The 57,671-nt window shown below is 27.9% G+C and carries 49 protein-coding genes and 1 pseudogene (1 of these 50 running past the window's edge); 39 read left to right on the plus strand and 11 right to left on the minus strand.

Features of this window, described 5'->3' with window-relative positions:
- Positions 1–246: 246 nt before the first annotated feature.
- The gene (locus tag ARA56_RS10185) at positions 247–825 is read left to right on the plus strand and encodes a 50S ribosomal protein L25 (RefSeq protein ID WP_055266354.1); all 579 of its coding nucleotides are present in this window, start codon (positions 247–249) and stop codon (positions 823–825) included.
- A gap of 54 nt (positions 826–879) precedes the next feature.
- Here the strand turns inward: ARA56_RS10185 and ARA56_RS10190 are convergent, their stop codons facing one another.
- Positions 880–1,545, minus strand: coding sequence for a hypothetical protein (locus tag ARA56_RS10190; RefSeq protein ID WP_055266356.1), 666 nt, complete (start codon positions 1,543–1,545; stop codon positions 880–882).
- Between the two features lie 186 nt (positions 1,546–1,731).
- Between ARA56_RS10190 and ARA56_RS10195 the strand changes: the two genes are divergently transcribed.
- The 6 genes from ARA56_RS10195 to ARA56_RS10220 all read left to right on the plus strand — a co-directional run bounded on the left by ARA56_RS10195 (position 1,732) and on the right by ARA56_RS10220 (position 10,225).
- Complete coding sequence (locus tag ARA56_RS10195) at positions 1,732–2,454, plus strand: response regulator transcription factor (protein WP_055266358.1); 723 nt, start codon at positions 1,732–1,734, stop codon at positions 2,452–2,454.
- A 3-nt stretch (positions 2,455–2,457) separates the two neighbouring features.
- Complete coding sequence (locus tag ARA56_RS10200) at positions 2,458–3,837, plus strand: sensor histidine kinase (protein WP_055266360.1); 1,380 nt, start codon at positions 2,458–2,460, stop codon at positions 3,835–3,837.
- Positions 3,838–4,170: 333 nt separating this feature from the next.
- The gene (hisS, locus tag ARA56_RS10205) at positions 4,171–5,475 is read left to right on the plus strand and encodes a histidine--tRNA ligase (RefSeq protein ID WP_055266363.1); all 1,305 of its coding nucleotides are present in this window, start codon (positions 4,171–4,173) and stop codon (positions 5,473–5,475) included.
- 64 nt (positions 5,476–5,539) lie between these two features.
- Positions 5,540–6,442 carry a GNAT family N-acetyltransferase gene (locus ARA56_RS10210; RefSeq protein ID WP_055266365.1) on the plus strand — a complete coding sequence of 301 codons (903 nt, stop codon included), beginning with the start codon at positions 5,540–5,542 and terminating at the stop codon, positions 6,440–6,442.
- 220 nt (positions 6,443–6,662) lie between these two features.
- Positions 6,663–8,453 carry a glycerophosphodiester phosphodiesterase gene (locus ARA56_RS10215; protein ID WP_055266367.1) on the plus strand — a complete coding sequence of 597 codons (1,791 nt, stop codon included), beginning with the start codon at positions 6,663–6,665 and terminating at the stop codon, positions 8,451–8,453.
- Between the two features lie 581 nt (positions 8,454–9,034).
- Complete coding sequence (locus ARA56_RS10220; protein ID WP_055266369.1) at positions 9,035–10,225, plus strand: cytochrome c biogenesis protein/redoxin; 1,191 nt, start codon at positions 9,035–9,037, stop codon at positions 10,223–10,225.
- 138 nt (positions 10,226–10,363) lie between these two features.
- On the opposite strand, the gene ARA56_RS10225 is transcribed toward ARA56_RS10220, so the two are convergent.
- Together ARA56_RS10225 and ARA56_RS10230 are read right to left on the minus strand one after the other, a co-directional pair.
- Positions 10,364–11,206: a metallophosphoesterase family protein gene (locus ARA56_RS10225; RefSeq protein ID WP_055266371.1), complete on the minus strand. Its 843-nt coding sequence runs from the start codon at positions 11,204–11,206 to the stop codon at positions 10,364–10,366.
- A gap of 10 nt (positions 11,207–11,216) precedes the next feature.
- Positions 11,217–11,756, minus strand: a complete 540-nt coding sequence (locus ARA56_RS10230) for a hypothetical protein (protein WP_172675762.1) — start codon at positions 11,754–11,756, stop codon at positions 11,217–11,219.
- A 145-nt stretch (positions 11,757–11,901) separates the two neighbouring features.
- On the opposite strand from ARA56_RS10230, the gene ARA56_RS10235 reads away from it, so the two are divergent.
- Together ARA56_RS10235 and ARA56_RS10240 are read left to right on the plus strand one after the other, a co-directional pair.
- Positions 11,902–13,239, plus strand: coding sequence for a TldD/PmbA family protein (locus ARA56_RS10235; RefSeq protein ID WP_055266373.1), 1,338 nt, complete (start codon positions 11,902–11,904; stop codon positions 13,237–13,239).
- 15 nt (positions 13,240–13,254) lie between these two features.
- Positions 13,255–14,481: a metallopeptidase TldD-related protein gene (locus ARA56_RS10240; RefSeq protein WP_055266375.1), complete on the plus strand. Its 1,227-nt coding sequence runs from the start codon at positions 13,255–13,257 to the stop codon at positions 14,479–14,481.
- A 48-nt stretch (positions 14,482–14,529) separates the two neighbouring features.
- Here the strand turns inward: ARA56_RS10240 and ARA56_RS10245 are convergent, their stop codons facing one another.
- The 3 genes and pseudogenes from ARA56_RS10245 to ARA56_RS10255 form a co-directional block, all read right to left on the minus strand.
- Entirely contained in the window at positions 14,530–14,874 is a 345-nt protein-coding gene (locus ARA56_RS10245) for a cupin domain-containing protein (protein WP_055266377.1), read from the minus strand.
- Between the two features lie 64 nt (positions 14,875–14,938).
- The gene (locus tag ARA56_RS10250; RefSeq protein ID WP_055266379.1) at positions 14,939–15,775 is read right to left on the minus strand and encodes a YjjW family glycine radical enzyme activase; all 837 of its coding nucleotides are present in this window, start codon (positions 15,773–15,775) and stop codon (positions 14,939–14,941) included.
- Positions 15,772–16,896: pseudogene (locus ARA56_RS10255) on the minus strand (YjjI family glycine radical enzyme); the annotation flags it as partial. The gene ARA56_RS10250 and the pseudogene ARA56_RS10255, both read right to left, overlap by 4 nt.
- A gap of 293 nt (positions 16,897–17,189) precedes the next feature.
- Here ARA56_RS10255 and ARA56_RS10260 point away from each other — a divergent pair.
- Complete coding sequence (locus tag ARA56_RS10260; protein ID WP_055266381.1) at positions 17,190–18,497, plus strand: DEAD/DEAH box helicase; 1,308 nt, start codon at positions 17,190–17,192, stop codon at positions 18,495–18,497.
- A gap of 329 nt (positions 18,498–18,826) precedes the next feature.
- Here the strand turns inward: ARA56_RS10260 and ARA56_RS10265 are convergent, their stop codons facing one another.
- On the minus strand, positions 18,827–19,678 hold the full coding sequence (locus ARA56_RS10265; RefSeq protein ID WP_055266383.1) for a DegV family protein: 852 nt from the start codon (positions 19,676–19,678) through the stop codon (positions 18,827–18,829).
- 356 nt (positions 19,679–20,034) lie between these two features.
- On the opposite strand from ARA56_RS10265, the gene ARA56_RS10270 reads away from it, so the two are divergent.
- The 10 genes from ARA56_RS10270 to ARA56_RS10315 all read left to right on the plus strand — a co-directional run bounded on the left by ARA56_RS10270 (position 20,035) and on the right by ARA56_RS10315 (position 29,306).
- On the plus strand, positions 20,035–20,883 hold the full coding sequence (locus ARA56_RS10270; protein WP_055266385.1) for a metallophosphoesterase: 849 nt from the start codon (positions 20,035–20,037) through the stop codon (positions 20,881–20,883).
- A gap of 153 nt (positions 20,884–21,036) precedes the next feature.
- Positions 21,037–22,104, plus strand: coding sequence for a TFIIB-type zinc ribbon-containing protein (locus ARA56_RS10275; protein ID WP_055266387.1), 1,068 nt, complete (start codon positions 21,037–21,039; stop codon positions 22,102–22,104).
- Positions 22,101–22,925 (plus strand): TPM domain-containing protein, encoded by an 825-nt coding sequence (locus ARA56_RS10280; RefSeq protein WP_055266389.1) that lies wholly within the window; start codon positions 22,101–22,103, stop codon positions 22,923–22,925. The genes ARA56_RS10275 and ARA56_RS10280 overlap by 4 nt, the downstream gene beginning before the upstream one ends.
- 237 nt (positions 22,926–23,162) lie before the next feature.
- Positions 23,163–24,038 carry a DegV family protein gene (locus tag ARA56_RS10285; RefSeq protein ID WP_242855926.1) on the plus strand — a complete coding sequence of 292 codons (876 nt, stop codon included), beginning with the start codon at positions 23,163–23,165 and terminating at the stop codon, positions 24,036–24,038.
- Positions 24,039–24,208: 170 nt separating this feature from the next.
- Positions 24,209–24,436, plus strand: coding sequence for a hypothetical protein (locus tag ARA56_RS10290; RefSeq protein WP_055266391.1), 228 nt, complete (start codon positions 24,209–24,211; stop codon positions 24,434–24,436).
- Positions 24,437–24,457: 21 nt separating this feature from the next.
- Positions 24,458–25,222, plus strand: a complete 765-nt coding sequence (locus ARA56_RS10295; RefSeq protein ID WP_055266393.1) for a glucose-1-phosphate cytidylyltransferase — start codon at positions 24,458–24,460, stop codon at positions 25,220–25,222.
- A complete protein-coding gene (locus tag ARA56_RS10300; RefSeq protein WP_055266395.1) occupies positions 25,216–26,202 on the plus strand; it encodes a GDP-mannose 4,6-dehydratase in 987 nt (328 codons plus the stop codon). Before ARA56_RS10295 ends, ARA56_RS10300 begins: the two co-directional genes overlap by 7 nt.
- A 2-nt stretch (positions 26,203–26,204) precedes the next feature.
- Entirely contained in the window at positions 26,205–27,122 is a 918-nt protein-coding gene (locus ARA56_RS10305) for a putative nucleotide-diphospho-sugar transferase (protein WP_055266397.1), read from the plus strand.
- 27 nt (positions 27,123–27,149) lie between these two features.
- Positions 27,150–28,328, plus strand: coding sequence for a glycosyltransferase family 2 protein (locus ARA56_RS10310; protein WP_055266399.1), 1,179 nt, complete (start codon positions 27,150–27,152; stop codon positions 28,326–28,328).
- A 39-nt stretch (positions 28,329–28,367) separates the two neighbouring features.
- Positions 28,368–29,306, plus strand: coding sequence for a hypothetical protein (locus tag ARA56_RS10315; protein WP_055266401.1), 939 nt, complete (start codon positions 28,368–28,370; stop codon positions 29,304–29,306).
- A 43-nt stretch (positions 29,307–29,349) separates the two neighbouring features.
- On the opposite strand, the gene pflB is transcribed toward ARA56_RS10315, so the two are convergent.
- Positions 29,350–31,581 carry a formate C-acetyltransferase gene (gene pflB, locus ARA56_RS10320; protein ID WP_055266403.1) on the minus strand — a complete coding sequence of 744 codons (2,232 nt, stop codon included), beginning with the start codon at positions 31,579–31,581 and terminating at the stop codon, positions 29,350–29,352.
- A gap of 447 nt (positions 31,582–32,028) precedes the next feature.
- On the opposite strand from pflB, the gene ARA56_RS10325 reads away from it, so the two are divergent.
- The 8 genes from ARA56_RS10325 (at position 32,029) to ARA56_RS10360 (ending at position 41,337) form a co-directional block, all read left to right on the plus strand.
- Complete coding sequence (locus ARA56_RS10325) at positions 32,029–32,835, plus strand: cation efflux transmembrane domain-containing protein (protein ID WP_055266405.1); 807 nt, start codon at positions 32,029–32,031, stop codon at positions 32,833–32,835.
- Positions 32,836–33,135: 300 nt separating this feature from the next.
- Positions 33,136–35,619, plus strand: a complete 2,484-nt coding sequence (locus ARA56_RS10330; protein WP_055266407.1) for an ABC transporter substrate-binding protein — start codon at positions 33,136–33,138, stop codon at positions 35,617–35,619.
- 1 nt (position 35,620) lies between these two features.
- Positions 35,621–36,478 (plus strand): carbohydrate ABC transporter permease, encoded by an 858-nt coding sequence (locus ARA56_RS10335; protein ID WP_055266409.1) that lies wholly within the window; start codon positions 35,621–35,623, stop codon positions 36,476–36,478.
- Positions 36,479–36,494: 16 nt separating this feature from the next.
- On the plus strand, positions 36,495–37,334 hold the full coding sequence (locus ARA56_RS10340) for a carbohydrate ABC transporter permease (RefSeq protein WP_055266411.1): 840 nt from the start codon (positions 36,495–36,497) through the stop codon (positions 37,332–37,334).
- A 12-nt stretch (positions 37,335–37,346) separates the two neighbouring features.
- Positions 37,347–38,675, plus strand: coding sequence for an efflux RND transporter periplasmic adaptor subunit (locus ARA56_RS10345; protein ID WP_055266413.1), 1,329 nt, complete (start codon positions 37,347–37,349; stop codon positions 38,673–38,675).
- The gene (locus tag ARA56_RS10350; protein WP_055266415.1) at positions 38,672–39,892 is read left to right on the plus strand and encodes a hypothetical protein; all 1,221 of its coding nucleotides are present in this window, start codon (positions 38,672–38,674) and stop codon (positions 39,890–39,892) included. Before ARA56_RS10345 ends, ARA56_RS10350 begins: the two co-directional genes overlap by 4 nt.
- Positions 39,893–40,108: 216 nt before the next feature.
- On the plus strand, positions 40,109–40,357 hold the full coding sequence (locus tag ARA56_RS10355) for a DUF1653 domain-containing protein (RefSeq protein ID WP_055266417.1): 249 nt from the start codon (positions 40,109–40,111) through the stop codon (positions 40,355–40,357).
- A gap of 173 nt (positions 40,358–40,530) precedes the next feature.
- Positions 40,531–41,337: a DUF368 domain-containing protein gene (locus tag ARA56_RS10360; RefSeq protein ID WP_055266419.1), complete on the plus strand. Its 807-nt coding sequence runs from the start codon at positions 40,531–40,533 to the stop codon at positions 41,335–41,337.
- Between the two features lie 93 nt (positions 41,338–41,430).
- Here the strand turns inward: ARA56_RS10360 and ARA56_RS10365 are convergent, their stop codons facing one another.
- Both ARA56_RS10365 and ARA56_RS10370 read right to left on the minus strand, forming a co-directional pair.
- Entirely contained in the window at positions 41,431–42,819 is a 1,389-nt protein-coding gene (locus ARA56_RS10365; protein ID WP_055266421.1) for an MATE family efflux transporter, read from the minus strand.
- Positions 42,816–43,262 (minus strand): MarR family winged helix-turn-helix transcriptional regulator, encoded by a 447-nt coding sequence (locus tag ARA56_RS10370; protein ID WP_055266423.1) that lies wholly within the window; start codon positions 43,260–43,262, stop codon positions 42,816–42,818. Before ARA56_RS10370 ends, ARA56_RS10365 begins: the two co-directional genes overlap by 4 nt.
- A gap of 268 nt (positions 43,263–43,530) precedes the next feature.
- Here ARA56_RS10370 and ARA56_RS10375 point away from each other — a divergent pair, with 268 nt between their 5' ends.
- On the plus strand, positions 43,531–44,415 hold the full coding sequence (locus ARA56_RS10375) for an EamA family transporter (protein WP_055266425.1): 885 nt from the start codon (positions 43,531–43,533) through the stop codon (positions 44,413–44,415).
- 41 nt (positions 44,416–44,456) lie between these two features.
- Here ARA56_RS10375 and ARA56_RS10380 read toward each other — a convergent pair whose 3' ends face one another.
- Complete coding sequence (locus ARA56_RS10380; protein ID WP_055266427.1) at positions 44,457–45,683, minus strand: helix-turn-helix domain-containing protein; 1,227 nt, start codon at positions 45,681–45,683, stop codon at positions 44,457–44,459.
- A gap of 134 nt (positions 45,684–45,817) precedes the next feature.
- Between ARA56_RS10380 and ARA56_RS10385 the strand changes: the two genes are divergently transcribed.
- From ARA56_RS10385 to ARA56_RS10430, 10 genes are all read left to right on the plus strand, one after another.
- On the plus strand, positions 45,818–48,532 hold the full coding sequence (locus ARA56_RS10385) for a sigma-54-dependent transcriptional regulator (RefSeq protein WP_055266429.1): 2,715 nt from the start codon (positions 45,818–45,820) through the stop codon (positions 48,530–48,532).
- Between the two features lie 126 nt (positions 48,533–48,658).
- Positions 48,659–48,985: a PTS sugar transporter subunit IIA gene (locus ARA56_RS10390; RefSeq protein WP_207642907.1), complete on the plus strand. Its 327-nt coding sequence runs from the start codon at positions 48,659–48,661 to the stop codon at positions 48,983–48,985.
- Positions 48,986–49,040: 55 nt separating this feature from the next.
- Positions 49,041–49,340, plus strand: a complete 300-nt coding sequence (locus ARA56_RS10395; protein WP_055266433.1) for a PTS sugar transporter subunit IIB — start codon at positions 49,041–49,043, stop codon at positions 49,338–49,340.
- 15 nt (positions 49,341–49,355) lie between these two features.
- The gene (locus tag ARA56_RS10400; protein ID WP_055266435.1) at positions 49,356–50,654 is read left to right on the plus strand and encodes a PTS sugar transporter subunit IIC; all 1,299 of its coding nucleotides are present in this window, start codon (positions 49,356–49,358) and stop codon (positions 50,652–50,654) included.
- Between the two features lie 72 nt (positions 50,655–50,726).
- The gene (locus tag ARA56_RS10405) at positions 50,727–52,145 is read left to right on the plus strand and encodes a 6-phospho-beta-glucosidase (protein WP_055266437.1); all 1,419 of its coding nucleotides are present in this window, start codon (positions 50,727–50,729) and stop codon (positions 52,143–52,145) included.
- Between the two features lie 34 nt (positions 52,146–52,179).
- Positions 52,180–52,482: a PTS sugar transporter subunit IIB gene (locus ARA56_RS10410; protein ID WP_055266439.1), complete on the plus strand. Its 303-nt coding sequence runs from the start codon at positions 52,180–52,182 to the stop codon at positions 52,480–52,482.
- A gap of 243 nt (positions 52,483–52,725) precedes the next feature.
- On the plus strand, positions 52,726–54,087 hold the full coding sequence (locus ARA56_RS10415) for an MATE family efflux transporter (RefSeq protein WP_055266441.1): 1,362 nt from the start codon (positions 52,726–52,728) through the stop codon (positions 54,085–54,087).
- A 165-nt stretch (positions 54,088–54,252) separates the two neighbouring features.
- Positions 54,253–55,149, plus strand: a complete 897-nt coding sequence (locus tag ARA56_RS10420) for an ROK family protein (protein WP_055266443.1) — start codon at positions 54,253–54,255, stop codon at positions 55,147–55,149.
- 217 nt (positions 55,150–55,366) lie between these two features.
- Positions 55,367–57,454, plus strand: coding sequence for a molybdopterin oxidoreductase family protein (locus ARA56_RS10425; protein ID WP_055266518.1), 2,088 nt, complete (start codon positions 55,367–55,369; stop codon positions 57,452–57,454).
- A gap of 11 nt (positions 57,455–57,465) precedes the next feature.
- Positions 57,466–57,671, plus strand: the 5' portion of a protein-coding gene (locus tag ARA56_RS10430; RefSeq protein WP_055266445.1) for a 4Fe-4S dicluster domain-containing protein. The gene runs 199 nt beyond the window's last position; only the first 206 of its 405 coding nucleotides appear in the window; its start codon is at positions 57,466–57,468; the stop codon falls past the right edge of the window.

Consider the following 57,671-nt stretch of genomic DNA (forward strand, 5'->3'; position numbering starts at 1 on the left):
TGCCATAAATATTACCTCCAATAGTGCTATTATCTATATTATAACACTATTTGTAAATTATATGCACATATCAACATTATTGTCTAACAGAGCCTTAATTTTAAATATACGTAATAGATTATTAAGTAAAAGGATAAACGTTAGATATAAATTAGAGTAATATTAGCTGCAATTAATTAATAAAATATTTTAGAAATCGAAAATATGATAAATACCATATTTAATATTTGAAAGAAGGATTATATGATGGATGATTTATTATTTAATGTTTACGAAAGAGCTGAAAAAGGAAACAAAGTAAGAAAAAGAGGAGAAATTCCATGTGTTATTTATGGAGATGAAACACATAAAGCTATATCTGCAAAGATGACAAAAAAAGAGATGTATAGATTATTAGGTTATCCTAAAAATTCAATAATATCTCTAAATTTAAATGGAGATATAAAAACATGTATAGTTAAAGAAACTCAAAAAGATATATATGGGAAAGTTGCTCATATAGATTTTCAAACAATAAGAAAAGGGGAAGTAGTAAAGTTAGGTATACCAATTACTTTTGTAGGACAAGATGCATTAGCAGCTAAGAGTTTATTGCTAGAGACTTTTGTATCAGAAGTAGAATTACAAGGGGAACCAAATAAATTTCCACCACATATAGAGGTAAATGTATCTAATCTACAAGCAGGTAATAGAATTTATATTAGAGATTTACCAATTCCTAAAGATGTAGTAGTAGAAGAAAATGAAGACTTAGAAATAGCTAAAATTGATAGTATTATTTATGAGAGTGATTCAGATGACAATAATACTACTACAGTAGAATAAAATAAGTTAGAGCTATTGAATTTATATTTGATAGCTCTAACTTATTTTTTACAATTATCTTATAGCTTTTTTAAATTCTTTATACCCTATTAAAACAACCCAAACATATGCTAATGTTTTTGGTACCATAAGCATTCCAACAAAGAAGTTTTCAGAAGCCCAAAGAACAACTGGTGCATAGAAGGCAAATGATAAGAACACAGCTATACCAAGGTTTTTATAATCTCTATCATTATTTTTAGCTCCATAGCTATATAAAAGATAAATCATAATAATTCCCATAATTGCAAATGGAATATTTCTATATATACCCCAGCTTAAAGGTGGATTATTTATAAACCATTCATTTTGAGGGAATAAGCAAAGTATTATTCTTATAGCAGATAATGCATACATTGTTATATCTAATAATTTTGAATTTTTAACATCAAATCTTATTTTCCAAATCTTATAAAGTATTAAATAAAATATTGTCATAGTAATTGATGTAACTAGTTTTCCGAAGCCTAAAGCAGGTGCATTGTTTTCTAACCCTGTAGTTAGTAAAGCATAAATTCTTGGTATAAGGTGGAATGAATCACCTAATCCTAATATTAATGACATAAAACCGAACATTTTAAAGTATTTATTATCTTTTGATTTTCTTATCATTATTATTCCTAAAGAGATAACGGTAGTTAAATAAACTACATGAAAAATTGGTTCCATAATTGCTTGCATAATTTTATTCTCCTTAATTAGTCCTTTTATTTTGATTGTCAGTTAAGTACCGGCGTCTGATATTAGTTTATTATAGACATATTTATTTAATATAAACTGTATCTTAAATCCATCTTAAATAAATTGGTTTTACGAGAAGAGAAAAGTTTATATGATATAATCTAGAAAATAAAAGGAGTGATATTGATGAATAATATTTTTGAGAAGTTTAAAGTTTTAATAATAGATGATGAAGAAGATATTACTGATATTTTAGATACAGTATTAAAACGTGAGGGTTTTAGTAATATTTACATAGCTAATAATGGAACAGATGGAATAGAGTTATTTAAAAAAGTTAATCCAGATATAGTATTACTAGATATTATGTTACCAGACATAAGTGGATACGATGTTTTTAATGAACTTAGAAAAGATAGTCAGATTCCAATATTATTTATATCAGCAAAGACGGAAGAGGTGGATAGACTTTTAGGCTTCGCTATAGGTGCAGATGATTATATAACTAAACCTTTTAGCGCAAAAGAGGTAGCTTTTAGATTAAAAGCTAGATTAAAAACTTTTGATAATGTAGTTACAAATAAAAATATTAAAGAAAATAAGATAATTAAATTTGGTGATATAGAAATAAATGAGGAAACTGGAGAAGTATATAAAAGTGGAAAGCTTCTCGAGCTTACAGCAAAGGAATTAAAATTGTTAATTTATCTTGTGAATCATCCAAATAGAATTTTAAGCAAAGAAACCATATGCAATGAGGTATGGGGTGAAGATTTCTTTGGATACGATAATACAATTACAGTTCATATAAGAAGACTTAGAAAAAAGATAGAAGATAACCCATCTAAACCTAAATATTTAATAACTGTAATTGGCTTAGGATATAAGCTAGTTATGAAAGGTGAATAATATATGAGAGGAAAGCTTATAATTCATTATTCTGTGTACATCATTTTAGCTTGTGTATTTATAGCCTTTGTAAATATTACTTTTATGGGAATTAATATTTATAAAAAAGGTGGATTATATAATTATCATCCTGAGGAGATGATTTCAGCTTTTAAGGATTATATAGTTTATTCGGAAGATGGAAATATAGAGGTTTCAAATGATGGAATAAATAAATTGATAGAAGAGAACTCAGGAATTCAGATTTTAGACAAAAATAATAGAGAGGTATTTAGTTATAATAAACCTGAAATAGCTCATAGTAATTATTCAAATGTACAACTATTAGAAACATATAATAATGAGGATGTTACTTTGTTTTTAGATGAGAAAGAACTAGAAGGAGAAATATATACTTACTTATTATTTTTAGATCCTTCTAGGGTTAAGCGAATAACTTATTCTTATGATGTTAAGTTGGTAGACGAAGCTCATATGTTTCCTATATTAATTTTATTAAATGTATTTTTAATCTTGGGAATAAGCTTTTTATACACCTTAAGAATAACAAAGCCTATAAATAGAATAGTAAATAAAATATCGAAGCTATCTAAAGGTGGATATAAAATAGATACACCACAGAAGGGAATATATTATGATGTTGAAAAGTGTTTAAGTCAGCTAGCAGGAATATTAACCTTTAATGAAAAGGAAAGAGAAAAACTTGATGAAATGAGAGAGGAATGGATTTCTAACATTTCGCATGATATAAAAACCCCTCTTACATCAATTATAGGAAATGCTGAAATAATGGCAGACACAGAATATGAAATAGATGATAGAATAAGAGAGAAATGTTGTACGACAATAATAAATAAAAGTCAGTATATTAAAACATTGATAGAAGATTTGAATTTATCAACTAGGTTAAAAAATAATACTATAGTTTTAAATAAGAGTAAAATAAATATTGTATCTTTAGTAAGACATGTATTAATTGATATTATAAATGATGAAAAATATAACGATAGTAATATAGGGTTTAATTATTCTGATGAAGAGATAATGCTGGAATTAGATGAAGGATTAATAAAGAGAGTATTTATAAATCTTATAACTAATGCTTTTATTCATAATAGCAATGATGTAAAGGTAAAGATAGATATTCAAAAGCTAGATAGTGGTAATGTTTATATATCCATAGAAGATAATGGTAAAGGTGTATCTGAAGATGAATTAAATAATATTTTTAAAAGATATTATAGAGGAACAAATACAAGTAAAAAGATAGAAGGTTCAGGTTTAGGAATGGCTATTGCTCATGATATAATTAAAGCTCATGGTGCAGAAATTAAGGCTATAGGAAAATTAGGAGACGGACTCAAAATAGAGATATTATTTTAGAAAGAAGTAAATAATTTTAAGGTATAACCATTAAATGTTACTTAAATATCAATATCTGATAATTGCTTTTTATATAACTATAATATATAATGTAGAAAAGAAAATTTTGGAGGAATATTATGAATACACTTAGTGTTATTAAAACAAATTTAATACATCATCATTACTAGAGACTTGGTCTGTTTAATAAACGGATACAAGTCTATCGCTGTTAGGCTTGTATCTCTGGTAATGATAAATTAAGTGTAATCATAATTTATTGTAAGCCATGTAGGATATATGCCTGCATGGCTTTTTGTTATATAAAAATAAATTATTTTAGGAGTGAATAAAATGAAAAAGAATATAATTAAACCAAGCATATTACCAGGATTTATGGAGTTATTACCAAGGGAACAAGAAATTTTTAATGATATAGTAAGTAAAATATCAAAGGTATATGAGATGAATGGATGCCTAGCTATAGATACACCAATAATTGAGAAGGCTGACGTGCTTCTTGCCAAATCAGGTGGAGAGACAGAAAAGCAAGTTTATAGTTTTCAAAAGGGAAAAAACAATTTAGCTTTAAGATTTGATTTGACTGTCCCATTTGCTAGATATGTAGCTCAATATTATAATGATTTGCTTTTTCCTTTTAAAAGATATCAAATAGGAAAGGTTTATAGAGGTGAAAGAAATCAAAAAGGTAGATATAGGGAATTCTATCAATGTGATATTGATGTTATTGGGAAAGAAAAATTAAGTATAAATAATGATGCATGGGTTATAAACTTAGCAGATAAAGCCTTTAAGGAAATAGGTTTATCTAATTATAGATTTCAAATAAGTAATAGAAAAGTATTAAAGGGAATATTAACTGAATTAGAAATAGATAATCAAGCTGATGTAATGATATTAATCGATAAAATAGACAAGATAGGTGAAGAGGTATTTATTAGTGAACTTAAAAATCTTATAGGAATTGATAAAAGTGAGTATTTAAATAAAATATTAAAACTTGATGGATCAAATGATGAAAAATTAGAAGAACTTTCAAAGCTTGATATAAAAAATGAATATTACAATGAGGGAGTTGAAGAATTAAAAAAGGTTAAATCACTATTAGAAATATTAGGAGTAGATAAAGAAAATTTTGAAATAAATTTAAAGATTATAAGAGGATTGGATTATTATACAGGAACTGTATTTGAAACTATATTATTAGGGGATGAAGGATATGGATCTATATGTTCAGGAGGAAGGTATGATAACTTAGCAGAAAATTATACAGCAAATATATTGCCAGGAGTAGGGATATCAATAGGGCTAACTAGATTGTTTTTTGTATTAAAGGAAATTGGATTTATAGATAAATATAAAATTGAAAATAAACTAGAGTATTTAATAATTCCAATAGGAGATACGATTGAGTATTGCGGAAAAGTATTACAGTATCTACAATCAAAAGGTTATGGTGTAAGTATATATTTGGAAGATGATTCATTAAAGAAAAAGATGAATTATGCTAATAAAATTGGTGTTGAAAATGTAATATTAATTGGAGAAGAAGAAATAGCAAATAATAAAGTAAAAGTAAGGAATATGAAAAGTGGGGATAATATTATAATTAATTATAATTTATTAATATCAGATTAAATTTTAAAGTATAAATAAAAAGTAAGATAATATATATAGATGTTTTTAATAGGGGGATTGGGCTATGAGTAATTATGTGGAGGTACAAGGAAAAAAATATATATATGAAAAAGACTACAAAGAAAATGAGCATTTAAGAAAAAGCTTTAATGAATTAGCTAATAGGACATTTGGTATTGATTTTGAACAATGGTATCAAGAAGGTTATTGGGGAGATTCTTATATAACATATTCATTAATAGATAATGGTGAAGTAGTATCAAATGTATCCGTAAGCATTATGGAGTTTAAATTTAAAGGAGAAAAGAAAATCTATATACAAATTGGTACTGTTATGACAGATGAAAGATATAGAAATAAAGGGCTGGCTAGATATTTAATGGAGACTGTGATTGAAGAATGGAAGGATAAATGTGATTTAATTTATCTATTTGCTAATGATAGCGCTATTAATTTTTATCCTAAGTTTAATTTTATAGAAGCTTATGAGTATGAATACTCAATAGGTTGCTTCACTATAGACGAAGAAAGCCGTGTTAGAAAGATAAATATGGAAGATAGTAATGATAAGGAGATATTTAAAAACATAATTGAAAATACAGTATTATTTTCACAGTTTGCAGTTCTGAATAATAAGAATTTAGTTATGTTTTACTGTAATTCTTTTATGAAAGAAAATATTTATTATGTAGAGGATTATGATGCCATAGTAATTGCAGAAAAAAGTGATGAGATAATATATATATTAGAGGTGTTTGGAACTAAAAATATTGATTTGGAGAGCATAATTAATAAGATTGTAAATAAGAATACGAAGAAAGTAGTATTAGGTTTTACACCATTTAATACTGTGTTATATGATGAAAAGATATTAAAAGAAGAAGATACTACATTATTTGTAATGAAAGATAAGGATAATCCTTTAGAATTTAACAATATCATGTTCCCAGTATTATCACATGCTTAATTAAAAAAATGACAAATAGTAGATTTATTATGATAATATTTTATAATAGACCTACTATTTTTTTATACATAAATGTTAGCAAGTATTAAAAAGTGCAATAATATTTTAATAAATGATTTTAAAAGTAATGTTTGAAATTAATTAATTTTCAGTTAACATATATAGGTAGTAAGAAAATGGGAAGTATAAATAATAAAGATAAGATATTGAGGAAATATTTATGAGAAAAGGAATAATTGAAAATTTTATATTATTACTCAGATATAATTTAGGAACCTTAATATTATTTGAATTGTTCCATAAAGGTATTGCATTAATTTTGGTACTACCTATTATAAAATATATATTTGAAAGTGCAATGCACAATTCAGGAATGATTTATCTAAGTACAGATAATGTATTTAAGATATTAACAAATCCTATTTCAATATTTTTATTAATCTTGTTGTTACTCATTTTTGGTTTTTATGTCTTTTTTGAATTTACAGCTACAATTATTTGTTTTGATAAATCTATAAGATATGAAAAGATAGGGATATTTAAACTTATTAAACTAGGATTACAAAAATCAGTAAGAATATTAAACATTAAAAATTACTTATTAATGATATTTATTTTATTAATAATTCCATTAACAAATTTAACATTAACATCAGGATTTATTGGAGAGTTGAAGTTACCAGAGTATATACTAGATTTTATAAAGTCTAATAAATTTTTAAATATAGTATATATGGGATTGATGATTATTTTATATATGATTGTTATTCGATGGATTTTTAGTATACATGAAATAACTTTAAATAGAAGTAGTTTTAAAGAAGCAAAAAATGAAAGTAATAGAATAACAAAAGGGAAAAATATAAAAATATTTTTATATTCAGTTGGAACTTTTATAGTTTTTAGCCTTATAGGTTATGGAATTTATTATTTATTGATAATATTAATGGCTATAGTAATTAAGTATTATGGAATAGGTATTGATCTAAAGGAAATATTTATTGCTAAAGCTATATTATTTAAAGATTATTCGATGTTAATCGCATCAATTTCTAGCTTTATACTTAATCTTGCTTTTATATCAGCAATTTATTATAACTATAAAAATTTTGGATTTTATAATAATAAACATAATAAGATTAAGGTATCAAGTATGAAAAAGATTATAACAGTAGTATTAATAGTTATCCTCATACCTATTGAATCAATGGCACTTTCAATAAATAGTAATACTTTATTGAATATAGAATTATTTTATAATACTACAGCTACAGCTCATAGAGGTGGTAATGTATCAGCACCAGAAAATACATTAGCTGCATTTAAAGAGGCTATACTTGCTCAAGTTGAGTACATAGAGACTGATGTTCAGGAAACTAAGGACGGAGAACTAATACTTATTCATGATTCAAACTTTAAGAGGACTACAGGGGTAGATAAAAATGTTTGGGAAGTTGATTATGAAGAAGTGAAAAATTATGATGCAGGGAACTATATGAATCTAGGTTATACAGGAGCCAAGATACCTACACTTGATGAAGCAATAAAATACGTAAGAGGTAGATGCAAGTTATTAATAGAAATAAAACTTAATGGCCATGAAAGTCCAGATATAATAGACAAGGTTATAAGTGTTATTAAAAAAAATAGAGCCGAAAACCAATGTGTAATAGCTTCTATGGATAAGGAAGTATTAAAAAAGGTAAAAGAGATAGATTCTAATTTCCTTACTTGCTATTTAACGGCTCTTGCATATGGAGATATATATACGTTTGAATATGTTGATATATATGGTATTGAATCAACTTTTATAACTAAGGGTTTAATAAAGAATATTCATGATAAAGGAAAACAAATATTTGTATGGACTGTAAATGATCAAGACATGATGAGCAAAATGATTGATTTAAATGTAGATAGTATAATTACAGATAATCCATTTTTAGTTAACGATACTATCTACTCAAAGAAAAATGACTTTATAAAGGTTATAGCTGATTATTTATTTTGATTATAAAGTAAATAAATTTTTTTATATAAATATTAAATGATTATATGAATTGAAAATAAATTATTACCGCATTATGTAGATGATGCTAGTTTATAAAATTATATTAGAGGAAATTCATTAAGAATTAGATTAAAAGGTAGGGTTTGTGTATTAATCACAAACCCTAAAATATTAGGTTGATTATTAGGTTACTTACTAAAAACAAGAAGATAATAATTATTTAGCTAACATAAGCTTACTTACATTAATGATAGGTAAATGAGAAACTCATACTTTAGCTAAATTATTAAAATATTAATACTAGTTGATTATAAGAAAATTAGTAATTATCGATTTGTCATAATATAGTATATGACATGTATATTAAGGTGTTACAATAAATTTATATTGTAAAGAGAAAAAATAAAATAAAGGAATATTATAAAATAATAATTGGAATATATGATTATATCACATAATAATATTTCATAAAGATGTAAAATGATTGAATAATTTAGGATAAGTAAATAATTGATATATTTAACAATATAACGTAATATTAATTTTAAATAAATACAAGAAATTTAGGAGGAAATTTAATTTTGGGAAATATTAATATCTTTATTGTTTTTATTGAAGGGATATTATCAATCTTTTCACCCTGTATATTACCTATACTACCGATATATTTAAGTATGTTAGCTAATAGCACTGTAAGTGATATGAATGATTCTAAATTTAAAAGTAGTATATTGATAAGAAATACTTTATTTTTTACTTTAGGTATATCTACTACATTTTTCATATTAGGAGCATCAATTAATGCGTTAGGTTCATTATTTAGCACTTATAAATATATAATTATGATTATAGGTGGAATCATAATATTAATTATGGGATTGTTCTATTTAGGAGTTATTAAATCTGAATTTTTAAGTAGAGAAAAAAGATTAAGTGTAAAATATAAGACAATGTCACCTTTAGCTGCTTTTGTATTAGGTTTTACATTTAGTTTTGGATGGACTCCTTGTATTGGACCAATATTAGCATCAGTACTCGTAATGGCATCAACGGCAGATAATATTTTAGTAGCTAATTTATTGATATTAGTATATACTCTAGGATTTATTTTACCTTTTCTTATAGTAGCTATATTCTATAGTAAATTAGGAAAATACTTAAATAAAGTTAAGAAGCATATGGAAACTATTAAAAAGATAAGCGGTATACTTATTATACTTGCTGGATTAATTATGTTAGTAAATGGTTTTGTTGATGTTAATAAACAATTAAATTCAAAAGATGAAAGTAATATAGAGAATAATAATTATTCAACTGAAGAAAATGCAGGGGAAGAAGAGGAGAGACTAGCACCTATAGATTTTACTTTGTATGATAATTATGGAAACAAGCATACTTTAAGTGAGTATAAGGGTAAGACAGTATTCTTAAATTTCTGGGCAACATGGTGTCCTCCATGTAGAGAAGAGATGCCTTATATAGATGAACTATATGAGGAATATAATAAGAATCAAGAGGATGTTATAATCTTAGGAGTTGCATCACCTAATTTAGGAAGAGAAGGTTCTCAGGAGAATATAACTGAGTTTTTAGAGAGCAATGGATATAAATTCCCAGTAGTATTTGATGAAAATGGATCACTTATGTATGGTTATGGAATGAACTCGTTACCATCTACACTTATAATAGATAAAGATGGTTATATTACAACATATGTTCCAGGGGCAATGAATAAAGAAACTATGAAGAAGGTAATTGAAAGAGATAGATAGAATCAATCTAAATTATTAAAAAAAGAAGTAAAGAAAATTAAGAGTTTAGTATATAGTATTAAATTTAAAAGTAACAAGGATATTTCATAAAACTAAATATCCTTGTTATTTTAGTTAGTGCAGTATTATTTAAAATTACTATTTATAAAGCTTAAAATTATCAAGTAGTCTGCCTTTAGTATTTATTGCAGATACTTCTATAAAATTTTCAGTTATATCAACAACAACAAAATGATAGGTTGCAATAGGAGGAATGATAACACCATCTTTGCTTTTATATTTATCTCGAAGTTTTTCTCCACCTCCACCTGTTATAATTTGATGAATATCATTTTTACCATGAATAATTCTTCTAGAATAATTATGTTCATGAGAAGAAAAAACTATATCAATTTTACATTTATCAACTACTTGCCAAAAGGAATTTCTATAATTAGGATATAAATCTAGGCAATGACCAAGATGAGCACCAGTAGGAAATGCTGGAGAATGAACAACAACTAATTTGTTTTTTATATCTACAGAAGCCACATTTTCAAACCAAGAAAGTTGGTTATCTATAATTTTGTGGATTTCATTAGGATGAAAAGCGTTAAGAATAATAATTCTAGTATTCTCATAATCTACATAATAAGCTGTTTTATTATAATCTTCTAAATAACCACTAGGCTTTAGATCATTATAAATTTTTTCAAATATTTTTTCATAGCTATCATCGGTAGGATTAATGTTGACTTCATGATTACCGATAACAGGAAGAATTATTTTGTTTGGATGATAACTTTGAACTATTCGTTTAAAATTATTAAATTGGGAAATGAGCTGCTCTTTATTTGAACTACCTGCAATTGAATCACCACACATCACTAGAAAATCAATTTTAGGATTTAATTTTATTGATTGTTCCATTATTGATTTTAAAACTTTAGTATTTACCCCATTATTTTTACCCTTTGAATCACCGAAAACTAAAAAACGCATATAATCTCCTTCAATAAAAATTATTTATAGAATTCCACCTGTTATAAAGGTCAGGTCGTACAATCTTAACATAGCTTAAAAATTGATTTTTATAATTAAGCTTATCTAAGCCTTCTAGTATTAACTTTGGGTAAATAGTTTCTTTTTTCATTGCTCGAGCAGTATCTATAATCTTAAGCTCATACTGATCAGTAAGTAATATATGAAATAAGGTAGTGTCTAATCTTGAAAAGCCTACAAAATTCATAGCATCATATAATTCTATTAACTTATCTGATAAATAAGGGGTTAATGAATTTGATAATAGATATTTATCAAGTTCTATACCATCTATATATTCACGGATAATATACTTGTCTCCATATGAATATAAAATTGGAAAGTGATAGTCAACCTGTGACATAAGCATGGTATTTATTTCTTTTAAGCAATGAGACTTTTTCTTAAATATTTTTATACATTTTTCATCATCTATTTTATATACCGAACCTTGAGTTCCGCTACCGATGAATTGAAGCTTATTTATATCTATATTTTTAGGAAATTTCATATTTAACACCTAAAACATTGATTTATTTATATAGTATATGAAACAAATGTATAAAGGATAAACTGAGAAAAGTTAAATTCATCTATTTTACTATTATTTGAATAAATGGTAAAATAATTTTATTAATTAAAAGGGGGCGATTGATATGTATAGATTTCCAGAAGAATTATATACAGATATCAGAATTGAAACTGTAAAAACTAATAGCATAACCTATGAAAATAATGAGTTGAAGCAGAATAAATTAAAAGTTGAAAAAGGGGCATTTATACGTATATTTGATGGGGAGAGATGGTATTATAGCTCTACTACAAATATTGAAGAAATACAGAAAGAAATTGATGAACTATCAAAACTGGCTAAAAGAAATGAAAATATTTATGATAATCCTGTAGTTAAGAGGATAGAAGTAAATAAAGGCAATGATATAAAATATAAAAATAATAACATAATAGAAGTATCTAATGATGAAAAGATTAAACTTTTAGAAAGTTACCTACCTATAAATAATGAATTCCCAGAAATATTAAATTCGAGATTACTTTATAAAGACACTTATACAATAAAAGAAATAATTTCAAGTAAAGGTACAGATGTTACTTTTGATATACAGAATGCATATATAGCAAATAGGTATCAATTATCTATTGATGGTATGACTCAAAATGGTGGAGAAACTATATATGAAGATGATTTTAATAAACTGTTTAATAAGCAAGATTTATTTAGAGAAGAAATTATTAAAAATTTAGAGTATGCAAAAAATGCTGTGCCTGTAAAAAAAGGAGTTTATACATGTATACTTTCTCCAGTTGTAGCAGGTGTATTTGCTCATGAAAGCTTTGGTCATAAAAGTGAATCAGACTTTATGATAGGTGATGAGAAGATGATGGAAGAATGGAGTATAGGAACTAAGGTTGGTTCAGAAATATTAAATATAATAGATTGTGGAAATATTGAAGGCTCTGGATATGTACCTTATGATGATGAAGGAACTAAGGCAAAGGAAAATTATTTAATAAAAGATGGAATTTTAAATGGAAGACTTCACAGTGCATATACTGCAGGTGCTTTAAATGAGGATGTTACTGGTAATAGCAGAGCTATAAATTTTGAATATGAACCTATAGTAAGAATGACCACAACTTATATCGGAGCTGGTAATTTAACAAAAGAAGAACTTTTTAATGGAGTTAAAGAAGGAATATATATAGATAGTTTTATTCATGGTTCAGGAATGTCTACATTTACTATAGCACCATCAAGAGCTTATATGATTAGAGATGGAAAAATATCAGAACCAGTAAAAGTATCAGTAATAACAGGAAATGTAATGAGTACATTAAATGAAATAGATGGCTTATCTAATGAAGTTGAAATTAAATCATTAGGGACAGGTGGTTGTGGAAAAATGGAACAGTGGCCACTATCTGTAGGATTAGGTGGGCCATATGTACGTGTAAATAAAATAAATGTTGAATAGGGGTAGGTGAGAAAAGTGATTAGAGAAGCTTATATAAATAGAATGAAGGAAATAGCACTTAACGTAACGCAGACAAGAATAGATTCCATAAGAAAAAAGGATATTACAAAGAGTGGTTGTAGAGTATATAAAGATGGATATATAGGGGTAAGCGGAAGCTTAGGAGAGCCAACTGAGGAAACATGGAATGAAGCTATTAAGAATCTTGAAAATAAAGTTCCGTATAATTTTGAAGTATGCAAAGATAGAAAGAGAAGAAGAGATTTAAGAGAGTGTAATATGTCTTCAGATGAATTCTTAAAAAAAGCAGAAGAGTTATTAGAAATTATAAGGTCAGAGTTTCCAAACTTTATTTTCAGCAATAAGATTAAGTCTATAGAAACAGAAATTACTTTAAAAAATGATGTAGGATTAGAATATGTTAATTTAGATAAGTATTATCAGACTGAATTAATTATAAAGCATAAAGAATCGGTAAATGTTTTTGATACAGCTGTACAGAGATGTGAAAGACAATTTGATATAGAAGCTATAGTAAAAGATGTTAGAGATTATTTAACTGCTTTTGATAATATAGTTGAAATACCTAAGGAAACAAAGATTCCTGTAATTTCGAATTTTTATGATTTAGGAGAAAAAGTTATTGAAGGTTTAAATGGAAATGACCTTTACAAAGGAACTTCTATTTTCAATAATAAGCTTGGAAAAGAAGTATTTTCAAAAGATTTTACAGTATATGTTGATAGAAGTGAAGAAAATATTGATATACCTTTCTTTGATGCAGAAGGAAGCGTTATTGAAAATGATAGATTTTGTTTAATCCAAAATGGGAAAATAAATTTTGGATATACAGATAAGAAAACTTCAGCTGAATATAATATTCCAAATACAGCTGCAGCCCTTGCTAATTATGATGAAGTACCTTCATTATATGGACAAGGAATGGTAGAATCAAGAATTAAGGTAAAGAGTGGAGATAAAACTTTATCAGAAATATTAAATGGAAAAGAAGCTATATACACTGTAATTATGTCTGGAGGAGACTGTACAAATGAAGGGGATTTTGCATCTCCAGTTCAAATGGCATACTTATTTAAAGATGGGAAAATAGTTGGAAGGTTACCAGAGTTTTCGGTGTACGGAAATATATATGAAATGTTTGGAGAAGATTATTTAGGGCAAACTGCTGATAGATGCTATTTTGGGGAACATGCTATAGTATTAAATATGAACATTAAATAATATATTAATAAAACAACGCTTATTTAAAGCGTTGTTTTATTATGGTTATTATAAAGCAACAAAGTCAGATGGGAATGGTGCAATTACACTAACTAATATAATATCTTCATTTCCTGTATTTTTTAAACCATGTTGCGCATCTTTTGTTGATAAAAGCATATCTCCTTTAGAAAATGGAACTTCTTTATCTTTCTCAGGATAAACTACTCCTGTTCCTTGAATGCAAATCCATAAGTCATCTGATGTAGTATGCTTATGAGTAGGAATAAATTGATTAGGCTTAACAACCCAAACAGCAGCGGTAGTAGAATCAGAAGTATAAACAACTGTCTTCTTAGCTTCTTTATCATCACCTTGGGCAACTTCACTTAATTTGAATAAACGATTATTCATAAATAATCACTCCTTTAAAACATTATGTAAATAGGTTATGGAGTAATAGTTACTTTATACATTACTATACTATAATAATATTTTTACATCCACCTTCTTCAGCAATACTTTTTATTGTATTCATATATTCATCAGAAGGAGTAGGATGAAGTTTTAAAGATTGTCTTACTCCAAGATTTCTAAACTTTATAAGCTTGTATCTTATATTTGAATCATACTTATTTATAATTTCTGAAACTTTGCGTACAGTTTCTTCATTATTAAATAATTCAGGAACTATAACTGTTCGTACTTCATAAAGCTTTCCTATAGAAGCTAAGAATTCTAAATTTGATAATACATTTGCGTTATCAAAAGATATATATTTATTATGTATAGTATTATCAAAAGCTTTAACATCAAGCATAACGCTATCACAAACTTCTAAAAGTTTAGGCATTTCTTTAAAATCTTTAGAACCATTGCTATCAATAAAGCATGTTAGGCCTAATGATTTTATCTTTGTAAATAAATGAAAAAGAAAATCTTCTTGAAGAGTACATTCTCCACCAGATACTGTTATACCTTGGATAAAAGGTTTATAATTATTTATTTCATTAATTATATCATCAACAGACATCTTAGAGATTTTTGGACTACTACTATTATTACATGTTTTAATACATGAATCGCAATTACAGCATTTTGATTTATCCCAAAAAACTTCACCGTTATTTTTAGTAATAGCTCCACTAGGGCAAGCTGTGATACATGTACCACAGTTACCACATATATTTATTGTTTCAGGATTATGACAATAGATACAATTGAAATTACAACCTTGTAGAAATATTGCAGTTCTATTTCCTGGCCCATCAACAGAGCTAAAAGGAATTATCTTATTAACCAATCCAGTCATTATCTTATCATTCTCTCAAGAACTTTACCGTTTTTAACTTGTCCTTGTCCTAAAACAACTGTATCTTGAAGTGTAGCTTCACCTCTATTTAATTTTTCTATTTCACTTTTCTTAACTAAGTATCCAGTGATTCTTATCACATCAGCATCTGAAGAGTAAAGAGAGAAGTATCTCATACCTTCTTTAAATGCACCTTGAATTATGTTTAATATAAATTCAGGATTGTTCATAGAATTAACTTCAAATGGGAATATATCGCCCACTCCTGATGGGAAGTATTTATGGAATCTAGCAGTTTGTTTTAAATGCTTCCATAATTCAGGTTCTTCACCTATTGGAATTCTTGAGCCAGGACTTATATTTATATCATCACCTATACCTACTTGAGCATGAAGTAATAGTCTTTCGTTAGTAACTTTGCAGTGTTTACTTTGGAAATTATTTATAAAATCCTCCATAAAGTCCATTATTCTAACGCCTAAATCATCAGCTTCTTGACAGTGACCAAACTTATCTTCTAGTTTTTCAGCTTTAAGAAGTATATTAACAGCTTCAGCAAGTCCAACAAGTCCAAACATAGAAGTAAATCTATCTTTACTTATGAAACCTTCTTTTACTAAGAAGTTTGTTTCAAAGAAAGTACTTTCTTCAACTATGTATCTAATTCTTTCATTTATATATTCAGCCATACACTTCATAGCATTAGGTAATTTATCATTGAAGAAATCATCAATATCAGTGGCAGTAGAAGCTAAAGTAGATAATCTCATTCTTACTAAAGTATGTGCTCCCCCTCCAACATGTAGACCGTTATAGCAACTAGCAATTCCGTAAGTGCCTAAATCTTCAGTAAACATCTTATGATTAGCAAAGCTCGGCTTAGCTGTAACTAATGCTGTTTTAATAGCTTCAATCGCTAAGTCATCAGGAGTTTCTTCACTATATTTTAAAGTTAAGTTTGGAATAGCATTTTCTAATTCTCTCTCAACTTCTAATATTATTTTTGCAGCCTTAGTTGGCTTTGGACCTAAGTTACCATGACAGAATGAGTCAGTTATAGTTCTATCTAATTGTGTTAAAAACAATCTAATTGCAAGTTTAGCTTCAACTTCATCCACTATATAACAATTTTTTCGATATCGTTCATATTCTCACCTCTAAAGTCATCTTATGTTCCTATAGATTATAACATATCTTTAGGTTATTTAATTATAGTAAATATCAGTTAGTATAAGCTATTTTATTATGATGAGTTTTAATGTAAGTTTTAATATTCCAATAAATAATTAATGAAATTATTATAAAAATAGGATATAATGAATAGTAATGAACGCTATATAAATGCTTATGTTAGTGAATTGCATTTATATGGCGTTATTTTTATGTGGAAAATAATTTTTATTAAAAAGGAGAAATAATGTTATTTAAAGATTTAAATATAATTGAGCCAATATTAAGGTCAATAGAAGAGGCTGGGTATGAAAAACCAACAGCAATACAAGAAAAATCAATACCAGCTATATTAAAAGGAAGAGATATATTAGGCTGTGCACAAACAGGAACGGGAAAGACAGCAGCTTTTGCTATACCAATATTACAAAGTATAATTGAAGAGAAAAAAACTAATAATGATAGGAATTTAAAGGCCTTAATAGTAGCTCCAACAAGGGAGTTAGCAATACAGATAGGTGAAAATGTTACTACTTATTCAAAGTATTTAGATATTAAGAGTACAGTTATATTTGGTGGAGTAAATCAAAGTTCACAAGTTAGAAAAATAAAATCTGGAATAGATGTTTTAATAGCAACACCAGGAAGACTTATAGATCTATCAAATCAAAGACATGTTGACTTGAAAAATGTTAAGTATTTTGTACTTGATGAAGCAGATCGTATGTTAGATATGGGAATGATTCATGATGTAAAGAAAATAATATCGAGGTTACCTAAAGAACGACAAAACTTATTATTTTCAGCTACTATGCCAAAGGAAGTAATGAAGCTAGTAAATTCTATTTTAAAAAATCCAATTAAAGTAGAAGTTCAGCCTGCATCATCAACAGTGGATATTATTTCGCAAGGTGCATATATGGTATCAAAGAAAAATAAGAAATCATTGCTTGTACATTTGTTAAAAGATGAAAGTATAAAATCAGTTATAGTATTTTCAAGAACAAAGCATGGTGCAAACAAAATAGCAAAGGACCTTAATCATGTAGGAATTGAAGCAGCAGCTATTCATGGTAATAAATCTCAAAATCAAAGACAATTAGCTTTAAATAATTTTAAAGAAGGTAGTTTAAGAGTTTTAGTTGCTACAGATATAGCAGCTAGAGGTATAGATGTAGATGAATTATCACATGTTATAAATTATGATTTACCAGATGTCCCAGAGACATATGTACATAGAATAGGCCGTACAGGAAGAGCTGGGAGAGATGGAGTTGCAATTACTTTATGCGATTCAGAAGAACTAGAAATATTTAGAAGAATTGAAAAAGTTATAGGAAAATCAATACCAGTACTCGAAGAAGAAAAGTTTGAAATAATTAATATAGTACCACCTGTCATAAAACAAGGTACTGATAAACATAAGAGTAATAATAGTAGAAAATCAAGAAGGTATCAAGGAAAAGGCAAGGAACAAAAAAATAGAAACGAAAAAATGAGTAATGGAAGTAGAGATAGAAAATATAGTACAAATAATAAACTAAATAAAAAGTAATAAAAAATAGTCGTAATTATTTGCGGCTATTTTTATTAAAATAAAATATATAAAAATTGTTGCATTTTATATGTAGAAATTAAAGAAGGTGTATATTTAGAATGCTAAATATACACCTTCTTTAATTTAAGTGTAGGGATCTCTATAAGATCACCTATGAGGCACACAATTGAGTAATGCAATTTATATTACATTAGAGTGGTTTATGGTCATTTATAATTTTTGACACAAAAATGTAATTCTAATCATAAAAAGTATAATTTATAAAAAATGATGATAATTAGTACATTATAACTATCATCATTTAATAAATGCATGAGTATGAATAATTAATTTGTTGTTTTTATAAAGAATGCTATACCACAAGCGCCAGGACCAGCATGTACACCAACTGTACTACCTATTGCACTTATTGGACAATTTTTAAGATTATATGTCTTATCAATAAAAGTGGCGAATTGATTTAAATTAGATGATGAGCCAGTATATCCAAGAGTATAAGGTCTAGTTTCATCTATTCCACCAGCTTCTTCTATTAAAGCTTTTATTTTTGAGTATGAATTATTAGTTCCTCTAGCTTTAGCAGCCATAGATACTGCACCGTCTTGAACCTTCACTATAGGTTTAAGATTTAATAGAGTACCTGCTAAAGCTGCAGCACTTGAAAGTCTTCCACCTTTTTTTAAGTATTCTAAAGTATCTACTGCAGCGAAAATACGAATATTTTGTTTTTCTCTTTCTAAGATTTCAAAAGTTTCTTCAATTGATTTACCATCATTTCTAAGTGAAATAGCATAATCAACTAGAACTTTTAAACCTAAAGTTACAGTTTGACTATCTACTATATAAATTTTTTCATATTCACAAATATTTTTCGCTATAGTTGCACTTTGATATGTGCCGCTTAAGGAGCTAGATAATGTGATTACAAGTACGGCTTCATCATTGTTTTTCGCTTTTTCAAATATTTTAAAGAAATCCTCAGGGGAAGGTTGGCTTGTCTGAGGTAAAACTTTTGCAGATTCTAATTTATTATAAAATTCCTCAGTACTTATATTAATTCCATCGTGGTATTCACCATCTTCAAAAAGAATACGAAGTGGAACTACTTGTATATTTTTTTCTCTTGCATCTACTTGTGTTATATCGGATGTAGAATCCGTAACTATATTAAAGTTCATAATAAACCTCCAAATTACTTTGATTATCAAATTAATATCATTTTAATTTAAAAATAAAATGATGTCAAGTATTTTGGATATCAAACTAAAATACTAATATTTTTGTTAGTTAAGTAATAGAAATAATAAATTTTAAGTTAAGTTATTACTAATAATATAGATATAAATTAGTAGTAATTTATTAAGGGAAAATATGTTATTAGAGAGATAACAAATTTATAAGGAGGAGAAAGTATGAAAAAGTTAGATGGGAAAGTAGTTATTATTTATTTTTAAAAGTTTCATTAATATTTAATAAAATATAATTATTAAAAGTGATATAATTATATTTAAAATTATTAATTGGAGAAATTTATATGAGTTTTTTGACATTGGGAATTACAGCATTATCTGCATATGGTTTTTGTTATTATCAAAATAATAAAATACAAATAACAAGATTTAATATAGATTCAAGTAGTAATGATAATATAAAAGTTTTACAGCTTTCTGATTTGCATAGTAAGGAATTCGGAAAAGATAATAAGATATTGAAGGATATAATATTTAATGAAAAACCAGATATAGTAGTCGCTACTGGTGATTTAATAGATTCTAACATGAAAAGAATTGATAAAATAATTAGTTTCTTAGCTGAAGTAAATAATAATATTCCGGTATTCTATATTCCTGGAAATAATGAAATGAGATGTAAGAGAATTAATGAAATATTACATAAGTTAAGAGCTAATAATGTTGTAGTATTAGATAATGAAATAAAAACGATAAAGATAAAATCCACTATTATTAATATCTTAGGGTTAGTAGAAAATAGGATAGATAGTGGAGAATTATTTTATGAAAAAGTTAAGAGTAAATATGAGGGACAAAAATCAGAGCTCTTACTAAAGAAGTTAGAAAATATGAATGGGTTAAAATTTGTATTATCCCATTATCCAGAAAATTATGATGCAAATGAAGATACTTTATATAGTAGACACAACTTTGATATTATGTTTTCAGGTCATGCACATGGTGGTCAATTTATACTACCTTTTGTAGGAGGATTATTTGCTCCAGGGCAAGGAATACTACCAAAATATTACTCAGGGATGTATGGGGAAAGTAATAAATTAATTGTAAGTAGGGGATTAGGGAATAGTGGTTTTCCATTAAGATTATTTAATAGACCTAATATAGTTGTTGTAGATATCCTAAGAAAATAATATTTGATTATTTTCTTAGGATTTTTATTATAAATATTATTTATTTTTCATAATGATAATAGATAGGCATAAGTATTATAAGATATGCGTAGATTTACTTAAACTGTAAATGATGTTATTATTTATTTAGTATTAATTAGATGAGGTGAATAAATGGGAGCTGCTGTTTATAAATGTCCTAATTGTGGTGCACATGTAACATTTGATGCGCAGTCACAGAAAGGTAAATGTGATTATTGCCTAAGCACATTTTCAATTCAAGAGTTAGAAGATTATCTTAAAAAAGAAGATGATAGAAGTGATGAATATAGTGAAGAACAGATATCAGATGAATTACGTGATGAAATAAATAATAATACAAGAGTATATAAGTGTCCAAGGTGTGGGGCAGAAGTGGTTGCGGATAAATCCACAGCAGCAACATTTTGCTATTACTGTCATGGACCAGTTATATTAACAGATAAATTATCAGGAGATTTCAAGCCTTCAAAAGTTATTCCCTTTAAGATTGATAAGAGAAAAGCAGAAGAAATTTTATTGAACTGGTCAAAGAAAAAATGGTTTATACCTAAGGAGTTTACATCAGCAAAGCAGCTTGAAAAAATAACTGGTATATATATACCATACTGGCTTTTTGACTGTGATGTAGATGGAAGCATGATGGCCATAGGTAAAAAAATAATGACTTGGAGACAGGGAGATTATGAATATACAAAGACTGATACTTACGAAGTATATAGAGAAGCTAAATTAAAATTTGATAATGTTCCTCATAACGCATCTTCAAAGGCAGATGATAAAGTTATGACAGCTATTGAACCTTTTGATTATAATGAGATAAAGGATTTTTCTATGGCATATCTTCCAGGATTTTTAGCAGATAAATATGATAGAACTAAGGAGGATGTATTACCTAGTATAAAGAGTACTATTAATAATTCTGTAAATAATATTTTAAGAAATTCTATTAATGGATATAGCATAGTAAGTGAAAGAAATTTTAATAGTAAGTACAGCAATGCTAAATTTAAATACGCATTATTTCCTGTATGGATGTTAACTTATCAATTTAATAATAAAAATTATATATTTGCAATTAATGGACAAAGCGGAGAAGTATATGGAGCTCTCCCAGTATCTAAAGGGCGTATAGGTATATTATTTACTATATTATTTGTGATTTCATTTATAGTAGCACTTATAGGAGGTATGCTTATATGAAAAAGATAATAAGTAGAGTTTTAGTAATTGCATTCATGATGATTTTATGTATTTCATTAAGTAGTAATATAAGTGCTGACCTTAAGAGAGTAGTAGATAACGCAACTTTATTTTCTGATGAAGAAATAAATAGCTTAGAAAGTTCTATTAATAAAATATCACATAAATATAATATGGATATAGTTATAGTAACAACTAATGATAATCAAGGTAAAAGCTCTAAGGAGTATGCAGATGATTTTTTTGACTATGAAGGCTACGGACTTGGTGATAAGAATAGTGGTATACTTATGCTTATTAATATGGATGACCGTGAAGCATATATTTCTACGTCAGGAAATGGTGAGAGATATTTTACAGATAGCAGAGTAGATAGTATTTTAGATGATGTATATTCATATTTAAGTGACGGTAATTACTCTAAAGGTGCAGAAATATTTTTAAAGGATACAAGCTATTACTTAGAAAAAGGGATACCATCGAATCAATATACGGTTGATGAAAATGGTGATATTGTACTATCTACTGAAGCAAAAATAAAAAGAGTTTTTATTGCATTATTAATAGCGTTAGTAATAAGTTCAGTTATATGTGGAATTGTAGTTATGCAGTATAAAAAGCCAGCAGCATTACCTGAAGAAAATTACCTAGATAGAAATTCAATTAATTTTACTAGAAGAAGTGATAGATTTATAACGACAAATACTACTAGAAGAAAAATTCCTAAGAATAATGGTAACTCAGGCGGTAGTGGAGGAAGAACAACAACTCATACATCAAGTAGTGGAAATTCTCATGGTGGTGGAGGAAGGAAATTCTAAATAATTAAGAATTGTGAATTATTAATTATGGGGATGTCTCTAAAATGATTTTAAAAATAATTTTAGAGACATCTCATTTTTTCTTTTTAGGATAAAACAAGTAAAAATTTTAAAAATATTTTTTTAATATTGTATTAATTAATAAAAATAAATATTTATATTAATAGAAAATAGGTATATATTACTTGTTGTATTGGAAAAAATTATATATGATATGTTAAATTTAAGGAGAAAAATATGATTAAGTTAATTGTTGATAGTATTTGCGATTTGCCAGAAGAAATGTATGATAAATATGACATAGATATATTACCACTTAGAGTAATGATTAATGATAAAGAGTATTTAGATAGAGTAACTATAACGATAGACCAGGTTTATGAAGAAATGAGAAATGGTATTTTACCTAAAACATCTCAAGTATCGCCGGCAGCAATTTATGAAACATTTGATAGACATTGTGAGGAAGGTAATGATTTTATATATTTAGCGTTTTCATCTGTTTTATCTGGAACTTGTGATTTAGCAAAAAATATTTCAAAAGAATTTAAGGAAAGATATCCAGAAAGAAAAATAGAAGTTATAGATACAAAGGCTGGGGCCATAGGCATAGGAGTAATAGCTATGCAGGTAATAAAGCTTATTGAAAATAAAGAAAGCTTTGAGAATATTATCAACTATATTTATGAAATGACTAATCATATCGAGCATGTATTTATATTAGAAGATTTAAATTGGCTTATGAAAGGCGGTAGGATTAATAAGGTTCAGGCTGCTCTAGGGACAATGCTTGATTTAAAACCTATGTTAGATGTAAACAATGGTTATCTGGAAGTTATTAAAAAGGTTAGAGGGAAGAAAAAATCTATAAATACTCTTTTAGATATAGTTGAAGAAAGAATAAATGGGTTTACTGACCAGGTTATTGGAATAGGGCATGCTGATGATGAAGAAGCTGCAGAAGCGGTTGTTAAAGCTATAAAAGAAAGATTTGGAGAAGATACTAAATGTGTAATTACTAAAATAGGTTGTGTATTAGGAACTCACTTGGGAATAGGTGGAGTAGGAGTGATTTTCTTTAACAAAAAATTTGACTTTTATAATCAATGGTAAAAAATTATAAACAAAAACAGTATTAGCTTATTAAATAGTTAATACTGTTTTTATTTATAAATTTATTTGCTACAAAATGAGATGTGATAAATACAGGAAATTAATGGAACATAATTTATAGTTAGGAATAATATGTAGTATAAAAAATTTGGCTAAAGGAATCTAAAATAGTGAAAGTAAAAATATTTAATGGGAAAAATTTTAGAGAATTAGAAGATAGAATAAATAATTTTATTAAAGATAAGCGTGTTATTAGTATAAATTCTGAAACGACTTTTTGTGAGACGCGTGGATTAATATGGAGTGTGTTAATAGTTATTATTCTATATGAAGAAATTGATCATTGTGGATATTTAGATGCTAAATCATTAATTAATTTTGAAAAATATAAACTATAGTAAAAAAGGGAGTGACTAAAGATGAAAGTTGTTATACTTGCAGGTGGAAAGGGAATTAGAATGAGTCAATTAACAGTGGATACCCCTAAACCTCTATGTGAGGTTGGGGGTATGCCAATATTGTGGCATATAATGAAAATGTATCAGTATTATAAATTTAATGATTTCATTTTGTTATTAGGATATAAAGGGGAAAAAATAAAGGAATATTTTATGGATTACTACTGGAAAACTAATAGTTTTAAGTTAGATATGAATAGTGGAGATATAAAAGTGTATTCAGATCCTGAAGACTTTAAGATAACTTTCGTTGATACAGGTATTGATACAATGACTGGAGGAAGAATAAAAAGAGCTAAAGAATATATTGGAAACGAAACATTCATGTTAACTTATGGAGATGGCTTAGCTGATATAGATATAGAGGAATTATTAAAATTTCATAAGAAGCAAGGAAGGATAGCAACTGTAACTGGAATATATAAAAAGAGTCAATATGGCATTTTAACAGTAGGAGATGGAGTAGCTAAATCATTTGAGGAAAAGAAAAATACAGAAGAAATAATAAATGGTGGATTTTTTGTATTCGAACCAGAAATATTTAATTATTTAGAAAATGATTCAACATGTGTTTTAGAGCAAAGTCCATTGAAAAAGTTAGTTGCAGATAATCAGTTAGCAGTTTATATGCATAATGGTTTTTGGACTGCAATGGACACTTTAAGTGATATTAATAATGTAAATATAATGTGGAATGAGGGAAGGAGATTGTGGAAAATATGGTAGGTACAAATGATAAGTTTTGGAAAGATAAAAATATTTTTATAACTGGTGGAACAGGATTTTTAGGTAGCTATTTAACTAAGGCTCTTGTTGATTATGGTGCTAATGTAACCTTATTGGTAAGAGATGATATACCAAAATCTAATCTTTATAGTGGTGATGAATATAAATCCATAAATGTAGTACGAGGAAGTTTAGAAGATTATTATTTAATAGAAAGAATATTAGGAGAATATGAGATAGATACAGTTTTTCATTTAGCAGCTCAAGCAATTGTAGGCGTTGCAAATAGGAATCCATTAGGAACATTTATTTCTAATATTCAAGGAACATGGAATATACTTGAAGCATCCAGGAGAAGTCCATTAATTAGAAGAGTGGTAGTGGCATCTAGCGACAAAGCTTATGGAGATCAAGAGAAGCTTCCATATGATGAAAGTATGCCTTTACAAGGAAAACATCCTTACGATGTTTCAAAGAGTTGTGCAGATTTAATTGCTCAAAGTTATTATGAAACCTATAAGCTACCAGTTTGTATAACTAGATGTGGAAATTTATATGGTGGAGGAGATTTAAATTTTAATAGAATTATTCCCCAAAGTATTAAATCAATATTAAAAGGAGAAGCACCAATAATTAGAAGTGACGGTACCTTTATCAGAGATTATTTTTATGTTGAAGATGCAGTAGAAGCATATATTACTTTAGCAGAAAAAATTGAGGAGCAAAATTTAGGAGGACAAGCATTTAATTTTAGTAATGAAATTCAATTAACAGTTTTAGAATTAGTAGACAAAATATTAAATATTATGGGTAGTGAATTAAAACCTATAATATTAAATATAGGAAGTAATGAAATAAAACATCAATATTTATCTGCAAAGAAAGCTAGAGATATATTAGGATGGAATCCAAAGTATACAATAGAGGATGGATTAGCAAAAACAGTAAAGTGGTATAAAGAGTTTTTAGGAGATAAATAGGTATGAAAAAGAGTGTTTTTTGTGCTGTTGTTTCTAAGACAAGGTTAATTCAAGGTATTGCTTGCTTTTTATCTTTATATGAAACACTGGATGATTTCGTAATATATGTTCTTTGTGTAGATAATAAATGTTATGAATTCTTAAAGAAAGTTAATTTTGATAGACTAAGATTATTTACAATATCTCAACTAAATAGAGCTGATTTAATAGATTTAGAGGATAAGAGATTATTGAATCAATATTGTTGGACATTAAAACCAGGGTTTATAAGATATATTTTTGAGATGGATAACTCTATAGAAAGGGTGACTTATATAGATTCAGACCTATTCTTTTTACAAGACGTTAGAATAATTTTTGAGAATCAGCCTGAGGCATCTGTATTACTATCAAGTGGAGAAATATTTTTGCCTATGTATTCTAAGGAATTTAATCAATATATGCAGTATCTTACTGGTAAGTATAACTCAGGATTTATTAGTTTTAAAAACGATATAAATGGCATAGAGTGTGTAAAGTGGTGGGATAAGAAGTGTATTGAAAGTTGCACGGCAAATCCGGAAGATAATAAGTTTGGGGACCAGAAATATCTTGAGGATATGCCATTCCTATTTAAAGATGTTGAAGAGATTACAACACCAGGTATAAATATTGGACATTGGAATTATCCGAAATATAGATTTAGTGTTAAAGATAACAATATAATGGTAAATAATGATAAATTGATTTTCTATCACTTTAGTGGTTTTAGAATAGTTAATAAGAATGATATAAGACAAATTCACGAAGAAGATAGAATAAATCAACCTTTTATATATGAAATATATAGAAAGCTATTAACTAATCTTATTGATGAAGTTGAAAAGATTGATCCGACATTTATAGAGTATAAAACAGTAGCTGAAGTTGAAGATAATTAACTAATAAGGTATAAGGAGATAGATTTTATGAGAGTGAGCGTCATAATTCCATCTTACAACTCGAGAGAAAGGTTATATTATAATTTAATAACTTTAAATAATCAAGATTGTGACTATGATACTTTTGAAGTAGTTGTAGTTGATAACGGATCTAATGATAACACAATAGAGATGTTAAAGGAGTTTGAATCTAAATATCCTCTTAAGTTTGTAAGAGTAAAGGAGAATAAAGGAATTGCACATGGTAGAAATGAAGGGGTAAAAAGAGCAGAAGGAGATATATTAATATTTCACGATAGTGATATGTTAGCACCTATAGATTTCATAACCAGACATTTAAAGCACCATGAAGAAGGAAATATAGTTGTATGTGGTGTTCCATGGAAGCGAATAAATACTTTTTATTATAAAGAATTAGAGAAAGCTGGTTTGAATTATAAAGATGATATATTACCTATATATGGAATGGATATAGATGATATTAAGATGGACAAGCAACCATTAATAAGTAGTGAATCTATAGTAGATAGAAGTTATTTAAATTATATTTATAATTTAGATACAGATTTTATGAAAATTTTAAAAGGTATATTAGATAGATACGGAGATAATTTTAGAGACTATGCTTTACCATGGAGATTTTTCATAACTAATAACGTTTCTGTAGAAAGAAGTAGAGTTATACAGGTTGGTATGTTTGATGAAAGTATAGTTGGTTATGGGTATGAAGATTATGATTTAGGTATACGACTATATAAATCTGGAAGTAAATTTGTATTTGATAAAGATATTTTAAATGTTCATCAGGAACATCCAAGTAATATAAGAATAAGCGAAGCTCATGATAATGTGAATTATATATGTAGTAAATATAATAATGTATATTTCTTAGATGTAATATTAGTTTGTGTATCATATGTAACCTCTATTGATGGAAGTACTATTAACGAATTAGTAATTGATATAAATAATATGCTTCCAGTTACTTCGTTTAGGAGATTATTAGAGATATTTTTAGAACTAATTCAAACTTGCAGAAAACGCTTCTTTGTAGAAGGAGTTAAAGATAGATATAGTATTATGCCTAATATTTATATAAACCTAGAAGAATTAATAATGGAATTAAAATATTTAAGAGATAAGTTTGGAATTAAATATTTTACAGAAGCAATGCTAGCATTAATAAGAGATATATACAGGATTTAGTATGGTTTGTAAATAGTTAATAGAAAGGAGGAAAAGACATTGGAGAAATATCATTTCAGTATGATCTTATCAGAGCAACATTTATTCAAAGCTATACCTATGTATATTTCTTTACGTCAGTATTGCAAAAGTTTTAAGTTATTCATTTTATGTATGAATGAGTCGGTATATGCAATATTAAACAAGATAGGTTTTAAAGATATTATATTAATTCCAATAAAGTATTTAGAAGATAATAATTTTGAATTATTAAAAGCTAAATCAAATAGATCTTTTCATGAATATTGTTGGACATTAAAACCTATATTTTTATATTATATTATGAATCAGTATGATAAAGCTAAATACTATGCACATGTTGATGCGGATTTATTCTTCTTTTCAAATATAGATAATGTATTCGATGAAAATCCTAATGCTTCAATTTTCTTAACTCATCATAGAAATTCAGAAGAATTTAAACATTATTATGAATTAAGTGGAATATATAATACAGGATTTGTAGGATTTAGAAATAATAATGAAGCAAGGGTAGCAGTAAGATTATGGGGAGACAGATGTTTAAAGAAGTGTACTATGGAGTATGATACGGTTGATAAAACCTTTGGTGATCAACGGTATGTTGAAGATTGGGTAGATATATTTAAAAATGTACATGTAGTCAATTCTATTGGAGCTAATGTTGCATTTTGGAATATAAAAAATTATAAAGTTTCAAAGAGATATAATAATGTTTATATAAATGAAACACCATTAATATTTTATCACTTCTCAAGTGTAGTAATATTAGGACCTAGAGAATTCGATTTATGTTCATTTTATCATATAGATGACGAGAATATATTGGTATATATATATGACCCATATGTAAGATTATTATCAAATGGAATAGAGGGTATGAAGAAAGAATTTCCATGGTTTAATATAGGATTTGTTGATAGGAGAAATATCATTAATCTTCATAATTATAAGATATAGATAAAGGAGCTATTTTATAATAGCTCCTTTAATACATATTTAATTACATTGATTTATGGAATGTTCTGTTTATAACATCTAATTGTTGTTCTCTAGTTAATTTGATGAAGTTAACAGCGTATCCAGATACTCTGATTGTTAATTGTGGGTATTCTTCTGGGTGCTCCATAGCATCTAATAGAGTTTCTCTATCAAATACATTTACGTTTAAGTGTTGAGCTCCTTGAGAGAAGTATCCATCCATCATAGCACCTAAGTTAGTGATTCTACCTTCAGCAGTCTTTCCTAAAGCATCAGGAATGATTGAGAATGTATTAGAAACACCGTCTTGAGAATGTTCATATGGAATCTTAGCAACAGAGTTTAATGATGCTAAAGAACCACTGTTATCTCTTCCGTGCATTGGGTTAGCTCCTGGTGCAAATGGTTCTCCTGCTTTTCTTCCACATGGAGTTGTACCAGTCTTCTTACCGTAAACAACGTTTGATGTAATTGTTAATACTGATTGAGTATGTGTAGCATTTCTGTAAGTTTTGTTTTGTCTGATTTTGTTCATCATAGACTCAACTAACCATGCAGCAATTTCATCAACTCTATCATCATCATTTCCGTATTTAGGGAAGTCACCTTCAACTTCGAAGTCTACAGCTATTCCTTCTTCATTTCTTATTGGCTTAACTTTAGCGTATTTTATAGCAGATAATGAGTCAGCACAAACTGAAAGTCCAGCTATACCACAAGCCATTGTTCTGAATACATCTCTATCATGTAAAGCCATTTGTAATTTTTCATATGAATATTTATCATGCATGTAGTGAATAACATTTAAAGTATTAACATAAAGGTTAGCTAACCAATCTGTCATTGTTTCAAATCTATCCATTACTTCATTGTAATCTAAGTATTCATCAGTTAGTGGAATAGTCTTTGGTCCAACTTGAACACCAGACTTTTCATCTCTACCACCGTTTATAGCGTAAAGTAAAGTCTTAGCTAAGTTAACTCTAGCACCGAAGAATTGCATTTGCTTACCAACTCTCATTGCAGATACACAACAAGCGATAGCATAGTCATCTCCCCAGTATGGAGCCATTAAGTCATCATTTTCGTATTGAACTGATGATGTATCAATAGATACCTTAGAACAGAAATCTTTGAATCCTTGAGGTAATCTAGTTGACCATAAAACTGTTAAGTTTGGTTCTGGTGATGGCCCTAAAGTGTAAAGTGTGTTAAGTACTCTGAATGAGTTCTTAGTAACTAAAGTTCTTCCATCTAATCCCATACCACCGATTGATTCAGTAACCCAAGTTGGATCTCCTGAGAATAAATCGTTGTATTCTGGAGTTCTTAAGAACTTAACTAATCTTAACTTCATTACGAAGTGGTCCATTAATTCTTGAGCTTCTTCTTCAGTGATAACACCGTTTCTTAAGTCTCTTTCTATATATATATCTAAGAATGTAGAAGTTCTACCAAGTGACATAGCAGCACCATTTTGGTCTTTTATAGCACCTAAGAATCCAAAGTATAACCATTGGATAGCTTCTTTAGCATTTGTAGCTGGAGCTGATATATCAAATCCGTAAGTTGCAGCTAATCCTTTTAATTCTTTTAAAGCAGCTATTTGGTCAGATAATTCTTCTCTTAATCTGATAACTTCTTCATCTATAGTCTTAACTTCTAAGCTTAATTTTTGTTGTTCTTTATCTTGTATTAATCTGTCTACACCGTATAGAGCAACTCTTCTATAGTCACCTATGATTCTTCCTCTTCCGTAAGCATCTGGAAGACCAGTGATAACACCTGATTTTCTAGCTAATCTCATTTCTGTAGTATAAGCATCGAAAACACCTTGGTTATGAGTTTTTCTATATTTGCTAAATATTTCAGATATTCTTGGGCTAACTTCATATCCGTATGCTTTAGCAGCACTTTCAGCCATTCTTATACCACCATAAGGCATAACAGCTCTTTTTAATGGAGCGTCAGTTTGAACACCAACTATTTTTTCGAAAGCTTGATCTATATAACCAGCTTTATATTCATTTATTCCTGATATAGTTTCAGTATCTAAATCTAAAACTCCACCATTTTCTCTTTCTTTTTTGAAAAGTTCACTAACTTCTGCCCAAAGTTTTTTAGTGGCTTCAGTTGCACCAGCTAAGAAACTGTCATCTCCTTCGTAAGCAGTGTAGTTAGTTTGGATAAAGTTTCTTACGTCAACGCTTTTTTGCCATTGGCCTTTATTAAAGCCTGTCCATTCTTGTCTCATTGCTTATACCTCCGATTTTTCTATATATAAATTTAGTTTGTTAAAACGATGTCAATAATAATTCTTAATTAATAGTAAATTCATATATGATTCTATCATCAAATAAAGAATGTTTCAATAGGAAATTAAATTATAAATATATTTACAATATCGGAAATATTCTGAATATTCAGCTTTATGTTAAAAATATAACAATATTTTCTAAAGTACATTTATGCTGTAAGTAAAATTTGAGGAATTTAAAATTAAATATATTAGTAGTATTTTTTGAGCATTTTAATCATTACAATATAGAATTTATTCTAGTATTATGATATTAAGCAAAAATATTTTAAGGAGTAGGTGAAGATAATGAAAATAGAAAACAAAATATTAAAATTATCCGTTTTAGGTGCATTATTCTTTGCACTATTTGGTATTGCATGGGGATGAGCGATAGATTCTGAAATGATTATATTCGATGGATTATATTCATTTATCAGTTTGTTATTATCTATGTTATCCTTATTTATAAGTAATTTTATGTCTAAAAATGATGTAGAGAAGTTTCCTTTTGGAAAACATATTTTAGAACCATTAGTTATTTCAATTAAATCTTTAGTTATACTTATAATGTGTTTATATACTCTTATAGATGCAGTAAAGATAATGTTTAATGGAGGCAACAACATAGAATTTGGACTAGCTATAGTTTATTCCATTATTTCGGTTGTTGGTTGTGGCATAATCACTTTATATATGAAGAAGAAAGAGAAAAAGTTATCTTCTGAATTAATAAAAGCTGAGAGTAATCAATGGTTTATGGATACAGCTTTAAGTGCAGCAGTATTAATTGGGTTTTTAGTTGCAATAGTTTTATCTAAAACTACCTTAAGTTTCTTAAATCCATATATAGATCCAACTATGACTTTAATAGTATCAATAATTTTCTTAAGATTACCTATAAAGACTTTTATAGAAAGTTTTAAAGAGATTATATCTGTTAAGGCTGATGATGAAATTAATGATGATATATATGTACTAGTAAAAGAAATTGAGGAAGAGTATAAATTTGAAGAATCAATTGCTAGAGTTTCTAAAATAGGTAGAGAACTTAGAATAGAAATAGATTTTGTCTATAATCAAAATAGTAAGTTAAAGACCTTAGACCAAATGGACAGTGTAAGAGAAGAAATAAATGATGCTATAAAGCATATAAAATATAATAAATGGTTAAATGTCTCATTTACCGGAAATAAAAAATGGATAGTTTAAAAAAGTCAGCGAGAGCTGGCTTTTTTTGTATGTGTAAAAAATAGTTAAGTAGTATAAAAAAATTAGGGAACTTTTTTATAAATAAATAGTTTAATAAGTGAAGCTCCAAATTTTAACTTTGATAGTTGAACTTATAAATTTGATGATAGGAGTAGACATTTGGTATAAATGAAAATAAATTGTAACCAAATTGTAATAAAATTTTAAGGTTATTTAAATGGTATATAATAACAAATAGTGATATTATAAGATAAAAAGTAAAAAATATAATATTAAATATAACAAATTATGGAGGAATTTATGGGTGGTAAATTAAAAAGATTATTCTCTATGGCTATGTCTCTTACTTTGATGGTATCAGCAGTTGGATGTTCTGATGGTGGTACTAAAAAGTCAGAGATGGGAAGGTATGTTGAAGAGAGATATGAATCTCCAACAGATTCATATATTCAAAACATGACTAAACTAGATGACGGTAGAATTGCAATGGTAGGCCAAACTTATGATACTGAAGTAAGATTATCCAGTTTTATTTCAGAGGATGGTGGACAAACTTGGAGTGAAACTATTATAGATTTACCAAAACAAGATGGTATGGAAACTTCAATTATGAATTCTACTGTATTAAGTGACGGAAGAATACTTATAGGATATTACTTTATGGAACCATGGGTAGAACCAGAAGTTGATGAAAATGGTAATATTGCTGAAGATGAAAGTACAGAAATACTAGATAAAGAAGAATGGAAAGAACCAGAATATAAATATGCTATAGTAAATCAAGATGGAACTTTTCAAGAAATAGAAATAGAACAAGAAGAAGCAGAAGATGGAATGTGGTATGGACAACCACAATTTAAAGCAGCTTCAAATGGAGATATATTCTATTCAACTGGTAAGGGTGATTCAGTAGTTCAATTAGATGGAACTACTTTTGAAGTAAAAAATGAGTATTTCTTTGAAGATTATTTTAATGATTATTCAATAGTAGGAGATTCGCTTATTATATATGGATTTTCAACTATAGTAGAATTTGATATTAATACTGGAGATGAAAAGGGTAACTTAGAGGAGTTAGAAAAAGAAGTTTTAGGAGATACAGTTCAGTATTATCCAACATTTATAAACTCAGGAAGTAAAACTAAATTATATTACTATACTACATTAGGTTTATATGAATATGATTTATCAGAAAAGAAGACTAAACAACTTATAGATGGAGCATTAAGTTCTTTTGGTGATACAGAAATGTATTTAATGTCTTTTGTTGAAAAGGATAATAATGAATTTTTAACTGTATTTAATGATTGGAGCAATGGAGGAACAGCTATTATTAATTTTGCATATGATGCCAATATTCCATCTGTTCCTGATAAACAATTAAGAGTATATTCATTGTTAGAAAATGATCAAGTGAGACAAGCTGTTTCTTCTTATGCAAAAGCGAATCCAGATACTTATGTTAAATATGAAATTGGTATGTCTTGGGGAGAAGAAGGAATTACTGAATCAGATGCACTTAAAACTTTAAATACTGAAATTGCGGCTGGAAATGGTCCAGATGTTATATTACTAGATGGGCTACCAGTAGAGTCTTATATAGAAAAAGGGCTTTTAGAAGATATAAGCGATGTTATATCAGAATATACAAATCAAGATTTATTATTTAAAAACATAGCGGATGCGTATACTGTTGATGGAAAGATATATCAATTCCCAACTAAAGTTAAATTCCCAATGTTAGTTGGAAACAAAGATGTTATAGAATCAGTTTCAGATTTAGATTCATTTGTAGAATTAGCTAAAAAGTTAGGAAAAGAAAATCCTGATAAGAGAATATTTAATGATTACTATTCTCCTAAGACTTTAGTTTATTCATTATATTATTTATATGGAAATGATTGGTTAAATAGCGATAAAACTATAAATGTTGATGCATTAAATAATTTCTTTGAAAAATCTAAGGAATTATATACTGTTGTTGATGAAAATATGAAGAGATATTATGAAAAGATGGAAGCGATATGGAATGATAAATTCCAAGGTGAACAAATTCCTGATAAAGAGGAAATTATTGAAGATGAAGACTTTGAAGAAGGCGATGGAGAAGATTTTGTAGACCCTAACGAAGGAATTTGGAGCGTATACGAAATTAATAATTACTTAATGCCTTCGGTTTATGCAGATTCATTATTAATGGATGGAAATAATGCTGGTTCATTAATTTATGGTGGATTAGATTCATCATGGGGATATCAATCTTTAATTACTGCATTAATAAATAATAAAGATTTAGATTATAAGATGTTAACAAGAGGCGGTGAAAAAGTATTTATGCCTATTGATCTTTTAGGAGTAAATTCTAAAGCTAAAAATAAAGAGGAAGCAAAAGAATTTATTAAAGAATTATTTAATGAAAAATCTCAAACAAGATATTATGGACAAGGAATAACAGTAAATAAGGAAAGTTTGAAAAAAGAATTTGCAATAGACGAAGAGTGGCAACCAGAATTTGATGAGGAAACTCAACATTACTTTGGTGGAACAATGGGATGGCAAGATGAAGATGGAACTATGCATGAAGTCAAACAATACCTGCCAAATGAAGAAGATATTAATAGATTAATAGGTGAAATAGAAAGTTTAAATGTAGCTGGAACAGTTAATAGAGTGTTATTGACTGAAGTAGCTAAACAATTTGAAGCATATGCTTTAGGAAATAGTAGTTTAGATGATGCTATTAATACAATAGTAGATAATTTAGATTTATATTTGGCGGAGTAATATGGAAAAGGTAAAAAGAAAGAAAAAGATAAATAAAGCACCATTATATTTTATTTTACCAAGTCTAATAGGGGTAGCAGTGTTTACACTGCTTCCTTTCTTAGATGTGTTTATTAGATCTTTTCAAAGTGCAATTTCAAGAGAATTTTCAGGGTTAGAAAATTATTATGATATATTTTCAAATGCGGCTTTTAAATTAGCATCGCAAAATACAATAAAGTTTGTGCTAGTATGTATACCATTATTGCTAGCAATATCTTTAGCCATAGCAGTATTCTTAAATAGATTTGTACAAGCTTCTCAAATTTTAAGAACTGCTTTTTTAATACCTATGGCTGTACCAATAGCATCTGTAGTACTTATATGGAATATAGTTTTCCATGAACAAGGAGTATTAAGTGGAGTATTAAATAATTTTAATATTGTAGGGCAAGATTGGATGAATACTGGATATGCTTTTTGGGTACTCGTATTTAGTTATATATGGAAAAATCTTGGATATACAATAATACTATGGTTAGCAGGTTTAAATGCTATATCAAAAGAGATTTATGAATCAGCTAAAGTTGATGGAGCAGGAGAATTAAAATGTTTCACTAAAATAACATTACCTTGCTTAAAACCTACATTATATACAATAGCTGTTTTATCTTTACTTAACTCTTTTAAAGTATTTAGAGAGGCTTATTTAGTAGCTGGAGATTATCCAGATAAGAGTATGTATTTATTACAACATTTATTTAATAACTGGTTTAGAGAGATGTCATTTGGAAAGATGGCTGCAGCCTCTGTAGTAATGGCAGTAATAATCTTTGGATTAATTATGCTTTTACAGAGGGCATGGGAAAATCAAGATTAGAGAGGAGATTGCTAAAATGAAAAGAAAAATTATATTTCTTATATTAGTTATATTATCTTTATTTATGTGTTTTCCAGTTATCTTTTTAATAGCAGGGTCTTTCATGGGGAAAGCAGAGTTAACAGGACACCTTGCTCCAGTGCTGGGCAAGGGAAAAGACTTTGTTAGTTGGGGGTTATTACCGAAATATCCAACTATAAGGTCTTATGTTGAGCTATTATTAGATACACCACAATTTTTCGTGATGTTCTGGAATTCAGTAAAGATAGTGTTTTTATCAATTGCTGGACAACTTATTGTAGGAATAGCGGCAGCTTGGGGATTTGCAAGATACAACTTTAGATTTAAGAAAATATTATTTACTTTATACATAGTAGTAATGTTAATGCCATTTCAAGTTACTATGCTATCAAGTTACTTAGTTTTAGATTCTTTTAAATTATTAGATACACACTGGAGTATTATATTACCTGCTATTTTTTCAACGTTCTCAGTTTTTATAATGTATAGATTTTTCTGTAATATACCTGAGGCTATTATTGAGTCAGCGAGAATAGATGGGGCAAGTGAATTAAAGATATTTTTTAAAATAGGAATTCCGTTAGGTATGCCAGGAATAATGTCGGCAGTAATCTTACAGTTCTTAGAGCTTTGGAATTTAATAGAACAACCATTAACATTCTTAAAAGATAAGAGTTTATGGCCGTTATCAATTTATCTGCCTAATATAACATTAGAAAATGCAGATATAGCATTTACGGCATCAGCTGTTACATTAATAGCAGCTATAATAGTATTCTTTGCAGGTCAAAGTTATTTAGAGCAAGGTATTGCAGCATCAGCAGTAAAGGAATGATGAGTTATGAGTATGAAACAAAAAATAAAGAAGATTATAAATTTCGAATATGTTAAAAAAGGAAAAGATACGCTACAGAAGAAAGCAGTTAAGTACTTAGGTGCATTTTTATTAATTATGATAGGATGTACTATGTTATCAAGATTTGCAGATTCTTTAACAATTCCTGTTATCAAAACAGAAAAGCCAAAGGTAAAAACAATGGTTGATGAAGTTAAGGCTTCTGGAAGAGTAGTTAAAAATAGAGAAGAAAAAATATCTACAATTGAAGGATTAAAAATAGAATATGTAAATGTAAGTGTTGGAGCGTTAATTAAAGCAGGTGATGTTTTAGTTGAATTGGATACTGAAGATTTACAAAAAAAGATAGATGATATAAACGAAAATATTTCTAGAGATGAAAAAACTTTAGCTAGAGCTAAGGAAGATTACAATAGAGCTATAGCTTCTAAAAATAGTAATGTAGCAAAGGCTTTAGAAGAGATGAATAAAGCAAAGAAAGAATTAGATGAATACAGACAACTTCCAGAGGCATCAGGAGATGGAGTTAATGAAGAAGAACCAGTAAAAGATCCTGCAGTAGAAGAGAGTTTAAAGGCTGATTATGAAAGCAAGAAGGCAATGTATTCATCAGCAGTAGAAGATGCTAATGATACATTAGATTTAGATCGTAACCTACAAGATGTTAAGGATTCATTAAAATTAGATGATTATTACGCAGAATTAGAAAAAATACAACCACTACTAGATGCTAATGGAAAAGTAACATCTCCAAAAGAAGGAATTGTTACAAGTGTATTTGCTCAAAATGGTGGAGTTACATCTGATGCTATAATCTCAATAGCAGATAAAGAAAGTGGATATAAGTTTGTTGGACAAATCGAATCTAGCAAGAGAACTTTAGTAAAACAAGGACAAACTGTAGCTCTTAAATTAAATAGTGGAAATTATGTTGAAAATCTAACAATAGAAGCAATTTCAAAGAGTGAGGAAAGTCCAGATTATTTAAATGTAACAGTTGTTTTACCGGCAGGTACAGGTGAAATAGATGATATGGGAGAAATAATCATTTCAAGTCAATCTAAAAAGTACTCTACATGTGTTCCTTTAGCAGCATTAAGACAAGGAGATAATAATAGTTATTATGTCTTAGCTGTAAGTGAAAAAGAAACAGTACTTGGTACTGAAAAGATAGCAAAAAAGTATGAAGTTCAAATTGAAAAGAAAGATAACGAATTTGCAGCTTTAAAAGAAGGTACATTCTCAAGAGGAGAACAAGTAATAATAAGTAGTAATAAAACTGTTGAAGATGGCGATAGAGTTCGCCTGGAGACTGAATGATAAGGCAAGTAAAGCATATAATTAAGGTAATCCTTATTTTTGCTTTAGTTATGTGCTGGGGAATTACTTTAGGATATGCAAATAATATTGAAAGAGATAATGATACAATAAACTTTTATTTTGAAAATGGAAATATTAATGCAGATATAGTAAAAAATATTGAAGAAAGTAAAAGTGATATATCTGTAGTTGGTTGGACTGAAAAATCATTACAATCAGCTACTAATACAGACTTGAATAGAACTGCAAGTGATCTTAAGGTATTAGCTATAAGGGGAAACTCGTCCTTATTATTTGATGGAGCACTATTATTTCAAGATGATAAAGATGGTTGTTTAATAGATACCGAAACATCTTATAAACTTTTTGGAAGTACACATTCTATTGGTAAGGAAATAACTTATGGAGAGAGACAATTAATAGTAAGAGGTATTCATGATAGTACAAAATCTAATATTATTGTTCAATTATTGGATGATGATAGAGATGTTTTAGATGGGTTAACTATTGATGGAACTGATATGACATTAAATAAAATAGAAGAATTTAAGACGCAGTTTGGAATTCAAGAGATGGCAATAAGTGGTGGTATATATCATAATTTTGCGAAGGTATTTGCAATGGTATTTCCTATAATAGCTTTAGTTTTAATATTAATTAAAATTATAACACATTTTTTCAAGGCTAAGAGAAAACCGGTGTTAAAGATAATATATATTTCCATGGCAATAATAAGTATATTTATATTCTTTAAAGTTACAAAATTAAATATCTCTATTCCACTGGATATGATTCCTAACAAATGGTCAGATTTTGATTTTTGGAGTAAGATGTGGAAAGAAAATATAGAAAAATTACAATATGTACTTTATATGAAGAAATACGGTATAGATATCTATAATATAGAAAATTTAATTATGAGTGTATTATATTCAATTTTAACAATAATATTATTTGTAATAAATTTAAATGTTAATAAGATAAAAGATATAAAAGAATTAATATATATAGTATCAGTAAGTGTAATATGCACATTTATAGCAGTTCTTACTATATGGTCAAAGTTTAGTTTCGATGTTAATATAGTAATGCTTTGGTTATTATATCCATTATATATCTGTGGAGATTACTTTATGAGAATACATGAAAAATATTTTATATATAAAGAAAGTAAATTAATAGAAGATATAAGAATAAAGGAAACTGTTACTAATTAAATATATTTATTAAAATGCTAATAATGACAAGTAGTAAATTGACCACAGTTCAATCTAACCTTGTCATTAGTTATTTTAGAATTTAAATTCTATAAAGATAACTTTATAAGTATAATTATAAAAATGTATTTTATTATAGAGTTATATTTGAATATATTTTTTTACTAAGATAAAATTATATAAAGAATATTTAGTATATAACAAAAGGAGAAAAAGATGAGAGATATAACTAATTCTAAAGGTAAAATATTTAGACATTTTAAGGGAGACTTATATTTAGTTGAAGACTTTGTGAAACATTCAGAAACTCAAGAAACGATGGTTCTTTATAGAGCTCTTTATGGAGAATGTGGTTTATTTGTAAGACCTTATGGTATGTTTGTAGAAGAAGTACCCGAAGGTAAGGTAAACCCAACAGGACAAAAATATAGATTTGAAGAATTTAATGTTAAAAGTGTTAAGTAAAATAAATGTAAATTAGGCTTCTAGTACTTTGTAATTAGGATTAATGAAGAAATAAATACAAATCTAAAAAGATTTGAGTTATGTAAGACTAATGATTTAATTTTATAGAAGTGGATATATTTTAATAAAAGATATATCCATTATTTTTATATAGCAAATTAGGAGAGAAGAATATGAATTGGATAATTAATTTTTTTAAAGGGATTGCTATAAGCGTAGCTACAATGGTTCCAGGAGTTAGTGGAGGAACAATGGCTATAATATTAAATGTATATGATGATTTAATTCATGCAGTAGGTTCGTTTTTTGAGGACTGGAGAAAACATAGTAAGTTAATATTTCAACTAGCTTTAGGTGGAATTGTAGGAGTACTAGCTTTTAGTAGGATAATTGATAAAGCTTTAGATAAGTTTCCAACCTTAATGGCTTTTTTCTTTATTGGAGTAATCCTTGGAGGAATACCAACTCTATATAGAAAAGCAATATCTATAGAAAAGAGTAATTTCAATTATATATTTTTAATTGTTGGTTTTGTTTTAGCCTTGTTTTTATCGGGTAATAATGAAGTTGCTAGCATAGCGATAGAAAGCACAGGAATATTTAATATTGGTCTATTAGTTTTGGCAGGTATAATAATTGCAGTAGCACTTATATTACCAGGAATTAGTGGGTCTTTTATATTATTAATTTTAGGATTATATGATGTAACTTTAGATGCAATTAATACATTTAATATTAAATTTTTAATTCCTGTTGGAATAGGAGTGTTAATAGGAGTTGTATTAACTACAAAGATTATTGAAAAATTAATAAAAAAATATCCAGGAAAAACTTATATGATGATATTAGGTTTTGTTGTAGGGTCAATAATAGCTATATATCCTAGTGAAGCGACTAATACTAATATTATATATTCAATATTGGCATTAATAATTGGATTTATTATTATTTATTTTATTTCTAAAAAAGATAAAGAGTAGTTAAGTTAAGATAAAATAAATTTAGCCATAAAAATTTCATCTTTAATAAATATTGAAAAGCCTTCGGCAAATATTAATGCCGAAGGCTTTTACTTAATTAATAACTACATCTAAAGTAGCTTGTGAATTCTCTTCAATAGTAAGTTTATTTAATGATTTAAATTCTTTAGCTATTAATATTATTGTAATAACTACAGATAATAGGTCAGCACAAGCACCAGCAGCCCATACTCCATCTAATCCCATGAATTTAGGTAATATTAGTGTGAATGGAATTAAAAGAATAACTTGTCTTAATAAACTTACAAACATAGACATTTTAGCCTTACCAACAGATTGATAGTAACTTGTTGCTACTATATTAATTCCTACGATAGGCATCATAAGTAAATAAATTCTTAAGCCTTTAACAGCTAGTCCAGTAAGTTCAGCATCATTATTAAATATACTTATTGCAAGTTGAGGGAATAATTGAATTAATATTCCTCCAATAGAACAAATTATTGTTGCAGCTATAGTAGCATATATAAATGTTTTTTTAGCTCTCTCGAATTTTCTTGCTCCGTAATTAAAACCTATTATCGGTTGGCAACCTTGATTTATACCGAATATAGGCATCATAAATACCATGTTTAAAGAACTAATAACTGTCATTGCACCGATAGCTAAGTCATTTCCATAAGTTTTTAGAGCATTATTTGCTACAACTTGTACTAAGCTGTTTGCTATTTGAGTAGCGAAAGGAGCGATTCCTATAGCAAATGTCATCATAATCAAACTTTTTTGAAGTTTAAGGTTTGGTATTTTTAACTTTAAATTAGATTTACCTTTTGTGTAATAATATAAAATAATAAAGAATGTAAGTGCTTGTGAAATAACAGTTGCAAAAGCAGCACCTTTGATTCCCATATTGAACATAAATACAAAAACATAATCTAACACAACGTTAGTAAGACATCCAACAATCATAGTGAATGATGCCATTTTAGGATTACCATCAGCTCTTACTGTACTATTTAGAGCGAAAGAAAGAATATTAAAAGTAGAGCCAACTAAAATTACTGTTATATATTCTTTAGCATAGAATAAAGTATTGCTACTTGCACCAAATATATTTAATATAGGATTTATAAAGATAAGTCCTATGGCAGTTATTGCAATACCAACTATTAAACTTAAAGTAACTGCACTACCAATTAACTTTTCAGCAACATCTTTTTTCCCACGCCCAAGATTTAAAGATATATTAGCTGTTGATCCTATACCAATAAGCATACCAAATGCTAAAAGAATTGACATAATAGGCATTGTAATACCTACACCAGTTAAAGCTAAAGAACCAACTTCAGGAATTCGTCCAATAAACATCCTATCAACGATATTATATAAAGCATTTACTAGCATTCCTATAATTGCAGGAATAGAATATTTTAGAAGTAACTTTCCAATAGATTCTTCTGCTAAATATTTTTGATTACTCATTTATTACCTCCTAGTTTTTTTGAAACATTATTAGTTAATTTATTTAATATTTTTAATCCATAAAGAATTTCTTCGTCACTTAAGTCCGAAGTAAGCATATCTTCCCACTTCATTAAACCCTCTAGGAATTCTTCTTTAATTTCTAAAGCTTTATTTGTTAAATAGATTCTATTTATTCTTTTATCTTCAGAATCTTTATTTCTTTCTATATAACCAAGTTCTTCGAGTTTTTTTATGGCTTTAGCTGTAGTTCCTTTATCTATGTTAATAATATCTGAAAGTTCTTCTTGACTAATACCGTCATTTCTATACAAATGAATCATAAACATGTATTGACCAGAACCAATTCCAAATTTATTAAATTCTTTTGAATAAAAAACATTAGCTTGACGGTGTAGAATTGATATATATTTACCAAAATATTCATCGTTTTTATTGTTCATAAAATAATCCTTTCTTAATTTGCTTTGCTTGATATATTATAATGCTAAATTAGTTGCAATTGCAACTAATTTATTAATGAAATTATATAAAGTTTTTGCAATTTTATCTATAAAGGCAATTAAAGTATATTTACGATAAGAATATAAGTTTATAATATATAGAATAAATTAGTATAAAAGTATATAATAGTGGATGTTTATAAATAATTGGAATTATATCCATAGGGTATAAATATGATTTAATAATTAGATTATAAGGAGAAAGTTTATGTGGGTTTTATATGCCTTTGCTTCAGCAGTATTTGCAGGAACTACATCAATCTTAGCTAAGATGGGAATAAAAGATGTTGATTCTCATGTTGCTACAGCCATAAGAACAATAGTTGTTTTAGTTTTTTCATGGATGATGGTATTTGTAGTAGGATCTCAGTGGACGGTAAATGATATAAGTATAAAAAGTTATGTCTTTTTAATACTTTCAGGTCTGGCAACAGGAGCATCATGGCTTTGTTATTTTAAAGCATTACAAATAGGAGATGTAAATAAAGTTGTTGCAGTTGATAAATCAAGTACAATTTTAACGATGATATTGGCATTTATTATTTTAGGAGAGCAGATTACTATAAATATGATACTAGGAATGATAGGGATAGGAATAGGAACATATTTGATGATTCAAAAGAAAACTGTAAATGTAGAAGATAATAAGCAAATAAAAGGAATTAAAAATAAAGCTTGGTTATTATATGCATCACTTTCAGCTATATTTGCATCATTAACATCTATTCTTGCTAAAATAGGAATAGATAATGTTGAATCAAACCTAGGTACTGCTATAAGAACAATTGTGGTTTTAATTATGTCTTGGATTATAGTATTTATAACTAAGAAGCAACATGAAGTGAAAAATATAGATAGAAGAAGCTTAGCGTTTATAGTATTATCAGGTCTAGCAACAGGAGCTTCATGGCTATGTTATTATAAAGCTTTACAAGATGGACTGGCTAGTGTAGTCGTACCGATTGATAAACTAAGCATATTAGTAACTGTAGGTTTTGCATATATCTTTTTAAAAGAAAAGCTTTCTAAAAAATCTGTAATTGGATTAGGACTGATAGTTGTAGGAACATTAGCATTATTAATAAAAATATAAAATAAAAAATCTTCAGCTTGCTTGCTGGAGATTTTTTTATTTTATATAGATGTCTTAGAGGTATATTTTTTAGGTGTTATACCTGTGAATCTTTTAAATGTTTTAGTAAAGTAACTTTGATCATGAAAACATAATAAAGTTGAAACTTCTAATATAGAATAGTTAGTATGAGTTAAAAGATATTTAGCTTCGTCAATTTTACATTTTAATATGTATTCGCTTAAGCTAATTTTCACCTCCTTTTTGAATTTTGAAGATATATAAGGGGGAGATAGATTTAACATTTTACTAATTTTTAAAAGTGAAATATCTTCGTATAGATGCTTCAAAATTATGTCTATGCAAGTATAAGTAATTTTAGAGTAGTTAAATTTTTGTACTTCTTTTACTTTTGCTGCAAAGGCTATAGGGATTTTACTTTCTATGGTAATAAAAGAACTAATATTATTAATTTCTTCAATATTTTGAATGAATGAATCACTAAGGGTAAAAGCATCCTCACATGATACACCACCATCAATAGATGCCTGAGTGCATAAGGTTATTAGTGCTATAATTAAGTTTTTTCGGTTTCTTAGGTCATTACTTTTGACAACAGTACCTAATTCACCATCAGGTTTAGATTTTAAATCTAATAAGAGCTTATCTATGTTTCCAGTTTTTATATCATTATAAATACATCTTATAAGCTTGTTGCTATGATGATGAGTAGTATTTTGTCTATTTGTAGTTAATAAAGTTTTATATGTATTTTTTACTTTGAAATTAATGTCCAAATAGGAGTTATCATCCTTTAAAATATAATCATTATACATGGGACTGTTGTAAATAGAGAAAAAAAGTAGACTAATCCAATTTAATATAGTTGATATTTCTATAACTGGAATCTCGCTATAATACTTATATATAAGATTCTTATCAATATTTGAAATATAGTTATTGTTATAGATATAATTTTTATCTATAGGACTGCTTAAAATCGGCCCAATAACTATAGAACCTACATACTCTTTAAAGATTAAGTTAATTATTATAAATTTAAAATCATGCTTAGTGGTAACTAGTATTGGAATATTTAAAGTACAATAACTCATAGATAACTTGATAAGTAAATTATCAAAATCTATTGATATATCCGTTGGTGACATATTTTTAACAGAATACAGTATGTTATTTTTATTAGAAATATAACATACAGAAGTGTTAAAAGTATTAAATGTTAAGTTGCATAGATATTTAATTTTATCAAGTGAAATATTATCATTCATATTAAGTCCTCTATAATAAAATATTTATAAAAATATTAAAATAATACAAAAATAAAGTTTTTGTAAATGTTAACATATAATATATAAAAAATCAACATAATATTTTAATTAAGTAAAATATTGGAGGGATGAAATTGGGGAGAATAGATGAGGTATTTAACAAGTTAATTGAATTATATGATGGTGAAGGTGTTGCTACAATCGATATTGCAAGCGAATTAGGATTAAGCAGAGCAAACGTAAGTAATGATTTAAATCGTTTATGTGAAGAAGGCAAAGCAATAAAGAAATGTGGAAAGCCTGTATTATTTACTCCAATAATTAAAAAGAAACTTAAAGTTAAAAAAATCTTAAATGAGAATGTATTAGACAGTTTTGTTGCTGAAAACAAAAGTTTATGCTCAGCAGTTGAACAAGCTAAAGCATCTGTTTTATATCCACCAAATGGAATGAATATGTTGGTTCTCGGAGAAACTGGTGTAGGAAAATCAATGTTTGTATCACTAATACATAAATATGGAATAGAGATGAAGAAGTTTTTAGAGAACTCTCCATTAATAACGTTTAATTGTGCAGACTATGCAAATAATCCTCAGCTTTTATTAGGTCAGTTATTTGGATGTAAGAAAGGAGCTTATACAGGTGCTGATTCTGACAAGATAGGATTAATAGAAAAGGCAAATAATGGGATTTTGTTTTTAGATGAGGTTCATAGATTACCATCTGAAGGGCAAGAAATGCTTTTTACTTTTATGGATAAAGGTATATATAGAAGACTTGGAGAAACGGAATTTGAGCGAAAGGCAAAAGTACTTATTGTTTGCGCTACTACAGAAAATCCAGAAAAAGTTCTATTAAAAACATTTACTAGAAGAATTCCAATGACAATACATATTCCATCTTTAGCTGAGAGAAGTGTTGAAGAGAGATTTTCTTTGATTAGTGCATTTATGAAAGATGAATCAGCTAGATTAGATAAAGAGATAAAGGTATCTATGAATTCTATAAAAGCTTTATTGAGTTATGATTGTGAAGCAAATATAGGACAATTAAAAGTAGATATTCAATTAATATGTGCAAGAGCTTATGCAGAATATGTATCAGGTAAGAAAATAGATATAAAGGTAAATAGCTTGGATTTGCCTTTATATATAAGAAAGGGTTTATATAAAGAAGTTGATCATAGGCAATTGTGGAACAAGCTTATAGATATTAATAAAAAGTATTGTATATTTAATAATCTTGATGATGAGATAATATTTGAAGATTATAAAGGAGAAAGTAATATATATGAGTTAATAGAAGCAAGATATCATCAATTAAAAGAGAGAGGAATTGATGAATCAAATTTACAGGAAACTATTAACTTTGATATAGATAATTATTTCAAGAAGTATATTAATAAGCTTAATAAAAATTTTAGTTGTACTTTTGATATATCACAACTAGAAGGATTTATCGATGGGGATATAAGAAGAGTTATACTAGAAATAATTAATTTTAGTGAAGATAGATTAAATAGAAAGTTAAGTGAGAAGGTTTGCTATGGAATTGCTGTACATATTAATAGTTCCATAGATAGGATTAAATCTAATAAAAAGATTACTAATCCACAATTAAATAAAATTCGAGTTGAAAATACTAGTGAGTTTAATATAGCATTAGATTTACTAAAAATTATTGAGAGATCTTTAGATATAAGTATGCCTATAGATGAAGCTGGGTTTTTAGCTATATTTTTAGCATATGATAAATGTAATATAAAAAAGGAAGAACAAGAAGTAAAGGTTATAGTTATTGCTCATGGAGAGACTACAGCTACATCTATGGTTAATGCTACTAATAAGTTATTAGGAAATAATTATGCTATAGGGATAAATGCGCCTATAGAAGAAAGTCCAGAAAAAGTATTAGAAAGAGTTAAGAAATATATTAGTAAAAAAATAAAATCTGATATTTTATTTTTAGTTGATATGGGTTCATTAACAACTTTTGCAAAAGAAATAGAAGCAGAGTTTAACATAAAAACTAGGGTTATGCCTTTAGTAAGTACTCTACATGTTCTTGAAGCAACAAGAAAAGCTATGCTTGGATATAATGTTGATGAAATATTAAATGATATGATAAAAGTTAATGAGTTATACATTACTGACTATCAAAAAGAAAATGAAGTTTTAACAAGTGAGAGTATAAAAAAATTAGCTATATTATCTGTATGTACAACAGGTGATGGTGGAGCTAAAAGTATACTTAATTTATTAGAAAATAAACTAAATTATGATAGTAACGTAATAGATATTATTACAATGAATTTAATTGGTGTAGAAAATATAGAGAATAAGATAAATAGGTTATCAAGAGAGTATAAAATAATATCTTTAATAAGTACATTCGATATAGAGGTAGATATATTTAAGCTTTCGCTAAAAGATATATTTGTTGGGGATGGAATTGATAAATTACAAAAAGTTATTGATTTAGAAACAACATATATAAAAATGGTAGAAACTCTTAAAACACATTTAAAACACATTGATGGAGAAAGAGTTTTAGAGCATATAAAGTGTTTTAATGAAAGAATCCAGAAAAAAATAAATATGAAAATAGAAACAAATAGACTGATAGGAATAACGCTTCATATAGCTTGTATGATAGATAGATTAAGTGAAGGAATAAAGGCAGAGCCTTTTGAATTAAAGGAGAAATTTATAGCAGAAAACCAAGAGTTATTTAACTTGGTAAAGATTGAAATAAATAAATTAAAGAATAAATACTATGAAAATATTGAAGTAGATGATGATGAAATATGCTATATTACTAGTTTCTTCAAAGGTGGATTTATAAATTAATAATAATGTTTTAATAGAAACTCTCATTAATTGAGAGTTTTTATTTTATGTGTTTCATTAGTTTTGGCATGGCAATTGCTTTATATATTATTAAGAAAACATAAAAAATTAAGAGGTGAATAGAAGATGGATAATATGGAGTATCAAGAAGTAGTATTTGGATTAATAGTAAATGCAGGAAATGCTAGAAGTAAAGCTATGAACTCAATAAGGTTAGCTAAGAAAGGTAAGATAGAAGAAGCTAAAGAAAATTTAAAATTATCTGAAGAAGATTTAAATCTTGCTCATGAAATACAGACTAAGCTGATTCAAGGAGAAGCAGCGGGCGAGAAAACAGAACTTTCATTATTGATGGTACATGCTCAAGATCATTTGATGAACGCAATAACAGTAAAGGATTTAGCAAATGAAATAATTGATATTCATGAAAAATTTATGATAGAGCAAGGTTAATCTTTTATAAAAGTATTTATTTAAATTTATATATTTATTTTGGGAGGAAAGAATAATGAAAAAAATTACCTTAATTTGTGCAGCAGGTATGTCTACAAGTTTATTAGTAACAAAAATGGAGAATGTAGCAAAGAAAAACAATTTGCCGGTTGAAATAACCGCAATTCCACAATCAAAATTTGTTGAGTATGAAGATAAGACAGATATTCTATTATTAGGACCTCAAGTTAGCTTCCTATATGAAGATTTTAAAGAAAAATATGAACCAAAGGGAATAGTAGTTAAAGTTATAGATAGTGCAGATTATGGAATGATGAATGGTGCTAAAGTTCTTAAAGCAGCATTAACTAAATAAAAGGGGGATTTAAAAATGAACGGATCAAAAATACAAGAGAAAGTTATGCCAATTGTTAATAAAATAAGTAACAACAGATATTTAAAAGCAACATCAGATGGGGTTGCAGGAGCACTTCCAGTAATTATTGTGGGGGCAATATTTACTTTATTAGCTAACTTTCCATTTGAACCATATCAAAACTTTTTAGCAAACACAGGACTAAATACATTATTTAATTTACCAATAACATTTACAACAAATCTTCTTTCTTTATATGCCGTATTCTTTATTGGATATAAGATGTCAGAAAGCTTTGATTGTAGTGGACCTATTGCAGGGATGATATCACTATTATGTTTCTTTATAGTAACTCCATTAGCAAATGTAGATGGTACTAGCTTTATATCATTCGAATGGTTAGGAGCAACTGGATTTTTCGTTGCTATATTAGTTGGATTGCTTGTAGGTAGAATATATGCACTTATAGTTAATAAAAATATAGTAATTAAAATGCCAGCAGGTGTTCCACCAACAATTTCACAATCTTTTACCGGGTTAATACCAGCATTTATAATTACACCTATTTTTTTAGTAGTAGCAGCTATATTTACTAATACTTCTTTTGGAAGTATACATTCATTAGTCTATCAATTTGTACAAACACCATTACAAGGATTAGGTGGATCATTTGGAGCTTTATTAATAGTAATTCTGGTATCTCATTTTTTATGGTTATTTGGTATTCATGGAACTATGGTAGTTTTCTCAATAATGATGCCAATATGGACAGGATTAGATATGGCAAACTTAACAGCATATAATGCAGGAGAACCATTACCTAATATAGTAGGGTCAGCATTTTTAATGACATATGTTTTAATTGGTGGTTCAGGTGCAACTATGGGAATGAATATCTATATGTCATTTAGAGCGAAAAGCAAGCGTTATAAAACGTTAGGGGCACTAGCATTACCAGGAAGTATTTGTGGAATAAATGAACCTTTAATATTTGGAGCACCATGTATAATGAATCCAAAATTAGCGATACCATTTATATTATCTCCAATTGCTTGTGCAACAATAGCATATATGTTAACTGTAACAGGTATAGTACCAAAGTTAGCGTGTATTGGATTACCTTTAGGAACACCATTAGTAGTAGGTGGTTTCTTACAAGGTAGTTGGATGATAGCTGCACTACAAGTTTTATTAATTGTAATATCATTTCTAATATACTTACCATTTATAAAATCTTTAGATAAAGAAGCTTATGCTATGGAACAACAAGAAGATGAAGATGATGTAGATTTCAGTGATGTTGTTTTTGACTAAGAAAAATATAGTTTAAATTTAAAGTGAGGCTTGTTTATTATAAATGAGCCTCATTATTAGGAGGAAAATAATATGAGTAATAATAAATTTCCAGATAATTTCTTATGGGGAGGGGCTGTAGCTGCAAACCAATGTGAAGGAGCATGGAATGTTCACGGAAAAGGAGTTAGTACAGCTGATGTAGCCACAGCTGGTTCAAGAGAAAAGAAAAGAGAATATACTGACGGAGTAATTGAAGGTAAGTATTATCCATCTCATGAAGCAATAGATTTTTACCATAGATTCGAAGGTGATATTGCTTTACTTGCTGAAATGGGATTCAAATGTTTTAGAACGTCAATTGCATGGACAAGAATATTCCCAAATGGCGATGAAAGTGAACCAAATGAAGAGGGATTAAAATATTATGATAGATTATTTGATGAGTGTTTAAAGTATGGAATAGAGCCTGTAGTTACAATATCTCATTATGAAATGCCATATGCGTTGGTGGAAAAATATGGAGCGTGGAGAAATCGTAAGCTAGTAGATTTTTATGTTAATTATTGTGAAGCGATATTTTCAAGATATAAGAATAAGGTTAAATATTGGATGACTTTCAATGAGATTAATGTAATAGCATTACATCCATTTATACCTGCTGGAATAAAGTTTGTAGAAGGAGAAAACAAAGAACAAGTAGTATATCAAGCTGCGCATCATCAGCTAGTAGCAAGTGCTAAGGCTGTAAGTTTAGGTCACAAAATTAATCCGGATTTTAAAATTGGAATGATGATGATTTATCCTTTAATGTATCCTGAAACTTGTAATCCATCAGATACATTATTAGTACAAGAAGCTATGAATAAAAATTATTTCTTCTCAGATGTACAAGCTAGAGGATATTATCCAAATTATATGAAAAATTATTTTGAAAGAAATAATATAACTATAGAAATGGCTGAGGATGATGAAGAGGTATTAAGAGAGGGTTCTGTAGATTATATAGGATTTAGTTATTATATGTCTTTAGTAATGGGAACAAATAAGGATGAAGAATCTGTTTCTGGTAATATGATGGGTGGTAAGAAAAATCCTTATTTACAAGCGTCTGATTGGGGATGGCAAATAGACCCTGTTGGACTAAGAATATCATTAAATAATTTATATAATAGATATCAAAAACCATTATTTATTGTTGAGAATGGTTTAGGAGCTATAGATGCTGTTGAAGAAGATGGATCAATTAATGATGATTATAGAATAGATTATTTAAGAAAACATATAGAAGAAATGAAGAAAGCTGTTGTTATTGATGGAGTAGAGTTAATGGGATATACCCCATGGGGATGTATAGATTTGATTTCGGCATCGACTGGAGAAATGATGAAGAGATATGGATTTATATATGTTGATAAAAATAATGATGGGGAAGGAACGCTAGATAGAAAGAGAAAAAAGAGTTTCTACTGGTATAAGGATGTTATTAGAAGTAATGGAGAGAAGTTATAAAAGTTAATAATAAAAAGTATATGGAGGAAAAATTATGAAAAATATATTATTAGTATGTGCAGCAGGTATGTCTACAAGTCTTTTAGTTAATAAGATGAAGGATGCTGCAAAAGCAAAAGGAATAGAAATAAACATTAACGCTTTACCAGTTTCAGAATGTTCAAGCGTTGTTGATACAGTTGATATAGTTTTACTTGGACCACAAGTTAGATTCCAAAAGCCACAAGTTGATGCTTTAGTAAAAGGAAGAGTACCAGTAGAGGTTATAGATATGAGACTTTATGGAACAATGAATGGAGCAGCTGTTCTTGAAAGAGCATTACAATTAATTAAATAATGGTATTACAAATTTGATTTTTAGAGTAGATATATTAGGTTTTATAAATCTAATATATCTATTTAAATTTATGAAACTTATATATTGTTAAAATTGTAATAAATAAATTTAGAATGTTATGATATTGAAATGCAAGCTATAATAATACATTGGCTTGTATTTTTATGTTTTTAAAAAGTTTCAAAATAAGAAAATATAAGAACGTGTTCGATGATATAATCATAGGAGGAAGGAGATGGAAGCATGGAATTGACGGTATTTAAAAGAGAAAATGACTTCTATAAGAGAATGTTAGCTATAGCTATTCCAATAACGTTACAAAATTTAATTACGATAGGAATAAGTATGGCAGATACGATGATGCTTGGCTCATTAGGTGAAGTAGCATTATCAGCTTCTGCATTAGCAAACCAATTTAGCTTTATATTTCTAGTAATACATTTTGGATTAGCTGGAGGAGCAGGAGTTTTAACAGGACAGTTTTGGGGAAAAGGGGATAAAGAATCTATAAGTAAGACATTATCTATGATGCTTAAGATAAGTGCGATATTTAGCTTTACTTTCTTTATATTAGGACAGTTTTTCCCATCTCAAATAATGAGAATATATACTCCAGATCCATCAGTAATTGCTGAAGGAGTTAAGTATTTAAAGATATTATCTTTTGCATTTTTAGTACAAGGTTTTTCTACTATAGCAATAGGAATTTTAAGAACTGTTGGAATAGTTAAGTTAGCTTTATGTTCAACAGCTATTTCATTCTTTGCAAATATATTTTTAAACTGGATGTTTATATTCGGTAATTTAGGTGCTCCAAGATTAGGTGCAGCTGGAGCAGCAGTAGGAACTTTAATATCTAGAATAATTGAATTCTTAATAGTTGCAATTTATTTAATATTTATTGATAAGAGAATACAATTTAAGATTAAAGATTTATTTAAACATGATAAGGCTATTTTTACAGATTATGCTAAGCATGGAACTCCAGTACTTATAAGCGATTTTATATTAGTAATAGGATTAAATATGTTATCTGTAATCATGGGGAGAATGGGAGCAGAAATGGTAGCTGCTAACTCTATAAATACAGTATTACAACAATTCTGTACAGTATTTTTAATGGGAGTAGCAAATGCAAGTGGTGTAATTATAGGAAATACTGTTGGAGCTAGAGAGTATGATAAGGCACAAGATTATGGAAAGACATTTTTAGTATTAGCAATATTAATAGGATGTATTTCTGGACTTCTTATATTTAGCTTAAAGAATGTAATGATAGGATTTTATGATGTAGCGGGAAGTACAAAGGAAATTGCATATCAACTAATGAATACAACATCTATTATAGTAGTATTCTCGGCTGTTGGCTCAACATTAACTAAAGGTGTATTAAGAGCAGGTGGAGATACTAAATTCTTAATGAAAGCTGATGTACTTTTCCTTTGGTTATTAGCAATTCCTCTTGGTTTTATAGCAGGGGTAGTATTAAATTTACCAGCTGGTATAGTATTTTTCTGCTTAAAAATAGATGAGGTAATTAAAGCATTGTGGTGTACAAAGAGATTGCTTCTGGATAAGTGGATTAAAAATGTTACTCTTGCCTAGAGAGTAGGAGTTAAGAATAGGGAATTCATTGTTATGAACTTCCTATTCTTAATTCTTTTTTATTTAATATATTTTCAAAAAATGAAAACTTATGTATACCTTTACTGATATAATTTAATTATAAAATATAATAATTATAACTTAATTTGTAAAAGGGTGGAAAATATGAATAAATTAACTTTAGGAATAGATATAGGTGGAACTTTTATAAAATACGCATTAGTAGATTCAGCATTTAATATAATAGAAAAATGGAAAATTCCAACAGTTAAATGTAATACTAAAGATGAATTTTATGATTATATATGTTCAAATGCGAAATACTTAGATGAAGTAGATAGAATAGGGGTAAGTGCTCCAGGATTAGTTAATGAAGCATCAGAAATAAAGTCTTATGCAGCACCAAATGTTGTAATAATGTTTGGGACAAGCGTTAATGAAGAAATATCAAAGAGAACTGGTAAAATAGTTGCAACTATAAATGATGCTAAATCAGCAGGACTTTGTGAGCTTAAAGCTGGTAATGCAAAAGGAACTAAATCATCAGCCTTTCTAATTATAGGAACTGGTACTGGTGGATGCCTATGTAATGAAGATGATGTTATATATGGAGTTGATGGATTTGCAGGGGAGTTTCATCATATGCCATTTATAGATTTCCATGAAAATAAGGTATTAAGACAAGGTGATTATTGCTCAATGACTGCTTTAATTCAAATTTATAATACTAAAGTAAGTGAAGATGAGAGATTAGAGTATGGTCATGAAATAACAGCTAAATATTTAGCTGGAGATGAAGTGGCTAAGTTAGCTATAGAAGACTGGACTAGAAATATAGCAAATCAATTACTATCTATAACAACATTCTATAATCCTGAAATAATATGTTTAGGAGGAGGAATATCTGAAGAGGATTGGTTTATAGATTTAATATCAGAAAGATTTAAAGTAGCATCGAAGAATTTCTTAGGACTAGATATTCTTACAACAAAAATAGGTAGATGTAAGTACAATAATGATGCAAATATATTAGGGGCAGTAATTAAAGTAAATATGAAATAAAAATAAAGAATATAATTATTAAGTAAAAGTACGGAAAGGGATTTTCGTGCTTTTTTTATATTTAATTATGAAATTTTTATATAAATATATTTTCAGTTTAAAAATGTGACTATTATCACAGTTTTTTAGATAAAAGTATGATAGATTTTACTTAGTGAAATAAATAACAATGAATTTAATGATATTAATATATAAAGAAGTGGAGATGAAGTTACTTATGAAAAAAATTCAATCAACTTGTAACTTATGTGCATTAGCATGTAACATTGACTTTCATGTAGAAGACGGAAAAATATATAAGGTTTCACCAACTGTGGATTATCCTGTTAATAAAGGGTTTTGCTGTATTAAAGGTTTAAATTTAGATAAACAGCAAACAAAAATTAAAGCAAGAAAAACACCTCTTTTAAGAGATGAAAATGGAGAAATGAAAGAAATTTCTTGGGAAGAGGGAATAAAAACATTTGCTAAAAAAATGACAGAGATTCAAGAGAAGTATGGTAAGGAAAGTGTTGCTTTCATAAGTACTGGTCAGATGCCAACAGAAGATATGGCACTACTTGGACATGTAGGTAGAAATCATATGGGTATACCTGGTGATGGTAATACTAGATTATGTATGGCTACTTCAGTAGTTGCTCATAAGCAAAGCTTTGGATTTGATGCACCTCCATATACATTAAATGATGCGGAGCTTTCAGATACTATATTCTTAATAGGAGCAAATCCAGTAATAGCTCATCCAGTATTCTGGGGAAGAATCAAAGAAAATAAAGATGCTAAAATAATAGTAATAGACCCAAGAAAATCAGAGACAGCTATGAATGCTGATATTTGGATAGATGTTAAGCCAAAGGCTGACTTAGTTTTATTCTATACATTAGCGAATGTATTAATAGAAAAAGGTTATATTGATAATAATTATATTGAAAACTTCACAGAAGGATATGAAGGATTCAAGGAACATGTTTCTAAGTTTACATTAGAAAATGTTGAATCTGAAACTGGAATATCAGCTGAAAGAGTTTTAGAATTAGCTGAAATAATACATAACGGAAAAAGAGTTTCATTCTGGTGGACAATGGGAATTAACCAAGGATATCAGGCTGTTAGAACTGCTCAATCAATAATTAATTTAGCTTTAATTACTGGTAACATGGGTAGACCAGGAACAGGTGCTAACTCTTTAACAGGGCAATGTAATGCTATGGGTTCAAGAGCATTTAGTAATACTGCAGGACTTTACGGTGGTGGAGATTTCGATAATCCAGTACGTAGAAAGGCTGTTGCAGAAGCTTTAGGAGTAGATGAAAGTGTACTTGCTACTAAGCCAACAATTCCATATAACGTTATAATAGAAAAAGTTATATCTGGTGAAATAAAAGGTTTATGGGTAATTTGCACAAATCCAAGACACTCATGGGCAAATAATCAGGAATTTGAAAAGGCAGTTAAGAACTTAGATTTCTTTGTAGTTCAAGATATATATGAAGATACAGATAGCGCTAAGCTTTGTGATTTATTCTTACCATCAGTTCCAGCTATTAAAAAAGAAGGTGTATTAATAAACACTGAAAGAAGATTATCAAAGGTTAATCCTGTAATAGCTAAGGAAGAAGGAGAGTTATCTGATTACGAAATCTTCTACAAGATTGGTGAAGAATTAGGAATGGGAGATACTTTAAAAGGATGGGAAACTCCAAGACAAGCATTTGAATTGTTAAAGAAGTGTTCAAAAGGAATGCCTTGTGATATTACTGGTGTAACTTATGAAATGTTAGAAGGTAAGAACATGGAAGGTTCAAGAGGAGTTCAATGGCCATTTAGAGAAGGGGATGTTCTTGAAGCAGATGAAAGAAGATTATTTGAAGATGGTAAGTATTATACTCCATCAAAGAAAGCTAAATTCCACTTTGAAGATATAGCAGAAAATCCAACTCAAACAAGCGAAGAATTCCCATATATATTTAACTCAGGAAGAGGAACAGTAGGACAATGGCATACTCAAGTTAGATCTAGAGAAATTGAAGAATCTGAAAGAATATATTCTAAAGAATCCTATGCATTTATGCATCCAGAACTAGCTAAAGAGTTAAATATAGTAGAAAACGAAAGAGTTAAGATAGCTTCTCAAAACGGAGTTACTAGTGAATTTACTATAAAAATTTCAGACCATGTTAAAAAGAATCATTTATATGCACCAATTCACTACATAGAAACAAATTCACTTACTCCTTCAGTATATGATCCATATTCAAAGGAGCCATCATTTAAGACTGTGGCAGTAAATATCATCAAGAAGTAAGAGGTAGAAAAATGAAGAGAATTAAGATAGATAGAAGTAAATGCGTTGGATGCCTAACATGTACAACTGCATGTATAGTATCTCACGGTTCAGAGGATACAAGAAGTAGAATTACAATAGATAGTAACGGTAAATATGCTCCAATATTCTGTAGACATTGTGATAAACCAGAATGTGTTTATACTTGTATGACTGGTGCTATGAGCAAGGATAGAGA

The organism is Clostridium disporicum, assembly GCF_001405015.1.
Taxonomy (GTDB): domain Bacteria; phylum Bacillota; class Clostridia; order Clostridiales; family Clostridiaceae; genus Clostridium; species Clostridium disporicum_B.

Bases quoted from the DNA above. Each gene is read 5' to 3' on its own strand.
- ARA56_RS10185 (WP_055266354.1), top strand. From the start codon at position 247: ATGGATGATTTATTATTTAATGTTTACGAAAGAGCTGAAAAAGGAAAC.
- ARA56_RS10190 (WP_055266356.1), bottom strand. From the start codon at position 1,545: ATGCAAGCAATTATGGAACCAATTTTTCATGTAGTTTATTTAACTACC.
- ARA56_RS10195 (WP_055266358.1), top strand. From the start codon at position 1,732: ATGAATAATATTTTTGAGAAGTTTAAAGTTTTAATAATAGATGATGAA.
- ARA56_RS10200 (WP_055266360.1), top strand. From the start codon at position 2,458: ATGAGAGGAAAGCTTATAATTCATTATTCTGTGTACATCATTTTAGCT.
- hisS (WP_055266363.1), top strand. From the start codon at position 4,171: ATGAAAAAGAATATAATTAAACCAAGCATATTACCAGGATTTATGGAG.
- ARA56_RS10210 (WP_055266365.1), top strand. From the start codon at position 5,540: ATGAGTAATTATGTGGAGGTACAAGGAAAAAAATATATATATGAAAAA.
- ARA56_RS10215 (WP_055266367.1), top strand. From the start codon at position 6,663: ATGAGAAAAGGAATAATTGAAAATTTTATATTATTACTCAGATATAAT.
- ARA56_RS10225 (WP_055266371.1), bottom strand. From the start codon at position 11,206: ATGCGTTTTTTAGTTTTCGGTGATTCAAAGGGTAAAAATAATGGGGTA.
- ARA56_RS10230 (WP_172675762.1), bottom strand. From the start codon at position 11,756: ATGAAATTTCCTAAAAATATAGATATAAATAAGCTTCAATTCATCGGT.
- ARA56_RS10235 (WP_055266373.1), top strand. From the start codon at position 11,902: ATGTATAGATTTCCAGAAGAATTATATACAGATATCAGAATTGAAACT.
- ARA56_RS10245 (WP_055266377.1), bottom strand. From the start codon at position 14,874: ATGAATAATCGTTTATTCAAATTAAGTGAAGTTGCCCAAGGTGATGAT.
- ARA56_RS10260 (WP_055266381.1), top strand. From the start codon at position 17,190: ATGTTATTTAAAGATTTAAATATAATTGAGCCAATATTAAGGTCAATA.
- ARA56_RS10265 (WP_055266383.1), bottom strand. From the start codon at position 19,678: ATGAACTTTAATATAGTTACGGATTCTACATCCGATATAACACAAGTA.
- ARA56_RS10270 (WP_055266385.1), top strand. From the start codon at position 20,035: ATGAGTTTTTTGACATTGGGAATTACAGCATTATCTGCATATGGTTTT.
- ARA56_RS10275 (WP_055266387.1), top strand. From the start codon at position 21,037: ATGGGAGCTGCTGTTTATAAATGTCCTAATTGTGGTGCACATGTAACA.
- ARA56_RS10280 (WP_055266389.1), top strand. From the start codon at position 22,101: ATGAAAAAGATAATAAGTAGAGTTTTAGTAATTGCATTCATGATGATT.
- ARA56_RS10285 (WP_242855926.1), top strand. From the start codon at position 23,163: ATGATTAAGTTAATTGTTGATAGTATTTGCGATTTGCCAGAAGAAATG.
- ARA56_RS10295 (WP_055266393.1), top strand. From the start codon at position 24,458: ATGAAAGTTGTTATACTTGCAGGTGGAAAGGGAATTAGAATGAGTCAA.
- ARA56_RS10300 (WP_055266395.1), top strand. From the start codon at position 25,216: ATGGTAGGTACAAATGATAAGTTTTGGAAAGATAAAAATATTTTTATA.
- ARA56_RS10305 (WP_055266397.1), top strand. From the start codon at position 26,205: ATGAAAAAGAGTGTTTTTTGTGCTGTTGTTTCTAAGACAAGGTTAATT.
- ARA56_RS10310 (WP_055266399.1), top strand. From the start codon at position 27,150: ATGAGAGTGAGCGTCATAATTCCATCTTACAACTCGAGAGAAAGGTTA.
- pflB (WP_055266403.1), bottom strand. From the start codon at position 31,581: ATGAGACAAGAATGGACAGGCTTTAATAAAGGCCAATGGCAAAAAAGC.
- ARA56_RS10325 (WP_055266405.1), top strand. From the start codon at position 32,029: ATGATTATATTCGATGGATTATATTCATTTATCAGTTTGTTATTATCT.
- ARA56_RS10330 (WP_055266407.1), top strand. From the start codon at position 33,136: ATGGGTGGTAAATTAAAAAGATTATTCTCTATGGCTATGTCTCTTACT.
- ARA56_RS10335 (WP_055266409.1), top strand. From the start codon at position 35,621: ATGGAAAAGGTAAAAAGAAAGAAAAAGATAAATAAAGCACCATTATAT.
- ARA56_RS10340 (WP_055266411.1), top strand. From the start codon at position 36,495: ATGAAAAGAAAAATTATATTTCTTATATTAGTTATATTATCTTTATTT.
- ARA56_RS10345 (WP_055266413.1), top strand. From the start codon at position 37,347: ATGAAACAAAAAATAAAGAAGATTATAAATTTCGAATATGTTAAAAAA.
- ARA56_RS10350 (WP_055266415.1), top strand. From the start codon at position 38,672: ATGATAAGGCAAGTAAAGCATATAATTAAGGTAATCCTTATTTTTGCT.
- ARA56_RS10355 (WP_055266417.1), top strand. From the start codon at position 40,109: ATGAGAGATATAACTAATTCTAAAGGTAAAATATTTAGACATTTTAAG.
- ARA56_RS10360 (WP_055266419.1), top strand. From the start codon at position 40,531: ATGAATTGGATAATTAATTTTTTTAAAGGGATTGCTATAAGCGTAGCT.
- ARA56_RS10365 (WP_055266421.1), bottom strand. From the start codon at position 42,819: ATGAGTAATCAAAAATATTTAGCAGAAGAATCTATTGGAAAGTTACTT.
- ARA56_RS10370 (WP_055266423.1), bottom strand. From the start codon at position 43,262: ATGAACAATAAAAACGATGAATATTTTGGTAAATATATATCAATTCTA.
- ARA56_RS10375 (WP_055266425.1), top strand. From the start codon at position 43,531: ATGTGGGTTTTATATGCCTTTGCTTCAGCAGTATTTGCAGGAACTACA.
- ARA56_RS10380 (WP_055266427.1), bottom strand. From the start codon at position 45,683: ATGAATGATAATATTTCACTTGATAAAATTAAATATCTATGCAACTTA.
- ARA56_RS10390 (WP_207642907.1), top strand. From the start codon at position 48,659: ATGGATAATATGGAGTATCAAGAAGTAGTATTTGGATTAATAGTAAAT.
- ARA56_RS10395 (WP_055266433.1), top strand. From the start codon at position 49,041: ATGAAAAAAATTACCTTAATTTGTGCAGCAGGTATGTCTACAAGTTTA.
- ARA56_RS10400 (WP_055266435.1), top strand. From the start codon at position 49,356: ATGAACGGATCAAAAATACAAGAGAAAGTTATGCCAATTGTTAATAAA.
- ARA56_RS10405 (WP_055266437.1), top strand. From the start codon at position 50,727: ATGAGTAATAATAAATTTCCAGATAATTTCTTATGGGGAGGGGCTGTA.
- ARA56_RS10410 (WP_055266439.1), top strand. From the start codon at position 52,180: ATGAAAAATATATTATTAGTATGTGCAGCAGGTATGTCTACAAGTCTT.
- ARA56_RS10415 (WP_055266441.1), top strand. From the start codon at position 52,726: ATGGAATTGACGGTATTTAAAAGAGAAAATGACTTCTATAAGAGAATG.
- ARA56_RS10420 (WP_055266443.1), top strand. From the start codon at position 54,253: ATGAATAAATTAACTTTAGGAATAGATATAGGTGGAACTTTTATAAAA.
- ARA56_RS10425 (WP_055266518.1), top strand. From the start codon at position 55,367: ATGAAAAAAATTCAATCAACTTGTAACTTATGTGCATTAGCATGTAAC.